The 43,080-nt window shown below is 72.2% G+C and carries 39 protein-coding genes, 1 tRNA gene and 1 pseudogene; 16 read left to right on the forward strand and 25 right to left on the reverse strand.

Annotation, left to right across the window (positions count from 1 at the left end):
- The coding region (locus ACZ4E1_RS38725; protein WP_467548530.1) for a helix-turn-helix domain-containing protein at positions 1 to 130 on the reverse strand (130 nt) is incomplete at its 3' end.
- Between the two features lie 363 nt (positions 131 to 493).
- Between ACZ4E1_RS38725 and ACZ4E1_RS38730 the strand changes: the two are divergent.
- Positions 494 to 1,540: pseudogene (locus ACZ4E1_RS38730) on the forward strand (cytosine permease); the annotation flags it as partial.
- Positions 1,541 to 1,682: 142 nt separating this feature from the next.
- Here the strand turns inward: ACZ4E1_RS38730 and ACZ4E1_RS38735 are convergent.
- Positions 1,683 to 1,770, reverse strand: a tRNA-Leu gene (locus ACZ4E1_RS38735).
- Positions 1,771 to 1,964: 194 nt separating this feature from the next.
- On the opposite strand from ACZ4E1_RS38735, the gene ACZ4E1_RS38740 reads away from it, so the two are divergent.
- From ACZ4E1_RS38740 to ACZ4E1_RS38750, 3 genes are all read left to right on the forward strand, one after another.
- On the forward strand, positions 1,965 to 3,290 hold the full coding sequence (locus ACZ4E1_RS38740) for a M20/M25/M40 family metallo-hydrolase (RefSeq protein WP_467548466.1): 1,326 nt from the start codon (positions 1,965 to 1,967) through the stop codon (positions 3,288 to 3,290).
- Positions 3,291 to 3,420: 130 nt separating this feature from the next.
- On the forward strand, positions 3,421 to 3,654 hold the full coding sequence (gene chpH / locus ACZ4E1_RS38745) for a chaplin ChpH (RefSeq protein ID WP_188339845.1): 234 nt from the start codon (positions 3,421 to 3,423) through the stop codon (positions 3,652 to 3,654).
- A gap of 164 nt (positions 3,655 to 3,818) precedes the next feature.
- Positions 3,819 to 4,547, forward strand: a complete 729-nt coding sequence (locus tag ACZ4E1_RS38750; RefSeq protein ID WP_467548467.1) for a chaplin — start codon at positions 3,819 to 3,821, stop codon at positions 4,545 to 4,547.
- A gap of 104 nt (positions 4,548 to 4,651) precedes the next feature.
- Here ACZ4E1_RS38750 and ACZ4E1_RS38755 read toward each other — a convergent pair whose 3' ends face one another.
- Positions 4,652 to 4,840 carry a DUF5703 family protein gene (locus ACZ4E1_RS38755; protein ID WP_399129877.1) on the reverse strand — a complete coding sequence of 63 codons (189 nt, stop codon included), beginning with the start codon at positions 4,838 to 4,840 and terminating at the stop codon, positions 4,652 to 4,654.
- A 47-nt stretch (positions 4,841 to 4,887) separates the two neighbouring features.
- On the opposite strand from ACZ4E1_RS38755, the gene ACZ4E1_RS38760 reads away from it, so the two are divergent.
- Entirely contained in the window at positions 4,888 to 5,589 is a 702-nt protein-coding gene (locus ACZ4E1_RS38760; RefSeq protein WP_467548469.1) for a hypothetical protein, read from the forward strand.
- A 75-nt stretch (positions 5,590 to 5,664) separates the two neighbouring features.
- Here ACZ4E1_RS38760 and ACZ4E1_RS38765 read toward each other — a convergent pair whose 3' ends face one another.
- Positions 5,665 to 8,178, reverse strand: coding sequence for a helix-hairpin-helix domain-containing protein (locus ACZ4E1_RS38765; RefSeq protein ID WP_467548471.1), 2,514 nt, complete (start codon positions 8,176 to 8,178; stop codon positions 5,665 to 5,667).
- On the reverse strand, positions 8,175 to 9,158 hold the full coding sequence (locus tag ACZ4E1_RS38770) for an aldo/keto reductase (protein WP_467548472.1): 984 nt from the start codon (positions 9,156 to 9,158) through the stop codon (positions 8,175 to 8,177). Before ACZ4E1_RS38770 ends, ACZ4E1_RS38765 begins: the two co-directional genes overlap by 4 nt.
- Positions 9,159 to 9,323: 165 nt before the next feature.
- Here ACZ4E1_RS38770 and ACZ4E1_RS38775 point away from each other — a divergent pair, with 165 nt between their 5' ends.
- Together ACZ4E1_RS38775 and ACZ4E1_RS38780 are read left to right on the forward strand one after the other, a co-directional pair.
- Positions 9,324 to 10,379: an LLM class F420-dependent oxidoreductase gene (locus ACZ4E1_RS38775; protein ID WP_467548474.1), complete on the forward strand. Its 1,056-nt coding sequence runs from the start codon at positions 9,324 to 9,326 to the stop codon at positions 10,377 to 10,379.
- Positions 10,380 to 10,573: 194 nt separating this feature from the next.
- On the forward strand, positions 10,574 to 11,362 hold the full coding sequence (locus tag ACZ4E1_RS38780) for a ferritin-like domain-containing protein (protein ID WP_467548476.1): 789 nt from the start codon (positions 10,574 to 10,576) through the stop codon (positions 11,360 to 11,362).
- 21 nt (positions 11,363 to 11,383) lie between these two features.
- Here the strand turns inward: ACZ4E1_RS38780 and corA are convergent, their stop codons facing one another.
- Positions 11,384 to 12,385 (reverse strand): magnesium/cobalt transporter CorA, encoded by a 1,002-nt coding sequence (gene corA, locus ACZ4E1_RS38785; protein ID WP_467548478.1) that lies wholly within the window; start codon positions 12,383 to 12,385, stop codon positions 11,384 to 11,386.
- Positions 12,386 to 12,446: 61 nt separating this feature from the next.
- Between corA and ACZ4E1_RS38790 the strand changes: the two genes are divergently transcribed.
- The 6 genes from ACZ4E1_RS38790 (at position 12,447) to ACZ4E1_RS38815 (ending at position 19,675) form a co-directional block, all read left to right on the forward strand.
- Entirely contained in the window at positions 12,447 to 13,133 is a 687-nt protein-coding gene (locus ACZ4E1_RS38790) for a histidine phosphatase family protein (RefSeq protein ID WP_467548480.1), read from the forward strand.
- A 78-nt stretch (positions 13,134 to 13,211) separates the two neighbouring features.
- Positions 13,212 to 13,802, forward strand: a complete 591-nt coding sequence (locus ACZ4E1_RS38795; protein ID WP_467548481.1) for a DUF3090 domain-containing protein — start codon at positions 13,212 to 13,214, stop codon at positions 13,800 to 13,802.
- Entirely contained in the window at positions 13,766 to 14,614 is an 849-nt protein-coding gene (locus tag ACZ4E1_RS38800; RefSeq protein ID WP_467548482.1) for an SCO1664 family protein, read from the forward strand. Before ACZ4E1_RS38795 ends, ACZ4E1_RS38800 begins: the two co-directional genes overlap by 37 nt.
- Positions 14,615 to 14,679: 65 nt before the next feature.
- On the forward strand, positions 14,680 to 15,111 hold the full coding sequence (locus tag ACZ4E1_RS38805) for an SRPBCC domain-containing protein (RefSeq protein ID WP_467548484.1): 432 nt from the start codon (positions 14,680 to 14,682) through the stop codon (positions 15,109 to 15,111).
- Positions 15,112 to 15,210: 99 nt separating this feature from the next.
- Complete coding sequence (gene mshC / locus ACZ4E1_RS38810) at positions 15,211 to 16,440, forward strand: cysteine--1-D-myo-inosityl 2-amino-2-deoxy-alpha-D-glucopyranoside ligase (protein WP_467548486.1); 1,230 nt, start codon at positions 15,211 to 15,213, stop codon at positions 16,438 to 16,440.
- 181 nt (positions 16,441 to 16,621) lie between these two features.
- The gene (locus ACZ4E1_RS38815) at positions 16,622 to 19,675 is read left to right on the forward strand and encodes an NPCBM/NEW2 domain-containing protein (protein WP_467548488.1); all 3,054 of its coding nucleotides are present in this window, start codon (positions 16,622 to 16,624) and stop codon (positions 19,673 to 19,675) included.
- A 191-nt stretch (positions 19,676 to 19,866) separates the two neighbouring features.
- Here the strand turns inward: ACZ4E1_RS38815 and ACZ4E1_RS38820 are convergent, their stop codons facing one another.
- The 14 genes from ACZ4E1_RS38820 to ACZ4E1_RS38885 all read right to left on the reverse strand — a co-directional run bounded on the left by ACZ4E1_RS38820 (position 19,867) and on the right by ACZ4E1_RS38885 (position 32,947).
- Entirely contained in the window at positions 19,867 to 20,778 is a 912-nt protein-coding gene (locus ACZ4E1_RS38820) for a PAC2 family protein (RefSeq protein WP_467548490.1), read from the reverse strand.
- A 145-nt stretch (positions 20,779 to 20,923) separates the two neighbouring features.
- Entirely contained in the window at positions 20,924 to 21,595 is a 672-nt protein-coding gene (locus tag ACZ4E1_RS38825; protein WP_188339861.1) for a FadR/GntR family transcriptional regulator, read from the reverse strand.
- Positions 21,596 to 21,689: 94 nt separating this feature from the next.
- Positions 21,690 to 22,970, reverse strand: a complete 1,281-nt coding sequence (locus ACZ4E1_RS38830) for an MFS transporter (protein ID WP_467548493.1) — start codon at positions 22,968 to 22,970, stop codon at positions 21,690 to 21,692.
- The gene (locus ACZ4E1_RS38835) at positions 22,967 to 23,974 is read right to left on the reverse strand and encodes a Rieske 2Fe-2S domain-containing protein (protein ID WP_467548495.1); all 1,008 of its coding nucleotides are present in this window, start codon (positions 23,972 to 23,974) and stop codon (positions 22,967 to 22,969) included. The genes ACZ4E1_RS38830 and ACZ4E1_RS38835 overlap by 4 nt, the downstream gene beginning before the upstream one ends.
- On the reverse strand, positions 23,971 to 24,219 hold the full coding sequence (locus tag ACZ4E1_RS38840) for a recombinase-like helix-turn-helix domain-containing protein (RefSeq protein WP_467548497.1): 249 nt from the start codon (positions 24,217 to 24,219) through the stop codon (positions 23,971 to 23,973). Before ACZ4E1_RS38840 ends, ACZ4E1_RS38835 begins: the two co-directional genes overlap by 4 nt.
- A gap of 20 nt (positions 24,220 to 24,239) precedes the next feature.
- Positions 24,240 to 25,193, reverse strand: coding sequence for a PDR/VanB family oxidoreductase (locus ACZ4E1_RS38845; protein ID WP_467548499.1), 954 nt, complete (start codon positions 25,191 to 25,193; stop codon positions 24,240 to 24,242).
- Between the two features lie 11 nt (positions 25,194 to 25,204).
- Entirely contained in the window at positions 25,205 to 26,836 is a 1,632-nt protein-coding gene (locus ACZ4E1_RS38850) for a thiamine pyrophosphate-binding protein (RefSeq protein WP_467548501.1), read from the reverse strand.
- 9 nt (positions 26,837 to 26,845) lie between these two features.
- Entirely contained in the window at positions 26,846 to 27,625 is a 780-nt protein-coding gene (locus tag ACZ4E1_RS38855) for an SDR family oxidoreductase (protein WP_467548503.1), read from the reverse strand.
- A gap of 24 nt (positions 27,626 to 27,649) precedes the next feature.
- Positions 27,650 to 28,408: an SDR family oxidoreductase gene (locus ACZ4E1_RS38860; RefSeq protein ID WP_467548505.1), complete on the reverse strand. Its 759-nt coding sequence runs from the start codon at positions 28,406 to 28,408 to the stop codon at positions 27,650 to 27,652.
- Entirely contained in the window at positions 28,401 to 28,922 is a 522-nt protein-coding gene (locus tag ACZ4E1_RS38865; RefSeq protein WP_188339869.1) for a cupin domain-containing protein, read from the reverse strand. Before ACZ4E1_RS38865 ends, ACZ4E1_RS38860 begins: the two co-directional genes overlap by 8 nt.
- 14 nt (positions 28,923 to 28,936) lie before the next feature.
- On the reverse strand, positions 28,937 to 29,707 hold the full coding sequence (locus ACZ4E1_RS38870; RefSeq protein ID WP_467548507.1) for an alpha/beta fold hydrolase: 771 nt from the start codon (positions 29,705 to 29,707) through the stop codon (positions 28,937 to 28,939).
- The gene (locus ACZ4E1_RS38875) at positions 29,704 to 30,537 is read right to left on the reverse strand and encodes an aspartate dehydrogenase domain-containing protein (RefSeq protein WP_467548509.1); all 834 of its coding nucleotides are present in this window, start codon (positions 30,535 to 30,537) and stop codon (positions 29,704 to 29,706) included. Before ACZ4E1_RS38875 ends, ACZ4E1_RS38870 begins: the two co-directional genes overlap by 4 nt.
- Positions 30,534 to 31,439, reverse strand: coding sequence for a VOC family protein (locus ACZ4E1_RS38880; protein WP_467548511.1), 906 nt, complete (start codon positions 31,437 to 31,439; stop codon positions 30,534 to 30,536). Before ACZ4E1_RS38880 ends, ACZ4E1_RS38875 begins: the two co-directional genes overlap by 4 nt.
- 23 nt (positions 31,440 to 31,462) lie before the next feature.
- Positions 31,463 to 32,947 (reverse strand): aldehyde dehydrogenase, encoded by a 1,485-nt coding sequence (locus ACZ4E1_RS38885; RefSeq protein ID WP_467548513.1) that lies wholly within the window; start codon positions 32,945 to 32,947, stop codon positions 31,463 to 31,465.
- Positions 32,948 to 33,234: 287 nt separating this feature from the next.
- On the opposite strand from ACZ4E1_RS38885, the gene ACZ4E1_RS38890 reads away from it, so the two are divergent.
- Both ACZ4E1_RS38890 and ACZ4E1_RS38895 read left to right on the forward strand, forming a co-directional pair.
- Positions 33,235 to 34,599 carry an MFS transporter gene (locus tag ACZ4E1_RS38890; protein ID WP_467548515.1) on the forward strand — a complete coding sequence of 455 codons (1,365 nt, stop codon included), beginning with the start codon at positions 33,235 to 33,237 and terminating at the stop codon, positions 34,597 to 34,599.
- Between the two features lie 167 nt (positions 34,600 to 34,766).
- Positions 34,767 to 35,294, forward strand: coding sequence for a MarR family winged helix-turn-helix transcriptional regulator (locus ACZ4E1_RS38895; RefSeq protein ID WP_467548517.1), 528 nt, complete (start codon positions 34,767 to 34,769; stop codon positions 35,292 to 35,294).
- Here ACZ4E1_RS38895 and ACZ4E1_RS38900 read toward each other — a convergent pair.
- The 5 genes from ACZ4E1_RS38900 to ACZ4E1_RS38920 all read right to left on the reverse strand — a co-directional run bounded on the left by ACZ4E1_RS38900 (position 35,291) and on the right by ACZ4E1_RS38920 (position 41,706).
- Positions 35,291 to 36,355, reverse strand: a complete 1,065-nt coding sequence (locus ACZ4E1_RS38900; protein WP_467548519.1) for an LLM class flavin-dependent oxidoreductase — start codon at positions 36,353 to 36,355, stop codon at positions 35,291 to 35,293. The two genes, ACZ4E1_RS38895 and ACZ4E1_RS38900, sit on opposite strands and share 4 nt — an antisense overlap.
- A gap of 77 nt (positions 36,356 to 36,432) precedes the next feature.
- Complete coding sequence (locus ACZ4E1_RS38905; protein WP_467548521.1) at positions 36,433 to 38,049, reverse strand: glycerol-3-phosphate dehydrogenase/oxidase; 1,617 nt, start codon at positions 38,047 to 38,049, stop codon at positions 36,433 to 36,435.
- Positions 38,050 to 38,058: 9 nt separating this feature from the next.
- On the reverse strand, positions 38,059 to 39,606 hold the full coding sequence (glpK, locus tag ACZ4E1_RS38910; protein WP_467548523.1) for a glycerol kinase GlpK: 1,548 nt from the start codon (positions 39,604 to 39,606) through the stop codon (positions 38,059 to 38,061).
- Positions 39,607 to 39,682: 76 nt separating this feature from the next.
- Positions 39,683 to 40,474, reverse strand: a complete 792-nt coding sequence (locus ACZ4E1_RS38915; RefSeq protein WP_467548524.1) for an MIP/aquaporin family protein — start codon at positions 40,472 to 40,474, stop codon at positions 39,683 to 39,685.
- A gap of 458 nt (positions 40,475 to 40,932) precedes the next feature.
- The gene (locus ACZ4E1_RS38920) at positions 40,933 to 41,706 is read right to left on the reverse strand and encodes an IclR family transcriptional regulator (RefSeq protein ID WP_467548526.1); all 774 of its coding nucleotides are present in this window, start codon (positions 41,704 to 41,706) and stop codon (positions 40,933 to 40,935) included.
- A gap of 265 nt (positions 41,707 to 41,971) precedes the next feature.
- On the opposite strand from ACZ4E1_RS38920, the gene ACZ4E1_RS38925 reads away from it, so the two are divergent.
- Positions 41,972 to 43,080, forward strand: a 1,109-nt coding sequence (locus ACZ4E1_RS38925; protein ID WP_467548528.1) for a homocysteine S-methyltransferase family protein, incomplete at its 3' end; no start/stop codon positions are given.

Below are 43,080 nucleotides of genomic sequence, written 5' to 3' on the forward strand. Positions count from 1 at the left end.
GGCCGGTTCGGCGATTGATGCCGATGATCCGACTAGCTTCTCTGATGCTCACCCCCTGGCTAACGAGTTCAAGGAACTTCCGTCGCTCCTCGACCCGGGGGCGGCCCGGTGCCGTCTTCCTCAAGTTCATCGCGTTCCCGAAGATCGGGTGTTGCGACGTTCAGTAGAACCCAAGCCAGGCCGGCGGGGCGCAGTGCTGCCGGACTGGCGCGGGGTGCCAGCGCGGCGGCCCAGCGCTGGCAGCCACTGCCAGTGTCCGGCCGGGGCCGGGCGGCGAGCATCACGGGACACCCGTACGCCGATCCCCCGAGAGGTGTCCGTGCCGCACACCGACGATCCCGCCCCCGACACGCGGGCCCGCGCCCGCCGCGCCGCCGAGGCCACCGAGGACTTCGCCGCCGACCGGCTGCCCGCGGACCAGACCCGGTCCACCCTGTCGATCACCCTCGTCCGCATGGGCTTCACCGTGTCGGCGACCGACCTCCTGTACGGCATGTCGCTCGGCCTCTTCTTCCCGTTCTGGACCGGCCTCGCGATCGCCGTGGGCTCGTCCGTCGTGGTCAGCGCCGTCTCGATCCTGTGCGGCCTGATCGGCCAGCGCGAACGCGTCACCACCGCCCTCGGCCTGAAGGCTGCGTTCGGCCGCGGCGGCAGCCGACTGCCCTCCCTGGTGATCGCCCTCCTGTCGGCCGGCTTCGTCGGCTACAGCACCGGCATCACCGCGGGCGTCCTGCCCGGCGGCAAGGACCCCTGGCTCGGCCTCCTTTACTGCGTCCTGCTCAGCGCCGTCTACACCGCCCTGTCCATCGTCGGCTTCGGCAAGGGCCTGACCTGGGTCGGCCGCATCAGCGTGCCCCTCATGCTGGCCACCGTGATCGTCGCCGTCGTCGCCGCCGTACGGCACGCGGGCGGCCTCGACGCCTTCGTGAACGCCGAACCGGCCCGCGCCGGCGAGGCCACCGCGCTCGCCCTGTTCGCCCTCGGGGTCAACAAGTGGATGACCGGCGCGACCGTCCCCCCCGACATCACCCGCTTCGGCAGGTCCCGCGCCACCGTCTGGACCACCACCGTCGCCGAGTTCATGGTCGGCAACTTCGGCTTCAACCTGCTCGGCATCCTGCTCGGACTCGGCGTCGGACAGGCCGACATGGGCGCCGCCTTCGGCACGGTCGGCGTCGGCGCCCTCGCCACCTTCGCGATCTTCGTGCAGGGCTTCCCGCACGAGGTCAACAACATGTACGCCGCCAGCCTCGCCGGCCGCACCGCCGTCGACCTCCCGCGCATCACCGTCAACGTGATCTGCGGCGTCCTCGCCTGCGGCCTCGCCTACTACGGTCTGACCGCCGGCATCCTCGACGCCTTCCTCACGTACCTCGGCTACCTCGGGTACGCGATTCCCCTCATCCCGGGCATCCTGGTCGCCGACTACTTCCTGCTGCGGCGCGGCCGTTACGACCTGTCCGAGGCCGCCGTCGCCGCCGTCAACCACCGCGCGCTCGGCGCCTTCGCGGGCGGACTCGGCGTCAACCTGATCCTCGGGTTCGGCTTCGGCGACACCCTGTGGCACGCCCTGCCGCTCACCGGCGCCCTGCTCTACGTACTGCTCTCACTGCCGCAACTGCGCGCGGCCCGGCGGGAGAAGGCACAACGAAAGAAGGACCAGACTGAGTCTGGTCCTTCCGTGGTGTCCGAGGGGGGACTTGAACCCCCACGCCCGATAAAGGGCACTAGCACCTCAAGCTAGCGCGTCTGCCATTCCGCCACCCGGACAAGGTGTCTGCCGCTTTCTGCGGGGTGTTTCCCGCGGCGACACAGAGAACATTACCAGGGTTTCCGAGTGCTTCGATCACACCCCCTTTCCGCAGGTGGGCCGTGTGAATGGCACGTGACGACCGCCGCCCGCCCTTGGGTCCGGGGAGCGGGAGAGAGAGGATGAGGGGGACCACAGGGAGAGAGGAACAAGCGTGAGCGAGTCGAGCGCGGGCAGGGCCGTCTCCGGACAGGACGAGGTCGTGGACCTCTGCCGCGAACTGATCCAGATCGACACCAGCAACTACGGCGACCACTCGGGCCCGGGTGAACGCAAGGCCGCCGAGTACGTCGCCGAGAAGCTCGCCGAGGTCGGCCTCGAACCGAAGATCTTCGAGTCCCACCCCGGCCGTGCCTCCACCGTGGCCCGGATCGAGGGCGAGGACCCGTCGCGGCCCGCGCTTCTCATCCACGGCCACACCGACGTCGTCCCCGCCAACGCGGCGGACTGGACGCACCACCCGTTCTCCGGCGAGGTCGCCGACGGCTGTGTCTGGGGCCGCGGCGCGGTCGACATGAAGGACATGGACGCGATGACCCTCGCGGTCGTCCGCGACCGGCTGCGCACCGGCCGCAAGCCCCCGCGCGACATCGTCCTCGCCTTCCTCGCCGACGAGGAGGCCGGCGGCACCTGGGGCGCCCGCCACCTCGTCGACAACCACCGGGACCTCTTCGACGGGGTCACCGAGGCGATCAGCGAGGTCGGCGGCTTCTCGTTCACGGTGAACGAGCAGCGGCGGCTCTACCTGGTGCAGACCGCCGAGAAGGGCATGCACTGGATGAAGCTCACCGTGGCCGGCACCGCCGGGCACGGCTCCATGATCCACCGGGACAACGCGATCACCGAGCTGTCCGAGGCGGTCGCCCGCCTCGGCCGGCACCAGTTCCCGATCCGCGTCACCAAGACCCTGCGCCACTTCCTCGACGAGCTCGGCGACGCGTACGGGGTGGAGCTCGAACCGGAGGACATGGAGACGACCGTCGCCAAGCTCGGCGGCATCGCCAAGCTGATCGGCGCCACCTTCAGCAACACCGCCAACCCCACGCAGCTGGGCGCCGGTTACAAGGTGAACGTGATCCCCGGCGAGGCCACCGCCCACGTCGACGGACGTTTCCTGCCAGGCTACGAGGACGAGTTCCTCGCCGACCTCGACCGGATCCTCGGCCCGAACGTCAAGCGCGAGGACGTGCACGCGGACAAGGCCGTCGAGACCGACTTCGACGGTGCGCTCGTCGAGGCCATGAAGTCCTCGATCGCCGCCGAGGACCCGATCGGCAAGGCGATCCCGTACACGCTCTCCGGCGGCACCGACGCCAAGTCCTTCGTCGAGCTCGGCATCCGCAACTTCGGCTTCGCGCCGCTGCAGCTGCCGCCCGAGCTGGACTTCGCCGGCATGTTCCACGGCGTGGACGAGCGGGTTCCGGTCGACGGGCTGAAGTTCGGCGTCCGTGTCCTCGACCGGTTCATCGACGCCTCCTGACATTCGTCCAGGTGTACGCGCCTGACCGGAACGAGTGAATGGCACCGGTGGCTCGTAGCCCCAATGGCCCCTCCTCGTTACAGGGAGTGCAGTCCGCGGCTGGGACTGCATTTGCCAACAAGGAGGAACAATGATCAAGAAGGTCGTCGCTGCTGCGGCTGCCACTGGTGGCCTCGTGCTCGCGGGTGCGGGCATCGCCGCTGCCGACGCCGGTGCCCAGGGTGCCGCCGTGAAGTCCCCCGGTGTGCTCTCGGGCAACGTCATTCAGGTGCCGGTCCACGTCCCGGTGAACCTCTGTGGCAACACCGTGAACGTGATCGGGCTGCTCAACCCCGCCTTCGGCAACACCTGCGTCAACAACTGACGTTGTTGTGCCCCACCCCTTGAGGGTCTGAGCCCGTCGGCCCCGGAGTGCGCGCCATGCGCTCCGGGGCCGATTGGGCATTCGGCACGGGACGCACAACCGCCCCCGTGCCTCTCCAGCGCCTTCCATGAGGCGTTCAGCAGAGTTCTAAGGCAGGGAAAGCTATGCGACAGGTCATGCGCAAAGGCCTGATCACCGTGGCGGCCGCGTCCGGCGCGCTCGCCATGACGGGCGGGATCGCGTACGCCGACGCCGGTGCCACCGGCACCGCGTCCGACTCGCCCGGTGTGGCGTCCGGCAACTCCGTCCAGGCTCCGGTGCACGTCCCGGTGAACGTGTGCGGGAACACCATCGACGTCATCGGGCTGCTCAACCCGGCGGCCGGCAACAGCTGCGCCAACACCTCCGACACCTCCGACGACGACGGGAGCGGCGACGACTCGTACGGCGGCGGCTCCTCGTCGTCCGGCGGTGGCTCCCACGCCGGCGGGCACACCAGTGACTCGCCCGGCGTCGGCTCGGGCAACAACGTGCAGCTGCCGATCGACCTTCCGGTCAACGCGTGCGGCAACACTGTCGACGTCATCGGCATCGGCAACCCGGCCGGGGGCAACGACTGCGCGAACGGGGAGACCACCCCGCCGCCGGTCACGCCGCCGACCGAGCCGCCGGCCACGCCGCACCACCCCGGCACGCCGGAGAAGCCGCCGGTCACCCCGCACACCCCGGACAAGCCCAACGAGCCGGGGACGCAGACCGTCACCCCGCCCAAGGGCCCGTCCCAGCTCGCCGAGACGGGCAGCTCGCTGCCGATCGGCGCGGCGGGCGCGGCGAGCGCGGGTGCGCTGCTCGCGGGCGCGGTGCTCTACCGGAGGGCCAAGGCCGGCGTGTGACGCCGCCCACCGGGTGACCACGGAGCGGGCTCCGCAGAACGGGCCCGCTCCGTTTTTGTCTCCGCACTGGTCAGGTTCAGGTCATCACGAAGGCGTCGCGAAGGTCACCACGTGGCCCGCACCTGGCGGATGATCCGACGGCGCAGCCGCACGCGGCGGCTCCCGTCGTGGCGCAGGATCAGTCGGTCCAACTCCCAGTGTCCGTACTCTGCATGGTCCGTCAGCAGACGCGTCGCCTCCTTGCGGGTCACCCCGCGCGGCACGTACACGTCGACAAATTCGTATTCCGGCATCGCATCTATTGTGCGGGCAGCGGCCCGGTACGGATAGCGTCTGCACTATGTCTGATGCTGCGCAGCCCACCGCTGCCGAGGTACGCGCCGCCGCCGAGGCGGTCAAGGCTGCGCTCGACCGCCACCTGGCGGCTGTCGAGCGCCGGTCGGGCGAGGACGACCCGGCCGTCTACGAAGCGTTCAACGAACTCGCCGCCGCGGCCGAGGAGTACGACGAGCTCCTCTACGACCGCTACGACGAGGTCACTCCCTTCGAGATCCCCGGCGGCGACGACTCGCTCCCGCCGTACACCGGACCCGAGGAACCGAACGCGCTGAGCGTGCTGATCCGACGCGACTACGCCGTGGTCGAGCCGCAACGGCTGCTCGCCCAGGCGGGCCGGATCGCCGACCTCGACGCCGGACCCGACGCGGACGAGGGGGCCGCGGACGGGGCGGGCAGCAGTGTGCACGCCGCGCTCGGCGTGCTCTTCGGCGAGTTCGAACCCGACGAGATCGCCTCCCGGCACAAGGAGTTCGGGCTCGACGAGGGCGACGCCACGCTCTGGGTCACGGCCGCGGACGAGCCGGCCGAGCCGGGGGAGTGGCTGGAGGCCCCGTTCGAGGCCGCCGATCCGCAGCGGGTCGTCTGCCGCTTCGACGTGAGCTCGGTATTCGACGACGAGCTCGACGACGACGAGATCGCCGGGGAGCGGCCACCGCGCCCCCGCCCGTCCGCGGACGGCCCTCTGGAGGACGCCGGCCGCTGACCGACCCGCACAGCACGCCGCCCTCGCCCCGGACGACCGGGTGCGGGGGCGGCGTGCTGTCCGGCCTCGCCGGGCTCAGGACGCGGGGATCTGGCCCCGCACCAGGGTCTCCAGGCGGGTGGTGCGGGGCTTCGCCGGAAGCTCCGCGACGGCGCGCGGCAGCGCCGCGTCCGCCCCGTGCACCACGGACAGGTGCCGCTCACCGCGGCCGAACGCCGTGTAGACCCACGGGCGGGTCAGGCCCTGCGTCGCGTCCCCGGGCAGCACCACCACGGCCGCCGGCCAGCGCAGGCCCACGGCCTGGTGCCCGGTGACCGCCCAGCCGTGCCGCACGGACTGCTCCACCCGGTCCTTCGGTACGAGCACGGGCGCGCCGTCGCAGTCCAGGCGCAGCCCCTCCGCGTCCGCTCCGAGCACACGGCCCGGACGAATCCGGCCCGGCGCGGGCACATGCACCACGCGGTCGCCGGGGTCGAAGCCGCCGAAGCGGCCGGGGCCCGGGTTCAGCCGCTCCTTCAGCGCCGCGTTCAACGCGCGCGTCCCCGCCGCGCCGCCGTGGCCGACCGTGATCACCTGCGTCTGCTCGGGAGGCACCCCGATCGCGCGCGGCACCGAGTCCGCGACGAGCTGCACGGTGCGGTGGATCGCCTCCGCCGCGTCCCGCACCGGGACGATCACGACCTCCTTGCCGGGCGCCTCCACCGCGTTCAACTCACCGATGCCGATGCCCGAGACCAGCTCGCCGATGGGGCCGAAGTCCGGGGTGCGGGAGGCGATGCGCGGGCAGACGGCGGACGCGAGCAGGTCCGCGAAGACCCGGCCCGGGCCCGCCGACCACAGCGTGCCGGGGTCGCCGCTGAGCAGCAGCCCCGCCCCGTCGGGCAGCTGCTCCACGAGGAGCGCCGCGCCGTCCACGTCCAGCTGCGGGGCATCGAGCACCACCAGCAGGTCCAGGGCCAGCGCGCCGTCCGCGTCCCGGCCGGGGCCCTCCGCGTGCGCGACGAGCCCGGCGACCGTGGCGGTCACCTCGCGCGGGGCGTCCGGGCCGAGCAGCTCGGCGGCCCTGCGGCGGCCGTCCGCGCTGTGCGCCGCGACACAGACCCGCAGGCCGAGCCCGGCCGCCGCCTTCGCCACCGCGATCGGCTCGGCGCGGGCCGCCTCGCCGCCCGTGTGCAGCACCAGGCGGTGGGTGGCGACCGCGCGGAGCAGCTCCGCCGTCGAGCCCTTGGCCCGTGCCGCCGCCTCCTCCCAGCCGGCCGGGGGAGCGGCGTCCTTCGCGCCCGCGTTGACCAGACGGGCCAGGCCGTCCGCGAGGCTCTCCTCCGCCATCGCGTACCGCTCCAGGCCGACCAGGACCCGGACCGGGCGCTCGGGCTCCTCGCCCTCCTCCTCGGCCTGCTCGGGCGTGGCCGTCTGGGCCGGTGGCTCGTCCAGCGGGTCCTGGAGGACGAGCGCGTCGCCCTCCGCGACCGCGCTCTGCACAGCCGCCTCAGGATCGGGCACCGCGTACTTGCCGAGCGCCTCGGCGAGCACCGGCAGGTCCAGGGCGGTGTGTCCGGCGACGGCCGCCTGTTCGAGCAGCCAGACCGCGAGCGCGCAGCCGCGCCGCTCGTCGTCCGGGCCGCACTCGGCACCGAGCAGCGCCCGCGCGAATCCGTCGGCCTGCTCGGGCCGCACCCCGGGGACGCGCAGCAGTTGCCACGGGTCCTCGCGCAGCCGCTCCTCGGCGCCCTCGCCCAGCGCGCCGGCGGCGGCCACGGCGAGCGACTCGGGCGCGCCGCCCTCACCGAGCACGGCCCGCACGGCGGCGACGGCCTCCGCGTGGGCCGGGCCGGGTACGCCGGGCTGCTGCGGACCGCGCTCCGGCGCGGGGGTGGCCGCCGGGCGCGCTGGGGGCGTACGCGCGGGCTCGGGCACCGGTGCCGGGTCCGGCGCGGTGAACACGGAGGAGGCCGGCTTGCCGCCGCCCTCGACGGCCCGCACGGCGGCGAGCAGATCGGCCGCGGTGCCGCTGAGCTTGGCCCCCGCCTCGATGGGCCCGTCCTTGGAGGCCTTCCGCTGAGCGATCCGCTCCCGGAACTCCCGCTGAGCGGCAAGCTCGGCCTCGGCCTCGGAGACCTGAGCCGACCCGTCCCCGGCGCTCTCGGCTGCGGTGCCGCCCGGCTGTTCCTGCTCGCCGCTCTCCGGCTCCACAGCCTCTGCCTCGGCCGTGTCGGCGTGCCCGTCGTCAGCGCTCTCGGATGCGGCTCCGTCCTGCTGCTCCTGCTCGCCGCTCTCCGGATCCGCCTCGGCCGTCTCGGCGGGCCCGTCGGTCCGGTCGCCGGACGCGGCGCTCGGGGCGGGGTCGCTCTCGGCGTCCTGGTCCGGGGCCGTGGCCTCCGGCTCCCGCGGGGCCGTGTCCGTCCCGTCACCGGCCCTGGTGTCGGGCTCCGGGAAGTGGGTGTCCTCGCCGCCGACCTGGCCTCCGGGCTCGCCCTCCGGCGTCTGCGTGGCGTCGTCGGGGCCGGGGGCCTCTCCGGTCGCGCTCTCCTGCGCGGTGTCGGGGGTCGGCGCCGGGCCGGTCTCCTCGGCGGCGGACTCCGTACTCACAACGTGCTCCAGTCCTGATCGGGATAGCGGTGCACGGGCGCCGACACATCGTCGAGCGCCTGGCAGATCTCGTCAGGAAGACTAAGCGCCTCCACTGACAACGCGGCCGTGAGCTGCTGCGCGTTGCGCGCGCCGACGATCGGGGCGGTCACGCCGGGCCGGTCCCTGATCCAGGCGAGCGCCACCTGCAGCGGCGTCGTGGCGAGCCCGTCGGCGGCTATGGACACCGCGTCCACGATGTGCCGGGCCGTCTCGTCCAGGTACGGCGCGACGAACGGCGCCATGTGGTCCGAGCCGCCGCGCGAGTCCGCGGGCGTGCCCGTGCGGTACTTGCCGGTGAGGACGCCGCGCCCCAGCGGCGAGGACGGCAGCAGCCCGATGCCGAGGTCGAGCGCGGCGGGCAGCACCTCGCGCTCCACGCCGCGCTGCAGCAGCGAGTACTCCATCTGCGTACTGGCGATCCGGGTACGGGTCCCCGGCGCCGCGAGCTGCCAGGTGGCCGCCTTGGCGAGCTGCCAGCCGCAGAAGTTGGACACCCCCGCGTACCGGGCCCGCCCGCTGGCGACGGCGATGTCGAGCGCCTGGAGCGTCTCGTCGAGCGGCGTGCCCGGATCGTAGGCGTGGACCTGCCACAGGTCCACGTAGTCCGTGCCGAGCCGGGCCAGCGAGGCGTCGAGCGCGGCGAGCAGATGGCCGCGCGAGCCGTCGAAGCGCCGGTCGGGATCGGGCACGCTGCCCGCCTTCGTGGAGATCACCAGGTCCTGGCGCGGCACGAGCCCCTCGACGAGCCGCCCGAGCAGGTACTCCGCCTCCCCGTCCCCGTACACGTCGGCCGTGTCGACCAGGCTGCCGCCCGCCTCCCAGAAGGTCTTCAACAGGTCTGCGGCGTCGTGCTCGTCGGTGTCCCGACCCCAGGTGAGGGTGCCGAGACCGATCCGGGACACGCGCAGGCCGGTGCGGCCGAGATGCCTCTGCTCCATGGGCGCTGAGATTACTGGCCCCGGCTCAGGATCGGGGCCCCTGTGGACGACTGTGCGGCGGCCGGGCGCGCTAGGGTGCCCGACCAGGGGCGTTACCGATGGGTAAGCCCCTGGATCGCAGGGCGTTGGCACGACCGTCGGCACGGCGTTAAGGAGATGTGGTCAATGAAGCTCGGCATCAACCTCGGCTACTGGGGCCTGGGCATGGACTCCGACAACCTCACCGTCGCGAAGGAGGCCGACAAACTCGGCTACGCGGTCTGCTGGGCGGCCGAGGCGTACGGCTCGGACACCGTGACCGTGCTGTCGTACGTGGCCGCGCAGACCGAACGGATCGACGTCGGCTCCGCGATCATGCAGATCCCCGCCCGCCAGCCCACGATGACCGCGATGACGGCCGCGACCCTCGACTCGCTGTCCGGCGGCCGCTTCCGCCTCGGTCTCGGCGTCTCCGGCCCGCAGGTCTCCGAGGGCTGGTACGGCGTCAAGTTCGACAAGCCGCTGGCCCGCACGCGCGAGTACGTCGACATCGTCCGCAAGGCGATGAGCCGCGAGCGCGTCTCCTACGAGGGTGAGCACTGGACCCTGCCGCTGCCCGAGGGCCCGGGCAAGTCCCTCAAGCTGACCGTGCACCCGCAGCGCGAGCACATCCCGCTCTACATCGCCGCGATCGGCCCGAAGAACCTGGAGCAGACCGGCGAGATCGCCGACGGCGCCCTCCTGATCTTCCCGGCCGCCGAGCACCTCGAGGACACCGCGATCCGTCACCTGCGCGCGGGCCGCGAGAAGGCCGGCAGGACCATGGAGGGCTTCGACGTCTGCCCGACCGTGCCGATCGCCGTCGGCGACGACAAGGACGTCTCCTCGCTCGCCGACCTGCTGCGCCCCTACACCGCCCTGTACGTGGGCGGCATGGGCAGCCGCAAGCAGAACTTCTACAACCAGCTCGCGGGCCGCATGGGCTACGAGAAGGAGGCCGCCGAGGTCCAGGAGAAGTACCTGTCCGGCGACAAGGAGGGCGCCGCCGCGGCGATCCCGCAGCAGCTCATCGACTCCACCACCCTGCTCGGCTCCGTGGACCGGATCGCCGACCGGATGCGCGCCTACGCGGCCGCCGGGGTCACCACCCTCACGCTGTCCCCGGCCGGCTTCTCGCTGGACGAGCGCCTCGCCTCGCTGCGCGCGGGCACGGAGGCGCTGGAGCGCGCCGGTCTGGCGTAGCCGCCGGGGAGCGGCCTGGAGGGGGAGAGGTCTGCGGCCGTGGTGGGGGCTCGGGGTGTCTTCCCCGCCACGGCCGTCACGGGGAACAACGCGCCGGAGCCGGTTCGGTCACGCGCCGGGCGGACTCCGAGTCGCGGGACGGCCCGAGGCGCGAAATCCTGTGCACAGGCAGGGAGCGGCAGGGAGGTACCACGATGCTGTCGGCCAAGAGTCTGTTCCAGGAGATCCTCGACGACGACGAGTCGTTCCGGTTGTTCTGTTCCATCGCGGCCAGCGGGGAGTCCCAGGGCGGCTGGGAGAACGGCCGGATCGCCGCGCTCGTCCCGGCGAGCGAGCGCGCCCTCGCGCCCAAGGTCGCCCGGCACGGCGCGGACGAGGACAAGCACGGGCGCATCTTCAACGCGCTCATGAAGAAGCGCGGTCTGCAACCGGTCCCCGTACCGGAGGAGGCCGACTACACGATGCTCCTGGAGCGGCACGGCATCGGGCTCGCCCACGAGCAGCTCAAGCGCGACGAGCCGCTGTCCGTGCAGGACATCGTCACCTACCTCGCGCACAGCCGCGTCACCGAACAGCGCGCCTCCGAACAGATGGAGCTGCTGCGCAAGCACTTCTCCGACCATCCGGACATCGGCCGCGCGGTGAAGATGATCTCCCACGACGAGGACAACCACCTCGCGTACTGCCACGAGGAACTGCTGCGCTTCGCCTACGCGGGGCACGGCCGCACCATCCAGCGCATCCTGCGCGAGTGCGCCCTCGCCGAGATCGCCGTCTACCGGGACGTCAGCCTCGCCGTCATGGACCACATGGGCCGCATCCTGGGCTGGTCGAAGGCCAAGTCGGCCGTGCTCGCCGCCGGTATCCACGCCGTGTACGCGTACGAACGCCTCGGCGGCTGGCGGCGGATGGTCTCCCTGGAGATGCCCGAACGGCGGGACGCGCTGGGCGGGCCCGCGACCACCTCCGTCGAGTTCGCCTGAGCCCGGGCCCGGGGCGGCGCCTCACAGCCAGCCGCGCCGCTTGAACTGCCGGTACAGGAGCACTTCCAGGACCGCCATCACCAGGATGACCGCCGGATACGTCCACACCCAGTGCAGCTCGGGCATGTGGTCGAAGTTCATGCCGTAGATCCCGGCGATCATCGTGGGCACGGCGGCCATCGCCGCCCACGCCGAGATCTTGCGCATGTCGTCGTTCTGCCGGACGCTCATCTGCGCCAGGTGGGCCGACAGGATGTCCGACACCAGCCGGTCCAGGCCGTCCACCGACTCGTTGACCCGGGTCAGGTGGTCGTTCACGTCCCGGAAGAAGGGCTGCGCGTCCGCGCTCACGAACGGGACCCCGGCGGTGCCCGACGGCCCCACGCCGGACAGGCGGGCCATCGGCATCGCGAGCGGCCCGGTCGCGCGCCGGAACTCCAGGATCTGCCGCTTGAACGTGTAGATCCGCGCCGCCGTGTCCCGGGAGCCGCCGCCGTCCGGCGAGAAGACCTCCGCCTCCAGCTCCTCCAGGTCGGTCTGCAGTTCGGCCGCGACCTCCAGGTAGTGGTCCACCGTCGCGTCCGCGATCGAGTACAGGACCGCCGTCGGACCGTGCGCCAGGAACTCCGGATCGTCCTCCAGACGCTTGCGCACCGCCTTCAGGGGCGCGCCCTCGCCGTGCCGCACCGTCACCACGAACGAGTCCCCGAGGAAGATCATCAGCTCGCCCGTGGACACCCGGTCGCTGCGCGGCTCGTAGACGACCGGCTTGAGGACGACGAACAGCGAGTCGTCGTACACCTCCAGCTTCGGCCGCTGATGCGCCTTGAGGGCATCCTCGACCGCCAGCGGATGCAGCCCGAACTCGTGGCTGACCCGGTCGAACTCCGCCGTGGAGGCCTCGTGCAGTCCGATCCAGACGAACGCGTGGCCCGAGGCCCGTGCCTCGTCCAGCGCGACGGCGAAGTCCGCGGGCCGCTCGATCCGGCGCCCGTCCCGGTAGATGGCGCAGTCGACGATCATGCCGAGAATTCTTCCCAGACCGACGCGGGCCCGCACTTCCACACGGCCTAGGGTGGCGCGTATGCCCACGCTGATTCTCGTCCGGCACGGACGCTCGACCGCCAACACCGCGGGTCTGCTCGCCGGGTGGACCCCCGGCGTGGCCCTCGACGAGCGCGGGGCCGCGCAGGCCGCCGCGCTGCCCGCGCGCCTCTCCGAGCTGCCCCTCGCGGAGGTCGTCAGCAGCCCGCTGCAGCGCTGCCGGGAGACCGTCGCCCCGCTGCTCGCCGCCCGCCCCGGGCTGAGCGTCCACACCGACGACCGGATCGGCGAGTGCGACTACGGCGACTGGTCGGGCCGCAAGCTCGCCGAGCTCGCCGACGAGCCGCTCATGCAGGTCGTGCAGCAGCATCCGACCGCCGCCGCGTTCCCCGGCGGCGAGTCCATGCGCCACATGCAGCACCGCGCCGCCGAGGCGGTGCGCGAGTGGAACGCGCGCGTGGAGGCGGAGCACGGCCCCGACGCCGTGTACCTGATGTGCTCGCACGGCGACATCGTCAAGTCCCTCGTCGCCGACGCCCTCGGGCTGCATCTCGACCTCTTCCAGCGCATCTCCGTGGAACCCTGCTCCGTCACGGCGATCCGCTACACCCGGCTGCGCCCCTTCCTCGTCCGCCTCGGCGACACCGGGGACTTCGCCTCGCTCGCCCCGCGCGAGCAGCCGCAGGGGCCGGATGCGCCCGTGGGCGGTGGCGCGGGCGCACCGTGATCGTCGCCCGCAGTAGGGTGAAGCAGCCGCCGGCACAAGTCGGTTCCCAGATCCCCCGATCCCCATGGAGAGCAGGACGTGTCCCGTCAGGTGTTCCTCTACGACCCTCCGGAGCGTTTCGTGGCCGGCACGGTCGGACTCCCCGGGCGCCGCACCTTCTTTTTGCAGGCCTCGGCAGGAACGCGCGTCACGAGCGTGGCGCTGGAGAAGACGCAGGTGGCCGCGCTCGCCGAGCGCATGGACGAGCTGCTCGACGAGGTCGTGCGGCGCAGCGGGGGCAACGCCCCGGTGCCCGCCATGGCGCCCTCCGAGATCGCCGACACCGCCCCGCTGGACTCCCCGGTGGAGGAGGAGTTCCGCGTCGGCACGATGGCGCTCGCCTGGGACGGTGACGAGCAGCGCATGATCGTCGAGGCGCAGGCCCTCGTGGAGCTGGACGCCGAGTCCGAGGAGGACCTCGCCGAGGCCGAGGAAAGGCTTCTCCAGGACGAGGAGAACGGCCCGCCGATGCTCCGCGTCCGGCTGACCGGCACGCAGGCCCGCGCGTTCGCCAAGCGCGCCCTGGACGTCGTGAACGCGGGCCGGCCGCCGTGCCCCCTGTGCAGCCTGCCGCTCGACCCGGAGGGACACGTATGTCCGCGCCAGAACGGATACCGGCGCGGAGCGTGAGCGCGCCCACCGATCTCGCCGCCCTCGACCTCCTGACCCGCGGCGAGCTGGAGGTCCGCGGCCAGATCCGCGAGGCGTCGAACGCGGTGCTCCTGTGCACCGTCACGCACGAGGGCCGCGAGGCCGCCTGCGTCTACAAGCCGGTGCGCGGGGAGCGCCCCCTGTGGGACTTCCCCGACGGCACGCTCGCCCAGCGCGAGGTCGCCGCCTACGAGGTCTCCGAGGCGCTCGGCTGGGGCCTGGTCCCGCCGACCGTGCTGCGCGACGGGCCGTACGGCGAGGGCATGTGCCAGCTGTGGATCGACGGCCCCGAGGAGCCCGCGGAGGCCGACCGGCTGCTCGCGCTCGTCGACGGCGAGGAGCCGGGCGAGGGCTGGAAGGCCATCGGCTTCGCCGAGGTCGGCGAGGGCCGCACCGCCCTGCTCGTGCACGCCGACGACCCGCGCCTGCGCCGCCTCTCCGTGCTCGACGCGGTGATCAACAACGGCGACCGCAAGGGCGGTCACCTGCTGCTCGACACCGCGGGCCGGCTCTACGGCATCGACCACGGCGTCACCTTCAACGCCGAGGACAAGCTGCGCACCCTGCTGTGGGGCTGGGCGGGCGAACCGCTCACCGAGGAGGCGACGGCCGCCCTGGAGACCCTGCGGGACCGCCTGCGTGTGGGAGAACCGCTCGCTGCCCGGCTCGCCGCCCTGATCACCGCCGCCGAGCTCGACGCCGTACGGGAGCGGGTGGCGGAGCTGCTCAGAACCGGCCGCCACCGGGAACCGGGCGGCGACTGGCCCGCGATCCCGTGGCCGCCGGTCTGACCCTCTGACCTGCGAGGCGACGGTGTCCGGGGGCGGTTGGCGGCGGGGCGGGCTACGTTCGGGGGATGACCAAGCTGATTGTCGAGGACCGGATCGACCGTCCGGCCAAGGACGTCTTCGAGGCGATCGTCAGCCCGGAGAGCCTGTCGAGCTTCTTCACCGCCGAGGCGTCCGCCGCGATGGTGCCCGGCACCACCGTGACGTGGCGGTTCGGCCATGTCGACGCGACGTTCGACGTCGAGATCGGCGACATCGAGGCGGACCGCCTCATCACCTGGCGCTGGCCGGCCGAGGTGACGATCCGGCTCGCGCAGGAGGACGGTGCGACGAGAATCACCATCACCGAGGACCAGATGGGCGACGGCTCCGAGGGCGCCGCGCGCGCCGTCGGGCAGACCCAGGGCTGGACGTACTTCGTGTGCGCCCTGCGCGCCTGGCTGGTTCACGGGATCCGTCATTTCGGACTGAGCGACGCGATCCGCGCCGCTCTCGTCTGAACCGTTAGCCGAGGGACGGGACACCCGCAAGAGGGCCTTGTCGGCCATCACACCGATCCGGTTCGTATGCGGAAGCACCGTCCGGTTAGGCTTCAAGACATGCATGCCTGGCCCGCTTCTGAGGTCCCCGCCCTGCCTGGCAAGGGCCGCGACCTGAGGATCCACGACACCGCGACCGGTGGGCTCGTCACCCTCGACCCCGGTCCCGTCGCCCGTATCTACGTCTGCGGCATCACGCCGTACGACGCGACCCACATGGGTCACGCGGCGACCTACAACGCGTTCGACCTCGTGCAGCGCGTGTGGCTCGACACCAAGCGGCAGGTCCACTACGTCCAGAACGTCACGGACGTCGACGACCCCCTGCTGGAGCGGGCCGTACGCGACGGCATCGACTGGGAGGGCCTCGCCGAGCGCGAGACCGCCCTGTTCCGCGAGGACATGACCGCCCTGCGGATGCTCCCGCCGCAGCACTACATAGGCGCCGTCGAGGCGATACCCGGCATCGTGCCGCTCGTCGAGCGGCTCCGTGACGCGGGCGCCGCCTACGAGCTCGACGGCGACATCTACTTCTCCGTCGAGGCGGACCCGCACTTCGGGTCGGTCTCGAACCTGGACGCGGCCGCCATGCGGCTGCTGTCCGCCGAGCGGGGCGGCGACCCGGACCGTCCGGGCAAGAAGAACCCGCTCGACCCGATGCTGTGGATGGCCGCCCGTGAGGGCGAGCCCAGCTGGGACGGCGGCTCGCTCGGCGCGGGGCGCCCCGGCTGGCACATCGAGTGCGTGGCCATCGCCCTCGACCACCTCGGCATGGGCTTCGACGTCCAGGGCGGCGGATCCGACCTGGCCTTCCCGCACCACGAGATGGGCGCCTCGCACGCCCAGGTGCTCACCGGCGAGTTCCCGATGGCCAAGGCGTACGTGCACGCCGGCATGGTCGCGCTCGACGGCGAGAAGATGTCCAAGTCCCGGGGCAACCTGGTCTTCGTCTCCAAGCTGCGCCGCGACGGCGTCGACCCGGCCGCGATCCGGCTGGCGCTCCTGGCCCACCACTACCGGGCCGACTGGGAGTGGACCGACAAGGTCCTGACCGACGCGGTGGAGCGGCTCGACCGGTGGCGCGCCGCCGTGTCCCGTCCCGACGGCCCCGCCGCCGAGGCGCTGGTCGACGAGATCCGCGAGGCGCTGTCGAACGACCTGGACGCCCCCGCGGCGCTCGCGGCGGTCGACCGCTGGGTCGAGCGGCAGGTCGCCGAGGGCGGTACGGACGAGGGGGCGCCCGGTGTGGTGTCCCGTGCGGTCGACGCGCTGCTCGGGGTCGCCCTGTAGTCACGCACTCCACGAACAGCCCCTCCGGCAGGAGGAGGTGCGGTCACGGGGCTCTGCCCCGGACCCCGCTCCTCAAGCGCCGGAGGGGCTGTTCCTTTGTGGCTGATCTCCGGCCCACCCTCTAGGCGTATGCGCGTTTCTGCGCTAAACAACGCCCATGCGATCACTATTGAGCACGCATATGGGAAGACGGCTCAGATCCGTCGTGGCCGTCGCCACCCTCGGCGTCGCCGCCACCTTCGCCGGGCCCGGCCTCGCACAGGCCGAGGACACCGCCGGCAAGGTCGGCGACGTCACCGGGTTCCACACCGACGGCCCCCGGTACACGCTCGACGCCGGCGAGGCCAAGGCCCGCGTCAGTTTCGTGTCCGACGAGACCTTCCGGATCGAGCTCGCCCCGGACGGCACCTTCACCGACCCGGCCGGCGACGACATCGTCGTACCGCAGGGCGCGCCGCCGGAGACCCGCTGGAAGGACCAGGGCGACCGCTACGAGCTCAGCAGCGCCAAGGTCACCCTGCGCGCCTACAAGTCCCCCCTGCGCTTCGCCCTGTTCCGCAACGACGGCACCGAACTCTGGTCCGAGAGCGCCCCGTTGAAGTGGACCGCCGACACCACCACGCAGACCCTGGAGCGCGGCGCCGACGAGCAGTTCTACGGCGTCGGCATGCAGAACGGCCGGGGCAACACCTCGCTGCGCGGCCAGACCGCCAAGGCCGAGGTGAACTACAACTGGAACGACGGGGGCCACCCCAACTCCGTCCCGTTCTACCTCTCCTCGGCCGGCTACGGCGTCTTCCGGAACACGTTCGCGCCGAACACGTACACCTTCGACGCGCCCGTGACGGCCGCCGCGAAGGAGCACCGCTTCGACGCCTACTACTTCGCGGGCAGCGGCAAGGACAGCGCCAAGGACGTCATCGGCCAGTACACGCAGCTCACCGGCAAGCCCTTCATGCCACCCGTCTACGGCCTGGAGATCGGCGACGCCGACTGCTACCTGCACAACGCCAACCGCGGCGAGCGCCGCACCCTCGACGCTCTGAAGATCTCCGACCAGTACGTCGCGAACGACATGCCGCTCGGCTGGATGCTGGTCAACGACGGCTACGGCTGCGGCTACGAGAACCTCGCCGAGACCGCCAAGGGCCTCCAGAAGAACAAGACCCAGCTCGGCCTGTGGACCGAGGACGGCATCGACAAGATCGCCGACCAGGTGAAGGCCGGCCAGCGCGTCGCCAAGCTCGACGTCGCCTGGGTCGGCGCCGGCTACAAGTTCGCCCTCGACGGCTGCAAGGCCGCCTACAAGGGCATCGAGGACAACTCCGACGCCCGCGGTTTCACCTGGGCCCCCGAGAGCTGGTCCGGCGCCCAGCGCTGCGGCGTCCAGTGGTCCGGCGACCAGTCCGGCTCCTGGGACTACATCCGCTGGCAGATCCCCACCTACGCCGGCGCGACCATGTCCGGGCTCGCCTACACGACCGGTGACGTCGACGGCATCTTCGGCGGCAGCCCCAAGACGTACGTACGCGACCTCCAGTGGAAGTCCCTGCTGCCCGTCACCATGACGATGGACGGCTGGGCCGCCGCCGACAAGCAGCCCTTCCGGCAGGGCGCGCCGTACACCGCGATCAACCGGAAGTACCTGAAGCTCCACGAGTCGCTGCTGCCCTACCTGTACTCGTACGCGCACGAGGCGACGAAGACCGGGGTCGGCGCCGTGCGGCCGCTCGCGCTCGAGTACCCCGGCGACCCGAAGGCCGCGACCGACGCCGCCAAGTACGAGTTCCTGACCGGCGAGGACCTCCTCGTCGCACCCGTCTACAAGGACAGCGCGGTCCGCGACGGGATCTACCTGCCCGAGGGCACCTGGACCGACTACTGGACCGGGCGCGTCTACCAGGGCCCGACCACGATCGACGGCTACAGCGCGCCCCTGGACACCCTCCCGATGTTCGTCAAGGGCGGCGCCGCCGTCCCGATGTGGCCCGGCATCCGCTCCTACGCCGACCGCAGCGCCGACTCGCCGCTCGCCTGGGACGTCTACCCGCAGGGCTCCTCGTCCTTCGACCTGTACGAGGACGACGGCGTGACCCGGGCCCACCGCGACGGCGCCTTCGCCACGCAGCGCGCCGAGGTCGACGCCCCGAAGTCCGGCGCCGGTGACGTGCGCGTGCGCATCGGGGCGAGCAAGGGCTCCTTCGAGGGCAAGCAGAGCGCCCGCCCGTACGCGTTCACCGTGCACACCGGGGACGCCCCGCGCCAGGTCGCGCTCGACGGACAGCCGCTGCGCCAGTACACCGACGCGGACGCCTACGGGAAGGCCGCGAGCGGCTGGTTCTACGACCGTGACGACCGCGGCGGCGTCGTCCGCGTCAAGACCGGCAGGCTGTCCACCTCCCGCGCCTTCACGCTCGATCTGAAGGACACCGCGGCCGTCGGCGGGGCCGTGCCCGGGGCCGACGCCGTCGTCACCGCACCCGCCGGGCAGGAGCTGGGCGCGGGCGCCGAGGGCAAGGTCGCCGTCGACGTCACCGCCGGCACCCGCGACGCCACCGGCGTCTCCGTCACACTGACCGCCCCCGACGGCTGGCGCGCCGGCAACCCCGTCACCGTCGACCGGATCGCGGCGGGCACCACCCGCCGCGTCGAGGTCCCGCTCACCCCGGCCGCCGACGCCAAGGCGGGGGAGCAGGCCCTCACCGCGACGGCCCGCTACGACGCGGCGGGCCAGGGACGCACCGCGCAGGGCCGCTTCGCGGTGTCCGTCATGCCGAAGCCGCCCACCGGCGACACCTGGGCGAGCGACATGGAGTGGCTGACGTCCACGAACGGCTACGGGCCCGCCGAACGCGACCGCAGCAACGGCGAGTCCGGCGCCACCGACGGCCACACCCTCACCCTCGCCGGCAAGACGTACACCAAGGGGATCGGTGTGCACGCCAACTCCGACATCGAGGTCTACCTCGGCGGGCAGTGCGCGAAGCTGACCGCCGACGTCGGCATCGACGACGAGATCAACGGGTACGGGGAGGTCGCCTTCTCCGTCGAGGCCGACGGCAAGGTGCTGTGGACCTCGCCCAAGGTGACCGGCGCCTCGGCGACCGTGCCGGTGGACGTCGACGTCAGCGGAGCCCGGCACCTGCACCTCAAGGTGACGGACACCAACGGCTCCAAGACCGGGGACCACGGGGACTGGGCCGCCGCCAAGTTCTCCTGCGGATCCGGGAGTTGACCTAGAGACGGCGGGGGGGGGGGGGGGGGCCCCCCCCCCCCCCCCCCCCCCCCTCACCCCCCCCCCGCCCCCCCCCGGGGGGGCCGGGGGGGGGGGGGCCCCCCCAGTTTTTGTGGGGGGGGGGGGGGGGGGGGGTTGGGGGGGGGGGGGGGGGGGGGCCCCCCCCCCCCCCCCCCCCCACCGCACCTGTCCTACGCCTCCGGCTCCTCGCCCTCCGGGCGCGGCGGCTTCGGCGGCCGGGTCCGGTCGCCCGGGGGCGTGCCCGGGTCGCGGCGCCGCAGATACCGCTCGAACTCGCGGGCGATCGCGTCGCCCGAGGCCTCCGGCAGCTCCGCCGTGTCGCGGGCCTCCTCCAGCGACTGCACGTACTCCGCGACCTCGCTGTCCTCGGCCGCCAGCTGGTCCACGCCCAGCTGCCAGGCCCGCGCGTCCTCGGGCAGCTCGCCCAGCGGGATCCGCAGGTCGATCAGGTCCTCCAGCCGGTTCAGGAGCGCCAGCGTCGCCTTCGGGTTCGGCGGCTGCGACACGTAGTGCGGGACCGCCGCCCACAGCGAGACCGCCGGGACGCCGGCGTGCGTGCACGCCTCCTGGAGGATGCCGACGATGCCCGTCGGACCCTCGTACTTCGTCTCCTCCAGGTCCATCCGCGTCGCCAGGTCGGGATCCGAGGTGACCCCGCTGACCGGCACCGGCCGGGTGTGCGGGGTGTCACCGAGCAGCGCGCCCAGGACGACCACCATCTCCACGCCCAACTCATGGGCGAAGCCCAGCAGTTCGTTGCAGAACGAGCGCCAGCGCATGGACGGCTCGATGCCCCGTACGAGGACGAGGTCACGCGGCTTGTCGCCGCCGATCCGCACCACCGAGAGCCGGGTCGTCGGCCAGGTGATCTTGCGCACGCCGTCTTCCATGAAGACCGTCGGCCGGTTCACCTGGAAGTCGTAGTAGTCCTCGGCGTCGAGCGCCGCGAACACCTCTCCCTTGAACTCCTTGTCGAGATGCGCGACCGCGGTGGAGGCGGCGTCACCAGCGTCGTTCCAGCCCTCGAACGCGGCCACCATGACCGGGTCGACCAGCTCGGGAACCCCCTCGAGCTCGATCACTCAGCGCCTCCTTCCGACGTGCCCTCGCGTACCCGCCCACCTTACGGCGTCCACGGGGGACCTCCGCAGCCCCCTGGAACCCGGCGGCTGCCGGGAACCATGCCCCGAGTCACGGGCCCGCACTCCACCGGGAGGGGCCGGGGCGTCACAGGGTCGAGCGCAGCCACTGCTCCACGGACGCGATGTGCACCGTCGCCCACGACCGGGCCGCCTCCGCGTCGCCGTCGCGCAGCGCCGCCAGGATCGCCCGGTGCTCGTGCAGAGTGCGGCTCACGGCGTCCTCCTGGGTCAGACCGCGCCAGACGCGGGCCCGGGTGGTCGGCCCGGACAGGCCGTCGAGCAGCGAGCACAGGACCGAGTTGCCGGACGCCTTCACGATGCCGCGGTGGAAGTCGAGGTCCGCGGCCACCAGTTCCTCGACCGAGGGCTCCGGGCCCAGCGCGTCGAGCTGCGCCGACAGCCGGTCCAGCTCTCCGGACGTGATCGAGCCCGCCGCGAGGGCCGTCGCGGCGGGCTCCAGGATGCGGCGCACCGCGAGGAACTCCAGGACCGTGTCGTCCCGGTGGAAATCGACGACGAAACTCAGCGCCTCCAGGAGGAGTTGCGGGTCCAGACTCGTCACGTACGTGCCGTCGCCCTGCCGCACGTCCAGGATCCGGATCAGCGACAGGGCGCGTACGGCCTCGCGCAGCGAATTGCGCGACAGGCCCAGCTCCGCGGCGAGTTCGCTCTCCTTGGGGAGGCGGTCGCCCGGGCGCAGCGCGCCCGAGACGATCATCCCCTTGATCTTCTCGATGGCCTCGTCGGTGACGGCCACGGCACCCCCCTCTGCTCAGGCCGGAGGGCGGATACCTCCGATGTCTCGCACCATTATGTGCGCAGGGCCGCCCAAGGCCAGGGGGTGTCCGCGATCAGGTACGGGGATCAGGTACGGCCGGTGCCTGCGCCGCCCTCGCCGGGGACTCCACCGGGACCTGCGGCGCCGGACGCAGCAGCAGCCAGCCGCCGCACACCAGCGTCACCGCCTGCGCCCCGGCGAGCAGCGCGAAGCCCGCGCCGAAGCCGTGTCCGCCGCTCGCCGCGATCGCCACGCCCATCGCCGTCGGCATGAACGCCGAGACGAGATTGCCCACCCCGTTCACCACGCCGTAGGCGCTGCCCACCGCGTGCGCCGGGGCGCAGCGCTGCACCAGCGTCGGGATGGCCGGGCCCTGGAGCCCCCAGAAGCCGCCGGCCGCGATCAGCCCGGCCGCCGCCAGGCCGTCGCTGTCCGCGCCCATGACCACGAGCACGCTCGCCGCGGTGCCCGCCGAGCCGACCACGAACAGCAGCGGAAGCAGCCGCGCCGGCAGCCGGTCGAGCAGGAACCCGCCGAGGAAGCCCGAGGCCAGCGACATCAGGAACGGCAGCGCCGACACCGCGCCCATCGCCGCGAGCGAGAAGTGCCGCTCCTGGAGGAGGTACGAGGGCAGCCACGCCGTCGAGCCCCACAGATAGCCGAGCGTGGCGATCTCCACGAGCAGGATCGGCACGAGACGCGGCATGCGCAGCGCCTCGCGCAACGTACCGACGGCGCCGCCGCGGCCCGTCGCGGCCCGCAGCCCCCGGCCGCGCACGAACAGCGCGATCAGCGGCAGCCCCACCACCGCGTTCAGCGCGGCCAGCGCGAGGAACGACGTGTGCCAGTCGAACCGGTACACGAGGTAGGTGATCAGCGGCAGCCCCACGGCCGTGCCCAGGGACACGCCCATCGAGCTCACCGCGTTCGGTTTGCCCGCCTCGTGCGGCGCGAAGTGCTCCCGCACGTACATCGTCTTGAGCGAGAACAGCGGCCCCTCGGCCGCGCCGAGCAGCGCCCGCAGGGCGGTCAGCGTCAGCGCGCCGAGCGCGTACGGCGACAGCAGCGTCATCACCGACCACAGGGCCACGCTCAGGAACAGCCCCCGCCGCACGCCGAGCAGCGTCTCGTACAGCGGGGTGAGCACGAACGCCGCGATGCCGTACCCCACGAGGAACGCGGTGCTCAGCGCGCCCTGCGCCACCCGGTCGCCGGTGATCCCGAAGTGGTCGGTGAACGCCCGGTCGGTGACCAGGACGGAGATGTTCACGCGGTCCACATAGCTGATCAGGACGACGACCAGGAGCGTCAGGACGCCCGCCCAGCGTGCTCTGCCGCTCACCGGGTCGCTCATGCGGTCGCCTGCTCCTCCGCCGCGGACCTGTACATGCGGCGCAGCCGGACCACGCCCAGGTCGTGCTGGTAGAGGTTCTCCTGCTGGTCCGCGTCGGACGGCATGGCCTCCAGCATCACGCGGTCCTGCTCCAGGACGTCCCAGTGGCGCTCCTCGATGAGCGTCTTGTAGAGGAAGCGCCACGTGTCGCGCTGCCAGCCCTGCACCTTGCGGTAGCGCCAGAAGAAGACCGCGCAGCGCTCCTCGTCGACCGGGCGGACCATGCCGACGATGCCGAACGCGCCGCCGGGGCCGGCCGAGGGCGGGTACGGGATGGACAGGTCCACCCAGTCGACGCCGGTGCGGCACAGCTCGACCCAGTCGAAGTTCACGCCCCGCTGGTCGGTCTTCTCGAAGAAGTAGCCGCGGTCGGTCTCCCGGATGCGGAACTTCGCGGTGGTGTCACCGTCGAACATCGTGTGCGAGTCGTGGTGCAGGAAGGCCCCGTGCATCGGGTCGAGGAGGTTCTCGACCGCGTAGCGCCACGGCACCTCCCACTCCGCGTAGCACAGGAACGCGTCGACGTCGGGGTCGACGAGCGGGTCGGGCAGCGTCAACTCGGCGGGCTGCGGCTGCTGTTCGGTGCCGAAATAGGCGAGGACGGCGCCGGCCACCTCGCGCACGGGCAGCGAACGGACGAGCTTCTTGCCCTCCAGGTTGCAGCCGGGCAGACCGGGCACGGAGGCGACCGTGCCGTCGGACTCGACCTCCACCCCGTGGTACCAGCAGGCCACCCGGTCGCCCAGGTGCTTGCCCAGGGACAGCGGGGCGCCGCGGTGCGGGCAGCGGTCCGCGAGCATGCTCAGGGTGCCGTCGGAGCGGCGGAACAGCAGCCACTGCTCGCCCAGGACGGTGACCTTGCGCATCGCGCCCGGCGCGACGAAGGAGGACGGGACGACCGGGTGCCACTGGTCGCGCAGACCGGTCGCGAAGATGTGCTCGGCGGTCAGGTTCACGGCGTTCACGCTCCCAGTCGGTGCATCTCGGCGGCGAAGGACTCCTCGGTCCAGGCGGCCCCGTCGGGGGCGTGGACCCTGCGGGCGTTGAGCCCGCGCACGACGTCCTCGATCTCGTGGCCGTCCTTGGTGAAGACGTCTTCCAGGGTGGCGGCCAGCTTGTACTCGTACGGCGTCGGCTCGTGCGTGCGGGACTGGTGGATCTCCAGGTAGGGCCAGTCCTGCCCGGTGTTCTTGCTCGGGTTGTCGCTCATGGAAAGTCTCCCGTCGGGGGTCACAGGTCGAGGACGAGGCGGCCCGACGCGCAGCGCGAGACGCAGATCATCATCGAGGCGTTCGCGGCGTGCTCGGCGTCCGAGAGCAGGAAGTCGCGGTGGTCGGGGGTGCCGTCGAGCACCCGGGTCTCGCAGGAGCCGCAGATGCCGTCGCGGCACGAGCTGTTGACGCTCAGCCCGGCCTGCTCGGCGGCCTCCAGGATCGAGGTGTCGGCGTCCACCGACAGGGTCAGGCCCGAGGTGCGGCACTCGACCTCGAACGTCGCGTCGTCCCCGGACCGCTCCACCACCGGCGCCGCGAACCGCTCCAGACGCAGCCGCTCGGCGGAGCAGCGCTCCTCGATCGCGGCGAGCAGCGGCTCGGGCCCGCAGCAGTACACGAGCGCACCCTCGGGCAGCTCCGCCAGCTCCGACGCCAGGTCGATGTGGCCCAGCTCGTCCTGCGGCACGAGCGTCAGGTCGCCGCCGAGCGCGGACAGCTCGTCGGTGAAGGCCATCGAGGCCCGGCTGCGCCCGCCGTAGACCATGCGCCACGCGGCGCCGCGCCGGGCGGCCTCGCGGGCCATCGCGAGGATCGGCGTGACCCCGATGCCGCCGGCCACGAACACGTACGCGGGCGCGTCCTCCAGGACGAAGTGGTTGCGCGGCTCGGACACCGTGACCGGCTGGCCGGGGCGCAGCTTCGTGTGGACGTGGCGCGAACCACCGCGCGAGGACGGCTCGTTGAGGACGCCGATCCGGTAGCCGCCGGTGTCGGCGGGGTCGCCGCACAGGCTGTACTGGCGGACCTGGCCGCCCACGTGCACGTCGATGTGGGCGCCGGGCGTCCAGGCGGGCAGCGGCTTGCCGTCGGGGTGGGTCAGCTCGACGGACAGCACGCCGTCGGCCTCCCAGGTCATCCGCCGGACCAGCAGGGACAGCTGACCTTCGGCGGGAGTCGTGGTGGTGGACATGGGGGGCCTCCCTACGCGGTGGGGATCTTGACGGGCGGGGTGAACGGGTTCTTCATCGGACCGAGCGCGGCCAGGTCGACCTCAACGAGGACGGGTCCGGCCGAGCCGACGGCCTCCTCGAGGACGGGCCGCGCGTGCTCGGCGTCGCCGATCCGCAGGTACGGCAGACCACAGGCGCGGGCCAGGAGGTCGAAGTCCGGGGTGGCCAGGTCGACGCCGCTGCGGCGCTCGCTGTAGCGGTCCTGCATGTTGCGCAGGACGCCGTAGCCGCCGTCGTTGAAGACCAGCACGGTCAGGCGGGGCCGCTCCTGGACGACGGTGAGCAGTTCGCCGAGGTGGACGGCGAGGCCGCCGTCGCCGACGATGACCACGGTGGGCCGCTCGGGGTCGGCGAGCGCGGCGCCGATGCCCATGCCCAGGCCCTGGCCGATGCCGCCGCCGCGCGGGAAGACGTTCGACTCCGGGGCGTACATCTCCAGGAGCCGGTTGCCCCAGCTGCTGGACGGGATGGTGACGTCCCGGGCGACCACCGCGTCGCGCGGCAGGACGGCGCGCAGGGCGTCGCAGATCGCGGCCTGCGGGCCGATGTTGTCGTGCAGGGTGGCCCGCACGTCCTCCCGCACCTGCGCCACGCGCCGCGTCCAGTCCGGCTCGGCGGTCCGGGCGTGGGGGAGCAGGGCGGCGAGCGCGTCGGCGGCGTCGGCGTGCAGGGCGTGCGCCGCCGGGTAGACCCGGCCGAGGGCCGCCGCGTCGACGTCGATGTGGATGTGCCGCTCGGCGCCGGGCAGTTCGAGCCCGTAGTCGGCGGTCTCGTTGGACCGGAAGTGCGTGCCGATCGTGAGCAGGACGTCCGCGTCGGCGAGCAGGGCCCGGCCGGCCGGGGTCGTCGCGAAGTTGCCGATCACCTGCGGGTGGTCCTCGGGGACCGCGCCGCGCCCCGAGTTGGAGGTCAGCAGGCCCGCGCCGGTCGCCTCGACGAGCGCGGCCAGCTCGGCCCGGGCCGCGTTCGCCCCGCCGCCGGCCCAGATCAGCGGGCGACGGGCGGTCGACAGGAGCGTGCCCGCGGCGGCCAGGGCCACCGGGTCGAGCGCGGGGCGCGCCGGCTCCGGCGCCGTCCCGGCGTCGTCGGTCTGGGCCGCGTACTGGAGGTCGATGGGCCACTCGACGCTGGCCGGGCCGCCGGGGGCGGTGAGCGCGGCGCGGGCGGCCTCGCGCAGGAGCCGGCCGGCCTCGTCGGTGGAGCCCACCGAGACGGCGTGCTTGGAGACCGCGGTCAGCATGCCGAGCTGGTCCTTGGTCTCGTGGATGAAGCCGCGCCCGCTGCCCAGGAACTCGCTCTCGACCTGACCGGTGACGTGCAGCACCGATGTGCCGGAGGCGAGCGCCTCGATCAGCGAGCCCGCCGCGTTGCCCGCGCCGGTGCCGGTCGAGGTGAGCGCGCAGCCGAGGCCGCCGCGGGTCCGCCCGTAGGCGTCCGCCGCGTTCACGGCGCTCGCCTCGTGGCGCACCGGCACGAACCGCAGCTCGCGGTCGACGGCCTCGACCAGGGGCAGGTTGTGCACGGACACGATGCCGAACACCGTGTCGATGCCCAGTTCCTTCAGGACGGCGACGAGGAGGGCGCCTCCGTTGTCGTAACGCATGCGTGCTCCTCAGAGGATGCCGCGGCCGACTCCGCCGCAGACGTCGATGCTGGTTCCGGTGATGTACGAGGCGCGCGGCGCGAGCAGCGCGAGGATCGCGTAGGCGACCTCCTCGGCGCGGCCGAGCCGGCCGAGGGCGACGCCGCGGTCGGCGGCGAGCTCCGCCTGCCAGTCCTCGTAGGAGAGGCCGGAGTCCGCGGCGGCGTGCCGACGGGTCCACTGGCCCGTGTCGATCAGGCCCAGGCACACGGAGTTGACCCGGATGCCGTCCGCCGCGAGCTCCGTGGCGAGGGACTTGGAGAGGTTGAGGATGCCGGCGCGGGCGGCGCTGGTCGTGATGAGACGCGTCTCCGGCTGCTTGGCCAGGACCGCGTTCACGTTCACGACCGACGCCGCGTCCGAGGCCCGAAGGAGTTCGCGGGCGGCCTGGAGCGGGTTGAGGACGCCCGCGAACTTCAGGTCCAGCTCGTCGCGCCAGTCATCCCACGTCGTGTCGTCGAGCCGCTTCATCCGCGACTGTCCGGCGTTGTTGACGAGGCCGTCGAGCCGGCCGCCGAACGCGTCGGCGGCGGTCGCGACGAACTCCCGCACGGCGTCGGCGTCGCGCACGTCGCAGGTGGCGGTGAACAGGCGGTCGCGGTCACCGAGGGCGCGCTTGAGACGCTCGGCGTCACGGCCGCAGGTGGCGACGTTCGCGCCTTCTTCGAGCAGGGCGCGGACCGTGGCCAGGCCGACGCCCGAGCTGCCTCCGGTGACCACGTAGGTCCGGTCGGCGAGGCCCAGATCCATAACAGAACTCCTAGAGAGACAGGGCTAGTTCATGGTGAAGCCGCCGTTGACGGCGATCACCTGTCCGGTCAGGTAGCGGGACTCCTCGGAGAGGAGGAAGGAGGCGACACCGGTCAGGTCGCCGGGCTGCTGCGGGCGCTCGATGGCCCGGTTCGCGCGGTACAGGTCGTGCCGCTCGGCGGGGACGGCCTGCGTGGCCTCGCCCTCGGTCAGACCGGGCGCGAGCGCGTTCACCGTGATGCCCCGCTCGCCCAGCTCCCGCGCCATGGCCCGGGTCAGCGCGATGACGGCGCCCTTCGAGGCGATGTAGTGGGCGAGCCGCGGGGAGCCGTAGAGCGCGGCGTCCGAGGCGATGTTCACGATGCGTCCGGTCGGGCCGAACAGCGGGTGCAGCGCCTTCGCGACCAGCCAGGGACCGCGGGCGTTCACCGTCATCAGGCGGTCCCAGACCTCGATGTCGATGTCCTGGAACTCCTTGCCGCCCACGCCGTTGGCGAGCGCCGCGTTGTTCACCAGGCCGTACAGCTCGCCGGGCAGCTCCCGCACCGCGCGGGCGAGCGCCTCGACGGAGGCGGGGTCCGCCACGTCGCAGCGCACGAAGCGGACGTCGAGCCCCTCGGCCCGCAGCTCCCCGGCGGCCTGCTCGCCGCGCTCGGCGTCGAGCTCGGCGACGACGACCCGGAAGCCGTCCTCGCCGGCCCGGCGGGCCATGGCCAGACCGAGGCCACGGCCCGCGCCGGTCACGACGACCGTACGGGCGTCTGCGGGCGACTGCTCAGTCACGGGTGACGCCGTGCATCGGCGAGTACTCGGGGTACGAGGGCACCTGCGGCTTCTGCGTGCCGATGACGACGCAGAACAGCGCGTCGGTGTCGCCCTCGTTCTTCAGCGAGCGGGTCACGCCGGCCGGCACCACGATCATGTCGCGGTAGCCGAGGGTGCGGTACTCGACCTCGTCGGGGCCGCGGTGGATGCCGACCTTGACGTTGCCCTCCAGGACGAAGAAGGCCTCTTCCACGTCGTGGTGGGTGTGGGCCGGGCCCTCGGCGCCGGGCGGCAGCAGCATGTTGGAGAAGGTGAAGCCGCCCGAGGGGATGATGCGGCTGTCGCCCTCGTGGTTGCCGGTCGCGCCGGAGCCCACGTAGCGGATCTGGCCGCGGCGGAACTGGGCGCCGGCCTTCTCCTGGAAGGAGAGGGTGTCGAAGTCGGCGACGCGCGACTCCTTGGTGGCGATCAGCGAGTCGGTGTACTTGCCGAGGTCGCCGCCGTTGTCGTACTCGGTGGTGGTCAGAGGCATGGGGGACTCCTTCGCTAGCGGGTGACGATGTGCAGGTGGGACAGGACCCAGGCGTTGAACCGCTCGGGCTGTTCCTGGTTGGCCAGGTGACCGGCGTCCTTGACGATCACGTAGGCGGTCTTGTGCAGGCCCCCGGCGAGGACCTGGGAGGCCTCGATCCCGGTGACCGTGTCGCGGTCGCCGCACACGACGAGCGCCGGTGCGGTCACCGCGGCCAGCTCCTCGCGCAGGTCGGCGCCCGCCATGGACTCGGCGGCGTACCCGTAGCCGGGCAGCCGGATCGAGCCGGCCATGGTCTCGACGACCCGTTCGACGAGCGCGCCGTCGGCCATGTCCGAGACCAGCCGGGGCCCGCGCTGCGCGGCGAAGACCCGCGGCCCGACCTCGGCCAGCTCCGTGGCGCGGGCCCGCATGCCCGCCGCCTTCGCCGGGTCCGTGCCGGAGCCGGCGCTGGAGTCGGCGACGATCAGCGAGGCCACGAGCTCCGGGTGACGCGTGGCGAGCCGCAGGGCGATCACGCCGCCCCACGAGACACCCAGCACGTGCGCCGAGGAGCCGTACGCCCGGATCACCCCGGCCGCGGCGTCCGCGAACCCGTCCAGGTCCAGCGGAACCTCCGGGTCGGGGGACTTGCCGTAGCCGGGGGCGTCCCAGGCGATGACCCGGGCGTGCTCCGCGAGCCCTTCGAGCTGCGGGGCGAACGCCGCCGAGGAGGAGCCGATCCCGTGCAGGCACAGCAGCAGGGGGCCGCTCGCACCGGCCTCCTCCACGTGCAGCGCGGTCACAGGATCTGCCCCGAGCGCCCGGCGAGCGCGGACAGGGAGCGCAGCACCGCGTACGGGACGACCTGGCTGGTGGCCGGGTTGCCCGGGTCGGGGCGGTGCGCGACCTCGAAGCGGTACTCGCCGTGCGGGCCCCACGCCTCGACGACGTGCCGGGTGAGCTTGGCGCCCGGATCGGCGACGACCCGGACCCGCACAGCGTCCAGGTCGCCGACGGCGAGGGCGACCGAGGCCGCGACGTTCGTCGACTTGGGGAACTTCACCGGCACGTCGCGCGCGGTGCCCGACATGACCTCGACGGGGCCGGTCGCCGTGCGCAGCCGCTCCAGCAGTTCCTCGTCCATCCAGGGCTGTTCGAGGGTGGACGGCAGCTTCGTCGTGGTGAGGCGCACCTCGTCGAGCGGGGCGAAGGAGCGCACGGCCTGGAGCAGGTCGAGGCCGCCGACGGCGCCGCCCGTGAAGGAGACCCGGCCGGGCCCGGCGGAGAGCAGCCGCTTGGACAGCTCGTCGTCGGTGAGGGCCCCGGTCGAGGCGATCAGCAGGTCGGTGCCGGAGGTGAGGACGCGCTCGCCCCACTCCCGTACGACGCCCTGGCCCGCCGCCTCCACGATCAGGTCGCAGCGCTCGATCGCGTCCTCGAAGGGGACCTGCGCGGCCGGGGCGGCCTCGCCGAGCGGGCGGTTGTCGACGATGCAGGTCAGTTCGGCGCCCTGCACCTCGCCGCGGGCGAGGGCGGTGCCGACGACGCGGCCGATGGCACCCCAGCCGACGAGTCCGACCTTCAGGTTCTTCGGAGTGGTCGGGGTCTTCGCGTGCTTCGGGCTCGTGCTCACTTGTGCTCTCCTTCCGGCGCGCCGGCCATGTGGCAGCGGATCTCCTTGGACGGCGGTCCCGCCGTCCCCCACAGGTCCGACAGCTCGGGGACCCGGCGCCAGACCTTGGCGATCCAGCGGTCCTCGACGACCTGCGCGACCTCGGACGTGTACTCGCACACCAGCCCGGTCGGGTCGGTGAAGTACGAGAAGGTGTTGTTGCCGGGGCCGTGCCGCCCCGGGCCCCACTTCGGGACGATCCCGTGGTGGCGCAGCCGGCCGAGCCCGCGCATGAAGTGGTCGACCGAGCTCATCTCGTAGGCCACGTGGTTGAGGGAGACCCACTCGGCCTGGTTGAACGCGATGCAGTGGTGGTCGGCGTTGCAGCGCAGGAACGCCATCTGGTGCTCGGACCAGTCGGACACGCGCAGACCGAGGACGTCGCAGTAGAAGGCGACGGCGGCGTCGATGTCGGGGGTGTTGAGGACGGCGTGGGTGACGCCGACCGGGACCGCTCCGTCGCGACCGCGCGGGGCGACCGCCCAGGTGTCGGCGGACAGCTCGACGAGCCGGCCCTCGTGGTCGTGGAAGCGCAGCCCGTAGCCGCCGCCCACCTGGTCGAGCGGGCCGGGCCCGGCGACCGGCGCGATGCCGCGGGCCTCCAGGCGGCGGGCCGCCTCGTCGATCTCGGCGGGCGTGGCCACGGCGAACACGAGCCGGCCGAGGCCGGTGCGGTCGGAGCGGGTCAGCTGCAGCGCGTGGTGCTCCTCGCCGGTGCCGCGCAGCCAGCTGGCGCTGTGCTCGGACTCGACGACCTCCAGGCCCCACGCGTCCTCGTAGAAGTCGGTGGCCTCCGCGAAGGAGGGGGTGAGCAGCTCGACCGAGCGCAGCGCGCGCAACCGGGCGATCGGGGGGTGGGTCATACGGAACTCCATGGCAGGAACGGTCAGTTGGCCCAGGGCAGCGGCGCCTCGGAGGTGCCCCAGTACAGGGACTTCTGGCGCTGGTAGGCACGGATGGCGTCGCGGCCCTTCTCCGTGCCGAGCCCGCTGTCCTTCATCCCGCTGAACGGGGTGGAGGCGCTGAACTGCTTGTACGTGTTGATCCAGACGGTGCCCGCGTCGATCCGGCGGGCCAGGCGCCAGGCGGCGCGGTGGTCGCGGGTCCAGATCCCGCAGGCCAGGCCGTACACGGAGTCGTTCGCCCGGCGCACCAGGTCGTCCTCGTCGTCGTAGGGGAGCACCACCAGGACCGGGCCGAAGATCTCCTCCTGGCAGGTGCGCGAGGAGTTGTCGAGTCCGGCGAGGACGGTCGGCAGGTAGTACGCGCCGTCCGCGTACGCGGGGCCTTCGGGGGCGGCGCCGCCGCACAGCACCTCGGCGCCCTCCGAGCGGGCCAGGTCCACGTAGGCGGCGACCGAGTCCCGGTGCTTGTGGTGCACGAGCGGGCCGACCTGGGTGTCCGGGTCCGTGCCGGGTCCGACGCGCAACTTCCGTACGCGCTCGACGAGTTCGGCCACGAAGGTGTCGTGGATCTCGCGGGCCACGAAGAGTCGCGAACCGGCGATGCAGGACTGCCCGCTGGACGAGAAGATCCCGAACATCACGCCCGCCAGGGCCTGTTCGACATCGGCGTCGGCGCGCACGATCGTCGGCGACTTGCCGCCGAGCTCCAGCGAGGCCGGGATGAGCTTCTGCGCGGCGATCGCGGCGATGCCCCGGCCGGTCTCGGTGCCGCCGGTGAAGCCGATCCGGCCCACCAGCGGGTGCCGCACGACCGCGTCGCCGACGATCCGGCCGCTGCCGGGCAGGACGGACAACAGGGCGGTGGGCAGACCGAGTTCGGTCAGGGCCCGGGTGATCAGGCGGCCCAGCTTCAGGGAGACGAGCGGGGTCCACGCGGCGGGCTTGAGGAGGATCGCGTTGCCCGCGGCGAGCGCCGGGGCGATCTTCTGCGCGTCGCTCGCCACCGGCGAGTTCCACGGGTTGATCGCGCCGACGACGCCGATCGGCTCGTGCACGCTCATCGTCACGTACGGGCCGCGCGCCGGGGTGACCGCGTCCTCGGCGGTCTCCAGTACGGCCGCCATGTAGCGGAACGTGCCGGCCGCGCTGAGCGCGAGCGCCTTCGTCTCCGTGAGGGTCTTGCCGGTGTCGGCGGTCTGGGTGGCGGCGAGCTCGTCGGCCGCCTCCTCCGTCAACTCCGCGATGCGGTGCAGGAGTCGGGCCCGCTGGTGGGGGAGCAGATCGCGCCAGGCGGGGTCGGCGACGGCCTCGGCCGCGGCGCGGGCCGCCTCGTCGACCTCCTCGGCGGAGGCCGAGTGGACGGTCGCGATGACCTTGCCGGTGGCCGGGTCGACGGTGTCGACGGGGGCGCCGGCACCGCGACGCCACTGGCCCGCGACGAGGATCTCGGTGGAGTGGTCGGACACGGCCGGACCTCCGGGGGAGCGGGGGCAGAGGGGGATCCGGCGGCCTTGGGCAGGGGGCCCGAATCGCCGAAGTGCTAGAAATCTAAGCCCTTAAATATCTCCGCGCAAGACCCTCTTGCGGGTCTGTTTCGGCCCGGCAGACCTACCATTGAGTAGGAGAAGTCGCAGGCAAGTCCGGATGGCGGGACCATTAAAACCTCTTAGCCCCTAACCATTGACCGCTTAGAAATCGGCTCCTACTGTCGGCGGAACTCCCCTGTTCCGTGTTCGCGGAAGGACCCCCTCCCATGACGACAATCGCCGGCAAGCAGGGCCTCGGCTCGATCTCGGCCAGACTCGAACGGCTGCCCCAGTCCCGCTGGCACGTCAAGGTCCGATGCCTCATCGGCGCCGTGACGTTCTTCGAGGCCTTCGACCAGCTGCTCTCCGCCTCTGCCCTGCCCGTGCTGATCAAGGACTGGCACCTCAGCACCGGCCAGGCGACCTTCGCGGTGACCGCGGCCTCCATCGGCATGCTGCTCGGCGCCCTCGTCGCCGGCTGGCTGGGGGACCGGATCGGCCGCGTGCGCACCGTCGCCCTCGGTGTCGTCGTCACGGGCGCCGCCAGCCTCGCCGTCGCCTTCGCGCCCGGCATCGAGCTCTTCTCGCTCTTCCGCTTCGTGCAGGGCCTCGGCATCGGCGGCGTCGTCCCCGTCGCCGCGACGTACATCAACGAGATCGCCCGCTGCGACAAGCGCGGCCGCTTCGTCCTGCTCTACGAGATGGTCTTCCCCGCCGGTCTCGCGGCCGCCAGCCTGCTCGCCGTCTGGGTCGTGCCGAACCTCGGCTGGCGCGCCATGTTCGTGCTCGGCGCCCTCCCCGTGATCATCGGCGCCCTGCTGCCCCGCAAGGTCGCCGAGTCCCCGCGCTGGCTGCTCTCCCAGGGCCGTGTCGACGAGGCCGAGCGGGTCATCGCCCGGATCGAGGCCGAGGTCGAGCAGTCCGTCGGCAAGCCCCTGCCGGCACCCGGTCCCGAGGTCGCGGTGGAGACCGAGCGCGGCCGCCTGCGCGACCTGTTCACCGGGCGCTACCTGCGCCGCACGGTCGTCCTGTCCGCCCTGTGGTTCGTCGCCTACTACGTCAACCACGGCATCTCGGCCTGGCTGCCCTCGCTCTACACCAAGAGCTTCGGCCTCGACCTGACCACCGCGCTGCGCTACACCCTGCTCAGCAATGTCACCGGCCTGATCGGCACCTTCGTCGTCGCCCTCGTCATCGACCGCATCGGCCGCCGGCCCGCCCTGGTCGCCGCGCTGACCGGCACCGCGCTCGTGCTCGGCGTCCTGGCCCTGACCGGCGCCACTTCGGGCCTCAAGGTGGCCGCTTTCGCCTCCTGCTCCACGCTCTTCGTCTACGCGATCAACGCGGGCCTGTACCTCTACTCGCCCGAGCTCTACCCGACCGCGAACCGGGCCCGGGGCGCCGCCTTCGGCGGTGTGTGGAACCGCCTCGGCGTCATCCTCGGCCCCGTCACCGTCGGCGCGATCCTCGGCGCGGGCGGCGGCCTCGGCCTGGTCTTCGCCCAGCTGGCCTGCGTCGCGGCCGTCGGCGCGGTCATCGCCCTGTTCGCCGTCGAGACCAAGGGCCGCACCCTGGAGGAGCTGAACGCCTAGTCTCCTGGGTACGCCTGCCACGGCGCCGGGCCCCTGTGCGGGGGGCCCGGCGCCGGCCGTTTCCCCGGGAGAACCCCTACGAGGGTCATTGCTTCAGGGGTAGAATTTTCAGGGGCGTACGATCTCGCGCCCCTGAAGGATTTCGGACGAGGGGACGGGGTGCGGGAATGGCCGAGCGGAAGGTGACGCGGCAGGACGCCGTGACGCAGATCGTGGCGGACTGGGCACGGGAGCGCCCCGAGCTGGACACCGCGCCACTGGAGGTGCTGGCCCGGCTGCACCGCTCGTTCCTGCACTACAACACCCGGCTCAGCTCCTCCATCGAGCGGCACGGACTGTCCGTCGCCGGCTTCGACGTGCTGACCGCGCTGCGCCGCGCCGGAAAGCCCTACCGCCTCACCGCCGGCCAGCTCGCCGACTCGGGGCTCGTCTCCTCCGCCGGGGTCACCCTGCGCATGGACCGCCTGGAGAAGGACGGCCTCATCGTGCGCGAGCGCGACGCCGACGACCGGCGCGTCGTCTACTCCCGGCTCACCGACGAGGGCCTCGCCAAGGTCGACACGGTCTTCGCCGACCACCTCGACAACGAGCGCCGGATGCTCGCCGGGCTCTCCCCGTCCGAGCGCCGCCAGCTCGCCCGCCTCCTCGGCAAGCTGGAGCGCTCCATCGTCGACTCGGACGGCATCGACGACTAGGGCGTGTCCCACAGCGTGCTCGGCGCCTCCCGGCGCACCACCGGCGCGATCTCCTCGGCGAACCGCTGGAGCGTCTCGATCTGCTCGGACGTGCCCTGACCGAACGCGTCCACGGTCACGGACTGCAGATCGTGCCGGTACACCGCGTGGTACCCGAGGATCTTGTCGATGATCTGCTGCGGCGAACCGATCAGCTGCGGCCCGTCCGCGATCGCGTCCTCGATGGTGCGGAACGGCGTGTTGTAGCCCGCCTTGCCCGCCAGATGCGGCTTGAAGGTCTGCGCCACCTTCGCCTCGTACAGCTTCTTGTACCGGGCCACCGCCTGCTCGTGCGTGTCCGCGATCAGCAGTCCGCCCGACCCGGCCGCCACATGCGCCCGCGCCGGATCGTGCCCGTGCTCCGCGAACTTCTCCCGGTAGTGCTCGATGAGCCGCGCGTACGCGGCCCGCGGCTGGATCGCGTTCGCCGTGAACAGCGGATCGCCGTGCCGGGCCGCCAGCTCGGGGGAGTTGAGAGAGGTCGCCGAGCCGTGCCAGATCCGGGGGAGTCCCGCGTACGGGCGCGGCACGGTGGTCACACCCTTCAGCGCGGGCCGGAACTCGCCCTCCCAGTCGACGCCCTCCTGCGTCCACAGCCGCCGCAGCAGTTCGTACTTCTCCCGCTGCAGATCCCACTGCCGCGCCTCGTCGAGCCCGAACAGATCGAAGTGCCCGGCCTCGGCACCCTTGCCGATCACCAGCTCGACGCGACCGCGCGAGAGCTGGTCGAGGGTGGCGTAGTCCTCGGCGACCCGCACCGGGTCGAGGATCGCCACGACGGTGACGCCGGTGAGCAGCCGAATCCGGCTGGTGCGGGCCGCGAGGGCGCCGAGCACGACGGTCGGGCTCGACGACAGGAAGGCCCCGGCGTGCCGCTCACCGACCGCGTACCCGTCGTACCCGAGCCGCTCGGCGGCCACCCCGACATCGACGACCTGCGCCAACCGATCGGCGGCGGAGGGAAGTTCACCGGACAGCGGATGCGGCGCGTGCCCGACGATGGACAGAACCTGAAACTTCATGCGTCCACTGTCGCGCCGGGCTGTTGCGCAGCTGTGTACGCAGCATGGCAACAGCCCGGCCGAACCCTGCTCGCGCCCTACTTGTCGTCGAGCACCTTCTGGACCTTGGCGCGGACCTCGTCGGAGGCCAGGCCCCGGATCGTCAGCGTCGTACGGCGGCGCAGCACGTCGTCGGGCGTCTCGGCCCACTCGTGGTCGCGCGCGTACACGACCTGCGCCATGATCTCCGGCGCGTCCGGGTGCACCCGCTCGCCGAGCTCCGGGTTCTCGTTGACGAGCCGGGCGATGTCGAAGGCCAGCGAACCGTAGTGGGTGGCAAGGTGCTTCGCCGTGTCGGCGCCCATGCGCGGACCGGGCGCCGGATTGTCGACAAGGAGACGGTGCGCGACGGCGCGCGGATTGGCGACACCGGGCAGCGGCAGCCGCTTCGGCAGCTCCTTGATCGGCTCGAAGTCCTCACCGAGCGGATGCCCGGGCAGCGACTCCAGCTTCTGCATGACGGTGCGGCCGATGTGCCGGAAGGTGGTCCACTTGCCGCCGGCGACGGACAGCATCCCGCCCTTGCCCTCGGTGACGACCGTCTCCCGCTTGGCCTTGGACGTGTCGCCGGGCCCACCGGGCAGCACCCGCAGACCGGCGAACGCGTACGTCATCAGCTCCCGCTTGAGCTGCTGGTCCCGCACGGAGAACGCGGCCTCGTCGAGGATCTGCTCGATGTCCTTCTCGGTGACGGAGACGTCCGCGGGATCGCCCTCGTACTCCTCGTCGGTCGTGCCGAGCAGCAGCATGTCCTCCCAGGGGAGGGCGAACGTGATGCGGTACTTGTCGATCGGGGTGGCGAGCGCGGCCTTCCAGGGGGAGGTGCGCTTCATCACGAGGTGCGCGCCCTTGGACAGGCGTATGGAGGGCGCCGCGTTCGGGTCCTCCATCTTGCGCAGGTGGTCGACCCAGGGGCCGGTCGCGTTGAGCACCAGCCGGGCGCTGACGCCGAACTCCTCGCCGTCCAGGCGGTCGCGCAGCTCCGCGCCGGTGACCCGGCCCCGGGTGAAGCGCAGCCCGGTGACCTCGGCGTGGTTCAGCACCACGGCCCCGGCGTCCACGGCCGCCCGTACGGTCATCAGGGCCATGCGCGCGTCGTTCATCTGGTCGTCGCCGTACACCGCGACGGCCTTCAGGTTCTCGGTGCGCAGCTCGGGCACGTCCTGCTGCGCCTTCGCGGGGGACAGCAGGTGGCCGACCCCGTCGCCGAAGGCGGACAGCGCGCTGTACGCGAAGACACCGGCGCCCAGCTTGGCGGCGCCGTGCGGGCCGCCCTTGTAGACGGGCAGGTAGAAAGTGAGGGGGTTGGCGAGGTGCGGGGCCACGTTCCGGGACACCGCACGCCGCTCGAAGTGGTTCTCCGCGACGAGCTTCACGGCGCCGGTCTGCAGGTAGCGCAGACCGCCGTGGAGCAGCTTCGAGGACGCGGAGGACGTGGCGCCGGCGAAGTCGCCGGCGTCGACCAGGGCCACCCTGAGACCGGACTGCGCCGCATGCCAGGCCGTGGAGATGCCCAGGATGCCGCCGCCGATGACCAGGAGGTCGTACGTCGCCTTGGAAAGCTGCTCGCGGGTCTCGGCGCGGCTCGGGGTGGAGCCGGCGACCGGGTGCGTTCCGAGGGCAGGCACGGTCTGCAGGGTGGACTGGGTACTCATGGTGGGGTCTTACTCCTCGACAGAGCTGTCTTCGAGCCAGCCCATGGACCGTTCGACGGCCTTGAGCCAGCTCTTGTACTCACGGTCACGGATCTCCGCGTCCATGTGGGGCGTCCACTCGGCGGCCCGGCGCCAGTTGGCACGCAGGTCGTCGGTGTTGGACCAGAAGCCGACGGCGAGACCGGCGGCGTAGGCGGCGCCGAGGCAGGTCGTCTCGGCGACCATCGGACGCACCACGGGCGCGTCCAGGAAGTCCGAGAGGGTCTGCATCAGCAGGTTGTTGGAGGTCATGCCGCCGTCGACCTTGAGCGCGGTCAGCTCGACGCCGGAGTCCTTCGTCATGGCGTCGGTGATCTCGCGGGTCTGCCAGGCGGTGGCCTCGAGCACGGCGCGGGCGATGTGCGCCTTGGTGACGTAGCGGGTCAGGCCCGCGATGACACCGCGCGCGTCCGAGCGCCAGTACGGGGCGAACAGGCCGGAGAAGGCCGGCACGAAGTACGCGCCGCCGTTGTCCTCGACCGAGGACGCGAGCGTCTCGATCTCGGCGGCCGACTTGATCAGGCCCATCTGGTCGCGCATCCACTGCACCAGCGAACCGGTGACGGCGATCGAGCCCTCCAGGGCGAAGACCGGCTTCTGGTCGCCGATCTGGTAGCCGACCGTGGTCAGCAGCCCCGAGTACGAGTTGATGATCTTGTCGCCGGTGTTCATCAGCATGAAGGTGCCGGTGCCGTACGTGGACTTGGCCTCGCCCTCGGCGAAACAGGTCTGGCCGAACAGGGCCGCCTGCTGGTCGCCGAGCGCCGAGGCGACCGGGATGCCGCCGAGCAGCTCGCCGAGCGGGCCGCCCGTGACCTCGCCGTAGACCTCGGCGGAGGAGCGGATCTCCGGGAGCATCTGCATCGGCACGCCGATGGAGGCGCAGATCCGCTCGTCCCACTGCATCTCGTGCAGGTTCATCAGCAGGGTGCGGGAGGCGTTGGTGACGTCCGTGACGTGCCGGCCGCCGTTCACCCCGCCCGTCAGGTTCCAGATGACCCAGGTGTCCATCGTGCCGAAGAGGATGTCGCCGCGCTCGGCGCGCTCGCGCAGCCCCTCGACGTTGTCGAGCAGCCAGCGGGCCTTCGGGCCGGCGAAGTAGGACGCGAGCGGCAGACCGGTCTCACGGCGGAAACGGTCCTGCCCGACGTTGCGGCCGAGCTCCTTGCACAGGGCGTCGGTGCGGGTGTCCTGCCAGACGAGCGCGTTGTGGACGGGCTCACCGGTGTTCTTGTCCCAGAGCAGCGTCGTCTCGCGCTGGTTGGTGATGCCGATGGCCTTGATGTCGTCGCGCGTGATGCCGGCCTTCGTGATGGCCCCGGCGACGACCTCCTGGACGTTCGCCCAGATCTCGTCGGCGTCGTGCTCGACCCAGCCCGGCTTCGGGAAGATCTGCTCGTGCTCCTTCTGGTCGACCGAGACGATCCGGCCGTCCTTGTCGAAGACGATGCAGCGGCTGGACGTGGTGCCCTGGTCGATGGCCGCGATGAACGGACCTGCGGTGTGTGCGTCGGTCACGGTGTGCTCCTGGTGGTGCGTCGGTGGTCGGTGTCGGTGGCGTCGCCCGTGCGGCTGCCGGGACAGCTCGTGGCTGTCAGAACAGCTTGTAGATGAATGCGGCGAGCGCGCCGCCGATCAGCGGACCCACCACCGGGATCCACGCGTACGACCAGTCCGAACCACCCTTGTTGGGGAGCGGCAGCAGGGAGTGGACGATGCGCGGGCCCAGGTCGCGGACCGGGTTGATCGCGTAGCCGGTGGGACCACCGAGCGAGAGACCGATGCCGACGACGACCAGCGAGGTGATCAGCGCGCCGAGGACGCCCAGACCGTTGCCCCCGTCGTTCAGGCCCTGGGTCAGGATCGCCAGGACGAGCACGACCGTGGCGATGATCTCCGTCATCAGGTTCTGGATCGGGTTCCGGATCTCCGGGCCCGTGGAGAAGATGCCGAGCACCGGGCCGGCCTTGGGCGCCGCCTTCGGGTCGACCATGCCCTCGTCACCGTCGGTGCGGTGCGCGGCGAGGACCTCCGGGTCGGTCAGGTGCGCCTGGAACTGGCCGTAGTAGACCAGCCAGACGAGCACCGCGCCGATCATGGCGCCCAGCATCTCCGAGGCCAGGTACAGCGGCACGTCGCTCCACTTGGTCCCGCCCTCGATGGCGAGGCCGATGGTGACGGCCGGGTTCAGGTGGGCGCCGGAGACGCCGCCCGCCAGGTAGGCGCCGGTCAGGACCGCGAAGCCCCACCCGAAGGTGATGGCGACCCAGCCGGCGTTCAGCGCCTTGGAGCGCTTGAGCGTGACGGCGGCGCACACGCCACCGCCCAGCAGGATGAGTACGGCGGTACCGATGGTCTCGCCGAGGAAGATGTCGTGGCTGGACACCCGCGACTCCTTTGTCCTTCGTCCAGGGGAATACCCGAGTGACGAACCCCCGGGTCCGTTTCCGGTGGTCCGAGCCCCCGATTGCGAGGGGCGGGTCCGGCCTGGCCTGTCCACACTCTAACGTCTATTGCCGGTAGGTGTTCGACAATGCCGACCGATGGACGCGAGTCTCGCCCTGGGGTTACTCGCTCGTCAAGGGTTCTGTTATCGAAAGCGCGATCGTTATTGATCGCTCGGACTGATCAGTCGCGGGCCGGTCGTCCACGGTCACGGTGGGTCGCCGGCGGGCGGCTGTGATCGGTCGCTGGGACGGTGCGCTGTGGGTCTCGGTGGCGGTCTCGGTGGTCGGTCGAGGTGCGGTCAGGGCGTCCCCCGATGGTCGCGCGGATGCGTGCACGCTGCACCCTGAAACGACGAAAGCCCCGCCGAAGGCGGGGCTCGCGGGGCGCGGGGCGGACTCAGAAGCGGCTGGCGCCCAGGTCCCGGGAGACGGCGCGGGCGCAGTCCCGCACGGCCGCGATCAGCTCGGGCCGCAGCTCGTCCTTGGCGTCCGCCCGGCACACGCGCTCCACCGCGCCCGTGATGCCGACCGCGCCCACGGGCATCCGGTGCCGGTCGTGGATCGGCGCCGCGACCGAGGCCACGCCCTCCCAGGTCTCCTCCACGTCGTCCGCGTACCCGCGCGCCCGCGTCAGGTCCAGGACCGTCTCGAACGCGGTCAGGTCGGCCACCGTACGGGCCGTGTACTCCGTGCGCTCGGCCTCCACGACCTCGCTGTGCGCCACCGGGTCGTACGCGGAGAGGACCTTGCCGAGGGCCGTCGAGTGCAGCGGCTGCATCGCCCCGACCTCCAGGACCTGCCGGCTGTCGTCGGGCCGGAAGACGTGGTGAACGATCAGCACGCCCTGCTGGTGCAGCACGCCCAGGTACACGGCCTCGCCGCTGGAGCGGGCCAGGTCGTCCGTCCAGACGAGGGCGCGGGCCCGCAGCTCGTGCACGTCCAGGTAGCTGTTGCCCAGGCGGAGCAGCTCGGCGCCCAGCTGGTAGCGCCCCGACGCCGCGTCCTGCTCGACGAACCCCTCGGCCTGCAGGGTGCGCAGGATCCCGTGGGCCGTGCCCTTGGCCAGGCCCGTCGCGGAGGCGATGTCGGAGAGACCCAGCCGCCGCTCGCCGCCCGCGAGGAGCCGGAGCATCGCCGCGGCCCGTTCGAGCGACTGGATGTTGCGTGCCATCGCAGTCCTTCCTCCTGGATCCTCGCACGGGACCATCGTTCGACAATGCTGAACAGTATCGGCCGTTGCCGACCTCATGCCATTACGGCGTGCGCCGATATTTCACCCCACGACCGACCGGGGTCGTCATCCGGCCAGTGTGGCGTGCCGTTCCGGCCTGTGGACGCCTGGGCGCCACCGGGGAGGTCCCGGCTACCCTGACCGGGTGCGCATCCAGCAGTGGACGCGCAAAGCCGACAGCCGTCGCACCCCAGGGAGCACTTTCATGGCCTCGTTGCCGACGCCCGCATCCGATCCCCGAGCCCGCGTGGCCGCCCTCAGGGACGCCCTCGCCACCCGCGTCGTGGTGGCGGACGGTGCCATGGGCACGATGCTGCAGGCGCAGGATCCCACCCTGGAGGACTTCCAGAACCTCGAGGGCTGCAACGAGATCCTCAACGTCACGCGCCCCGACATCGTGCGCTCGGTGCACGAGGAGTACTTCGCGGTCGGTGTGGACTGCGTGGAGACCAACACGTTCGGCTCCAACCACACGGCCTCGGGCGAGTACGACATCGCCGACCGGATCGTGGAGCTGTCCGAGGCGGGCGCGCGGATCGCGCGTGAGGTCGCGGACGAGTTCGCGGCGAAGGACGGGCGTCAGCGGTGGGTGCTGGGCTCGATCGGCCCGGGCACGAAGCTGCCGTCGCTGGGTCACATCGACTACGCGACGATCCGTGACGGCTATCAGCAGAACGCCGAGGGCCTGCTCGCGGGCGGCGCGGACGCGCTGATCGTGGAGACGACGCAGGACCTCCTCCAGACCAAGTCGAGCCTCATCGGTGCCCGCCGCGCCATGGACGCGCTGGGCGTGTCCGTGCCGCTGATCTGCTCGCTGGCCTTCGAGACGACCGGTGTGATGCTGCTCGGCTCGGAGATCGGCGCCGCGCTGACCTCCCTGGAGCCGCTGGGCATCGACCTGATCGGCCTGAACTGTTCGACCGGCCCGGCCGAGATGAGCGAGCACCTGCGCTACCTGGCGCAGCACTCCACGACGCCGCTGATGTGCATGCCGAACGCCGGCCTGCCGATCCTGACGAAGGACGGCGCGCACTTCCCGCTGACCCCCGTGGAGATGGCGGACGCGCAGGAGAACTTCGTCAACAGCTTCGGCCTCTCCCTGATCGGCGGCTGCTGCGGTTCGACGCCGGAGCATCTGCGCCAGGTGGTGGAGCGGGTCCGTGACCTCGCCCCGGCCGAGCGCGCGCCCCGCCCCGAGCCGGGTGCCTCGTCGCTCTATCAGACGGTGCCGTTCCGGCAGGACACGGCGTACATGGCGATCGGTGAGCGGACGAACGCGAACGGGTCGAAGAAGTTCCGTGAGGCCATGCTGGA

Source organism: Streptomyces sp. NPDC025806, assembly GCF_055558275.1.

Excerpts from the sequence above, each read along its gene's own strand:
- chpH (WP_188339845.1), top strand. The coding sequence starts at position 3,421 with ATGATCAAGAAGGTCGTCGCTGCTGCGGCTGCCACTGGTGGCCTCGTG.
- ACZ4E1_RS38750 (WP_467548467.1), top strand. The coding sequence starts at position 3,819 with ATGCGACAGGTCATGCGCAAAGGCCTGATCACCGTGGCGGCCGCGTCC.
- ACZ4E1_RS38755 (WP_399129877.1), bottom strand. The coding sequence starts at position 4,840 with ATGCCGGAATACGAATTTGTCGACGTGTACGTGCCGCGCGGGGTGACC.
- ACZ4E1_RS38760 (WP_467548469.1), top strand. The coding sequence starts at position 4,888 with ATGTCTGATGCTGCGCAGCCCACCGCTGCCGAGGTACGCGCCGCCGCC.
- ACZ4E1_RS38770 (WP_467548472.1), bottom strand. The coding sequence starts at position 9,158 with ATGGAGCAGAGGCATCTCGGCCGCACCGGCCTGCGCGTGTCCCGGATC.
- ACZ4E1_RS38775 (WP_467548474.1), top strand. The coding sequence starts at position 9,324 with ATGAAGCTCGGCATCAACCTCGGCTACTGGGGCCTGGGCATGGACTCC.
- ACZ4E1_RS38780 (WP_467548476.1), top strand. The coding sequence starts at position 10,574 with ATGCTGTCGGCCAAGAGTCTGTTCCAGGAGATCCTCGACGACGACGAG.
- corA (WP_467548478.1), bottom strand. The coding sequence starts at position 12,385 with ATGATCGTCGACTGCGCCATCTACCGGGACGGGCGCCGGATCGAGCGG.
- ACZ4E1_RS38790 (WP_467548480.1), top strand. The coding sequence starts at position 12,447 with ATGCCCACGCTGATTCTCGTCCGGCACGGACGCTCGACCGCCAACACC.
- ACZ4E1_RS38800 (WP_467548482.1), top strand. The coding sequence starts at position 13,766 with ATGTCCGCGCCAGAACGGATACCGGCGCGGAGCGTGAGCGCGCCCACC.
- ACZ4E1_RS38805 (WP_467548484.1), top strand. The coding sequence starts at position 14,680 with ATGACCAAGCTGATTGTCGAGGACCGGATCGACCGTCCGGCCAAGGAC.
- mshC (WP_467548486.1), top strand. The coding sequence starts at position 15,211 with ATGCATGCCTGGCCCGCTTCTGAGGTCCCCGCCCTGCCTGGCAAGGGC.
- ACZ4E1_RS38815 (WP_467548488.1), top strand. The coding sequence starts at position 16,622 with ATGGGAAGACGGCTCAGATCCGTCGTGGCCGTCGCCACCCTCGGCGTC.
- ACZ4E1_RS38830 (WP_467548493.1), bottom strand. The coding sequence starts at position 22,970 with ATGAGCGACCCGGTGAGCGGCAGAGCACGCTGGGCGGGCGTCCTGACG.
- ACZ4E1_RS38840 (WP_467548497.1), bottom strand. The coding sequence starts at position 24,219 with ATGAGCGACAACCCGAGCAAGAACACCGGGCAGGACTGGCCCTACCTG.
- ACZ4E1_RS38845 (WP_467548499.1), bottom strand. The coding sequence starts at position 25,193 with ATGTCCACCACCACGACTCCCGCCGAAGGTCAGCTGTCCCTGCTGGTC.
- ACZ4E1_RS38850 (WP_467548501.1), bottom strand. The coding sequence starts at position 26,836 with ATGCGTTACGACAACGGAGGCGCCCTCCTCGTCGCCGTCCTGAAGGAA.
- ACZ4E1_RS38855 (WP_467548503.1), bottom strand. The coding sequence starts at position 27,625 with ATGGATCTGGGCCTCGCCGACCGGACCTACGTGGTCACCGGAGGCAGC.
- ACZ4E1_RS38865 (WP_188339869.1), bottom strand. The coding sequence starts at position 28,922 with ATGCCTCTGACCACCACCGAGTACGACAACGGCGGCGACCTCGGCAAG.
- ACZ4E1_RS38880 (WP_467548511.1), bottom strand. The coding sequence starts at position 31,439 with ATGACCCACCCCCCGATCGCCCGGTTGCGCGCGCTGCGCTCGGTCGAG.
- ACZ4E1_RS38890 (WP_467548515.1), top strand. The coding sequence starts at position 33,235 with ATGACGACAATCGCCGGCAAGCAGGGCCTCGGCTCGATCTCGGCCAGA.
- ACZ4E1_RS38895 (WP_467548517.1), top strand. The coding sequence starts at position 34,767 with ATGGCCGAGCGGAAGGTGACGCGGCAGGACGCCGTGACGCAGATCGTG.
- ACZ4E1_RS38900 (WP_467548519.1), bottom strand. The coding sequence starts at position 36,355 with ATGAAGTTTCAGGTTCTGTCCATCGTCGGGCACGCGCCGCATCCGCTG.
- ACZ4E1_RS38905 (WP_467548521.1), bottom strand. The coding sequence starts at position 38,049 with ATGAGTACCCAGTCCACCCTGCAGACCGTGCCTGCCCTCGGAACGCAC.
- ACZ4E1_RS38920 (WP_467548526.1), bottom strand. The coding sequence starts at position 41,706 with ATGGCACGCAACATCCAGTCGCTCGAACGGGCCGCGGCGATGCTCCGG.